The following is a 57,671-nucleotide window of genomic DNA, read 5'->3' as shown; positions in this document are numbered from 1 at the left end:
GCAGGACGCACGACCGGCCGAATGATGCGGATCATGATCTGAAACGAATTCGCGCCATCCACCTTTGCCGCTTCGTCCAGTTCGAGCGGGACGTCGGAAATCGCATTGACGAGAATGACAAGCGCCAGCGGTGTGTTGACGATGGTCAGGATCAGGCCGAGACCGAGCTGGGTATCGAGCAAACCGAGCCATTGGTACATCATGTAGAGCGGGATGGCGAAAATGATCAGCGGCACGGCGCGCAGATTGACGATGATCGGCAGCAGCGTGTGCTTGCCCGCTTCGCTCCTGGCGATCGCATAGGCCGCGGGAAAGGCGAGCATGATCGCAAGCCCCGTGCCGATCAACGAAGCGACGGTGCTGTTCCAGAGGTAGGAATAGATATTGAAACGGTCCGTCTGCGTTAAAACCCGCAGGTAGTTTTCGAGAGTCGGCTGGCTGATCCACAAACCGGGATTGACCGACAGTTCGCGCGCGCTTTTGAACGACGTGACGAGCGTGACGATGATCGGAAAATTCATCGCAAGAGCTGCGGCGGCAAAAACGATCCAGCGGAGCGTGTTCATCATCGCTCACGTCCTCCTGCGGCCGGCCAGCCAGTTGAGGCTATAGAGCACGAGCAGCGAGGCAAGGAAGAGAACAACGGAAGCCGCCACCGCCTTGCCGATCGCACCCTCCTTGAAAAATGCCTGATAGATATAGATCGACAGCGACATGGTCGAGCCGCCCGCACCGCTGCCGGTCAACGCGTAGACGTTGTCGAAAACACGAAAGCCGTCGATGAAGCGAATGAAGAAGCCGATCATGAGCGTCGGCAGCATCAGCGGCAGCTCGATAAACCAAAGCAGCTTGATTGCCGACGCGCCGTCGAGGGCGGCCGCCTCGCGCACGTCGAGCGGCACGGCGACATAGGCCATGTAAAACAGCAGAAAGGCAAACGGCGTCCATTGCAGCGTTTCGACCACGGTCAGCGTCCAGAATGCGTGAGCGACGTCGAGGAAGGCCGGGCTGTCGCCGAACCACTCGAAGAGATAATAGGGCACCGGCCCGGCAAATTCGTGCAGCACCAGGCGATACATCAGTCCGATCATGGCCGGCGCCACCATGAGCGGCAGCATGAGGGGCGCCATAAGGACCGAGCGCTTTGACAGAAGAGGCGCCAGAAAAATCGCAAGAAACAGGCCGAGCAGGCATTCGATAAGCGCCGTCAAGATGCCGAAGCGCAGCGAAAAGAAAATGGCGCGCCAGAAATCCCGATCGGCAAGCACCGCCAGGTAATTGCCGAAGCCGCTCAGCGTCGGACTTCGCAGTGTCTGGAAATCGACCGTCGAGACGGAATAGATGATGTTGATGACTGCGGGAAATCCGAGGAACAGCAGCAGGAAACCCACGAGCGGCGTGAGATAGGCTCTTCCCTCGGCACGTCTTACTATGGCCATTTCGATCCGCCGGCTGGGGCCGGATGCCCTGCAAAAGACAGGGCGTCCGGCGAATATCACTTCTTCAGGAGGTCCTGCATGCCAGCCTTCGCATGAGCCAGCGCGTCATCAAGGCTCTGCTGGCCCGACCAGTAGCCGGTGAACTCTTTCGCCTGCAATTCGTAGACGGAGAGTGCGTTAGCCGAAGTCGCACCGTTCATCACGTAGCCGTACCTGCTGGCAAACTCGCCGAGTTTGACGAGATCAGGACGTTCCTTGGCGACTTTCGCCACCACGTCGGGCGCAAGAGCCGGAGAGCCGCCGCTTCGTGCATAGAGCAGGGCCGCATCCTCGGTCGCCAGCCACTTCAGGAATTTGACGGCGCCGTCCTTGTTCTTGGCGTTCTTGTTGAGGCCGAGACCAAGACCGTGAATATGGTCGGCGCGTCCGTTCGGCCCGGCCGGCGGTGCCACAATACCGGTGACGTCGGCAACTGCGGGGGTTTTCTCGGCATTGGTGAGATCCGCCGCAGCGGCATTCCACTGAAGTGCCGTGGCAGCCTGCCCGGCACCGTAGGCGGCATTGGTCTCGGCATATTCATAGCTCAGCGAATCCTTAGGCGAAGCGCCGGCGTCGTAAAGCTTCTTGTAGAGTTCAAGGCCAGTCTTGTAGGCATCGGAATCAACGGTGACATTGCCGTCCTTGTCGGTCCAGTCTGCGCCATAGGAGCGCGGCAGCGACTGGAACACCATCATGTTGAAGAGAAGGTTCTTCATCTGCAATACGGTGCCATAACGCACGGGGCTTTCGGAATTCACCTGCTTCGAGAAGTAGAGAGCCGTTGCCGCCCAGTCGTCCCAGGTCCAGTTATCCGGGTCCTTCGGCTGCAATTCCTTGCCGAGATACTGCTTGGAGATTTCAGCATATTTCGCCTTTGCCGCATCGTCCTTCATCAGCGCATCGATCAGATCCTTGCGATAATACATGAAGTGCAGCGACAGATCTGTCGGCACTCCATATTGCTTGCCGTCGAACTGCATGGTCTTCAGCACGGATTCGCCAAACGTCTTTGCGGCATCGCTACCGAGGTCGACTGGCTCCATGTACGGTGCATAACGGCCGATCGAGTAGGTGGCAACGAGGTTGATGTCAAAGGCAGTCGACCCCGCTGCCATGTCGGCCTGCAGCTTGTCGTAGAAGCCCTCCCGGTTGAAGAATAAGAGTTCGACCTTGTCGGCGTCGCTGATGCCCGCAGTGGCGTTGTAGGCTTCGACGGTCGCACGAAGCGCCGTTTCTTCCGAACCACCCGGCCAGCCAAGAACGGTCACTGTCGCATTCGAGGTGCCCGGCAAAGCAACGCTTGCGAGAAGCAGGGCAAGGGCTGATAAGGACGTTCTGTTCAATGTCATCGTAGTTCCCTTTCTCTTATTGTTACGTCTGAATCCATGTTTTCTGGAATTATTCAGTCACGTCGCACTGCCAGGCTCGCCACGCCGACGATGCCGGCACGGCTGCCGAGCCTGGCGGGTACGAGAACGGGCGTCAGCCGGGCGTCGATACCCGCAAGGCAATCACGAATCCGGTCGAGGTAGCCCACTGCAAGGCCGATGCCGCCACCGATGACGATATGCTTGGGATCGAGCATCATTTGGATATCGCAGCAGAGCGTCGCTGCGCGGAATGCCGATTGCGAGATGATCGCCTCGGCCCAGGCCTCACCGCTGTTGGCATGCTCGAAAACCTCGGCGGCGGTCGCCTGATGCCCGGCCTTTGCAGCCTCGGCCGCTATCCAGCGGCCCGACGTCTGGTCTTCCAAAGGCGACTGCCCGGCGGACGGACCACGGATCAGCCCGAAATGACCGGCAAGCCCGGCAAGTGGGCGCCCGTTGACAATGATGCCGCCGCCGATGCCGGTCGAGATGGTGAGGAACACCAGATCGCCGCCATCGCCGGCACCAAACCTGTATTCTCCCCAGGCGGCCGCCTGCGCATCGTTGACGGCAAAAACCGGTTTACCGAAGGTCGCCGTCGCCTTATCGACCAGCGGATAGCGATCGGGAATGCCGAGCGTCGCCGGATTGAGCGCCGACCAGCATCCATCCTGAATGAAGCCCGTCACCGCGATGCCGACACGCGAATAGCGATCCGTCCATGATCGGATAGAGTCGGCGATCATGGCAAGCCAGGCATCGGGGCCCGTATCCCGCACCGTCGGCACCGTAATTTCAGCCAGCACTTCGCCGCCCCTGACCAGAGCCACCATCGTCTTCGTGCCGCCGATATCGATTGCAAGCGCCGTTTGGGTATCGTGGGCATCATAGGCCGCAGCGACGGCGTCGCGAAACCACGACGTCACGTGCTCGGTGCGCGTGATCGCCGAGCCTACGACGACGGCAAAAGCCCCGGCCTTGGCTGCGGCGGCAGCCTGCTCCACCGTGCGGATACGACCCTCGGCTATGACATAAGGCGTCAGCGTGTGCATGGCTGTGATCAGGCCGATATCCGGATCGACAGGCTCAGGCCCGCCGACATAGCCGGACAGCGTGGTGCCGACGAAATCGACGCCGGCCGCCAGGGCGTTGCGCGCATCTTCGAGGCTCGAACAGTCGGCCATCGTCAGCTTGCCCCTTGTCTTAATCGCCTGCACCAGCTTCTGGACGGAGACGGGACGCAGGCGATCCGTGGCGTCGAAGGCGACGATATCGGCGCCCGCATCGACCAGCGCTTCGGCATCGGCAACGAACGGCGTGATGCGCACCGGACTGTCATCGAGATCGCGTTTGACGATGCCGATGATCGGCACGTTCACGGCCGGACGAACGGCCTTCACATAGGCGATGGATTCGATCCGCAACGCTTTTGCACCGGCATCGACGGCGGCCTTGGCGAACCCCGTCACGAATTCAGCCGTGTCCGTAGGACCGCCCGGAACCGGCTGGCAGGAAACGATAAGGCTCTTTTTGATGTCGTCGCGCTGCAATCGTGACACTCCATTTCGGCATCACGATAGTTAGAAAATACCAGATTACAACCAGTTTATAACTGGTATTATCGCCTCAGTTCGAAGACGAAGTCGTAAACGTCGCCCTTATAGCGGCTCTCGCAGTATTCGACGATCTGGCCGTCGCCGAGGAAACAACGGCGCTCCGTCATCAGCAACGGCGCTCCGGCATCGCAGTGGAGATGCTGCGCATCCTCCACCGAGGCCGCGCGTGAACGCATGCGCTGCACGGCGCGCTGCGGCAGGAAGCCCCGCGTTTCCAGCGTCTCGTAGAGAGAGTCGCCGACCATGTTGGCCGAAGGTATGAAGCGAACCGGCACCGTTGAGGTCTCGACCGCAATGGGCACGCCATCGGCGGTGCGGATACGCTTCATGCGCAGGATATTGCTATTGCCAGCAATGCCGAGCGCCATCATCTCGGTCGGAGACGGGCGGCTTATCTGCTTGGAAAGCCATATACATCCTGGAACGAGCCCCCGCGCGAGGATGTCTTCCGAAAAGCTGGTGAGCGTGGAAAGGGATTTTTCGACGCGCGATCCGACTTCCGTCTTGAAGCCGTGGCGGCGATTGAGGAAACCCTCTTCCTCGAGCAGCGCCAGCGCCTTGCGTATTGTCACCCGGGAAAGCGACAGCGTCTCGGCCAGAACACGCTCTCCAGGCAGAACGGCGCCGGCCTTAAGCGTATTCGAAAGGATCGCGGTTTCGATCGCCGCTTTCAGCCGCTTGTAGAGCGGCAGACCGGATGCTGACACCTGCAATTCCTTACCAATCGCTTCGATCAGTTCATCTGTCGCCATGATTTCTCCCGATACCGTCCGCGGCACATTCAGTTTTTTCTGTGGAATACGCCTGGATCTATACTGGTATTAGAATGAAAGGGCAATCGCCAGGCAGCGGACCAGTTCTGCGCTGCGATGCAAACCTGCCCATTTGACAGATATCCTACAAGTGGATATGTAGACTTCATCAGATGGGCGAAACCAGAAGAAGACCGGGGTAAATGACATTGAAATCGATGAAGCCGCTGACGCGCGCCCCGCTGTTGCACGTATCGGTCCAGGAAAGCCTGCGCGCCTATATCAATGATAATGGCCTGGCGCCCGGAACCCTGCTTCCGGCTGAAGGAGAGCTCGCCACCCAGCTCGGCGTCAGCCGCAATTCGCTGAGGGAAGGCATCAAGGCGCTGGAATCGGTCGGCGTGCTGGAGACGCGGCGCGGCGTCGGCATCTTCGTGAAGGCCTTTTCCTTCGAACCGCTTCTCGACAACCTCGCTTACGGCCTCGGCGGCGCCCTGCGGCAGATCGAGGAGGTCCTCGAAATCCGGCGCACCTTGGAAGTGGGGTTGATCGGCAAGACGATCGAGGTGATCGCAGAGGAGGACATCTCCGAACTGCGCGCGACCGTCAACCGAATGCGCGTCCATGCCGAACGCGGTGAAACCTTTGCGACAGACGACCAGCTGTTCCACCGACTGCTGTTTCGCTGCCAGGACAATGAGACGCTCGTGCGGCTGATCGATGTCTTCTGGCTCGCCTTCTACAAGGCATCGGATTTCGTCAATCTTGAAAATACCGATCCGATGGCGACGTGGCGCGATCACGCCGCGATCGTCGATGCGATCGAAGCAAGGGATCTGGAGGAGGCGCGCAGACGCCTGGATCGTCACTACGAGGGCATTGCCCGGGTGATTGCCAACAACAAGACAAGTTCAAACATGGGAGGAACACATGAAAAGACTGTCTAGATTATCCGTCATCGCGCTTGGCGCCATGCTGTCGACGGTTGCCGTGCCGGCTCTTGTCGCTTCGGGCGTTGCAACAGAGGCTCAGGCCGCCACCCTGTCCGGCGGTTTCGATGTCGGCCCCGGCGGCTTCCAGGGCAATTTCAATCCGCTTGCCGCGACCGCCGGCTTCACCTGGCTCAGCATCTACTACGAACCGCTGGTCACCTATGACGAGACGCTGCAGAAGGTGGTGGGCGCACTGGCAAGCTCCTATGAGGTCAGCCCGGATCAGATGACCTACACGTTCAAGCTCGCCGATGCCAAATGGCATGACGGCAAGCCCTTCACTGCCAAGGACGCGAAGTTCACCATCGGCCTTGCGATGAATGTGAAATCCGGCTCGGTGCTCGCCGCCCGGCTGAAGGGCATATCGTCCGTCGAGGCGCCTGACGATCACACCGTCGTCATCAAGCTCAGCGCACCCAGCAGCAGTCTTCTCGACACGATGACCAAGGTGATGATGCTGCCTGAGCATGCGCTCTCCTCCATACCGGCCGACCAGCTGGCGAAGAACACCTGGTGGTCCACCGCCCCGATCGGCACCGGCCCGTTCAAATTCACCAAATACGTCTCGGACCAGTATGTCGAACTTGCCGCAAACACCGATTATCGCGGTGGCAAGCCCGCCCTGGAACGCGTCATCAATCGCTATTTCGCCAACCCGGCCGCAGCGATCGCGGCGCTGAGATCCGGCGAGATCCAGTTCACCTATGTCGATTCCAACGATGTACCGACCTTCAAGGACAACAAGGACTTCAAGGTCATCGAAGGTGACTCTTTCGTCGTCAACTATCTCGGCTTCAACCACGATTCCCCGCTCTGGAAGGACGTGCGTGTCCGCAAGGCGGTGATGCACGCGATCAATCGCGATGCCATCATCCAGAGCCTCTACGGCGGCGCGGCAAAGCCCGCCAACTGCGCCTATGTCGCCGAACAGCTGATACCGCCTGATATCGACACCTACGCCTATGATCCGGAGAAGGCCAAGCAGCTGCTGACGGACGCCGGCTGGGATCAGATCAACGGCGCCAAGCCGATCACGCTTCTGACCTATTACACCACCCCGCTGGCGACCAACGTCCTTGCGGCAGTCCAGGCAATGCTTGCCCAGGTCGGCATCAACATCGTCCCGCGCGCCGTCGATGCCCCGACCTATAACAGCATCGTGCTCAATGCGACGCCGGATATCGCCCAGTTCCAGATGGTCTATGCCGGGCTGCAGAACGGGCCGGATGCCGGCAGCATCAACGTCGGCCTCAACGAGAAGCAGATCCCTCCGGCCGGACCGAACGTTGCCAGGGTTCGCATGCCCGACCTCACCAAAGCACTCGATAGCGCGCTTGCCGAGCCTGACAGCGCCAAGCGGAATACGGCCTACCAGGACGTCTGCAAGGTGATGAACACGAACCTTCCCTGGGCGACGCTCTGGGTGGCAAACCGCTACGGCATCGTCTCGACCAAGGTGAAGGATTTCGTCTGGACGCCGGCTCCGGGCGGCGGCCCCTACCAGGCCGACCCGCAGAAATGGTCGATCGCCGAATAGGCGTTTTCCGCAAAGCCTTGAGGGTGGCTTCGGCCACCCTGACAAGACGGCCTGACAATACGGATTGCCGATGCTCCGATACAGTCTCAGACGCCTGATCATGGGAATGGGCATGCTCGTCGCCCTGAGCATGCTGATCTTCCTGCTGCTGCGCCTGACGCCAGGCGATCCGATCGATGCCTATATCGATCCGAACCTGCCGATGTCACCGTCGGATCTTGCCGATTTGCGCAGAAGCCTCGGGCTCGATCAACCCTTGCCCGTCCAGTATCTGGGCTGGCTGCAGCAGGCGGTGACGGGCAATCTCGGCTATTCGATCAAGCGTCTCGACCAGCCGGTTCTGGGCCTGGTGCTATCGCGGATCGGGCCGACAGTGCTGTTGATGGGCACAGCCCTTGTCTTCGCCATCGTCGTCGGCATCGCCTGCGGGGTGATCGGCGCCGTCCGCCGCAATTCGCTCGCCGACCTCTCCCTATCGGTGGCTGCGCTTGCCGGCATTTCGAGCCCGGCATTCCTCAGCGCACTGCTCGGCCTTTATCTTTTCTCCGTCCGCCTGCACTGGATGCCGTCTGGCGGCATGCTAACGCCGGGCGAGGCGTTCTCGGTGGGCGACCTCCTCCATCATCTGATCCTGCCGGCGGCACTTCTATCCGTCGCGCAAGCTGCATTGATCATGCGCTACATGCGCGCTTCGCTGCTCGAAGTCCTGAACCAGGATTACGTGCGCACGGCCCGCGCCAAGGGCGTGCGCGAATTCTGGGTCATCACCAAACACGCGTTGCGCAATGCGCTGCTTCCGATCGTCACCCTGATCGGCTCCACCGTCGGGCTTGCCATCGGCGGCGCCATCTTCATCGAGAGCGTCTTCAACTGGCCGGGCATGGGTCTTTTGCTCGTCGATGCCGTGCAGACCCGCGACTACCCCGTCATCATGGGGGCGACGCTCGTCATCGGTACTTGCGTTATCGTCGTCAATCTTCTGACCGACATCACCTATGCGGTCGTCGATCCGCGCATCAAGGTGGGCTAAGCATGCTGGCACGCTCCCCGCAACGCCGCAGCCCGGGGCCACTTGCCCGCGCTTTCGACCGTTTTCTGCTCAACCGCGCCGCCGTTGCCGGCGTCGGCATTGCTCTTCCGATGCTGCTGCTGATCCTCTCCTATCCGCTGTGGTGGGCTTTCCAGCCGAACGACATCGATCTTCTGGCGATGAACAGCGGCCCGACGGCAAAGCACTGGTTCGGAACCGACGGCGTCGGTCGCGATGTCTTTGCGCGCGTGCTCGAAGGCGGTCGGATTTCGCTTCTGGTCGCCGTCGCATCGACCACGCTTTCCGCGATCATCGGCTTTCTCTTCGGGGCCATCTCGGCGCTTGCAGGACGTTGGGCGGATGCCGTCTCGATGCGCTTCGTCGATCTGGTGATGACGCTGCCGCCTGTCATCTTCCTGCTTGTGCTCGCCTCGATTGCCGGCACCGGCATCTGGCCGACCGTACTCGTCATCTCGCTGCTCTCCTGGCCGCTGCTTGCGCGCATGATCCGCTCCCGGCTGCTGGAATTGCGTGAGCGCGACTTCGTCATGGCCGCCCGCGGCATGGGCGCCGGCATCGGACATCTGCTCTTCCGCCACGGCCTGCCGAACTCGATCGATATCCTCGTGGTCTATGCGACGCTGCAGATCGCCAATGCCATCCTGCTAGAGGCGGGCCTGTCCTTCCTCGGCCTCGGCATCGCTCCGCCGGCGGCTAGCTGGGGCAACATGCTGAACGCGGCCCGATCAACGGCCGTGCTCGAACAATATCCGTGGCAATGGCTCTTCCCCGGCACCGCACTGATCCTTGCCGTGCTTGCGATCAACTTCATTGGCGATGGCCTCAGAGACGCCTTCGACCCGCGTGCCGAACTGAACTGACAATCGAAAGAAGCGAAAATGACCAAATTCAAGGGGGTCGTCCCTCCCGTCGTAACACCGCTCAATCCGGATTTTACCGTCGACTATCCTTCCTATACACGCGTGCTCGAACATCTGATCGGTGCCGGCTGCCATGGCGTATTCGTCCTCGGCTCGACGAGCGAGGTGATCTTCCATGACGAGAAGACCCGGCGCGAAATCATCGAACATTCGGCCAAGGTGGTGAATGGCCGCGTGCCGCTGATCGTCGGCGTCATCGATCCGACCACGGATCGCGTCATCGCCCATGCAAAAGTCGCAAAGGCCGCCGGCGCCGACGCGGTGGTGGTGACGGCACCATTTTATACCGTCACCAGCCAGTCCGAGATCGTCGATCATTTCCGTTATGTCAGAGACGCGGTGGACGTTCCGCTGGTCGCCTACGACATTCCCGTTTGCGTTCACGTCAAGCTGCAGCGCCAGACCGTCGTCACGCTTGCCAGGGAAGGCGCCATCATCGGCCTCAAGGATTCCAGCGGCGACGACGGCAACTTCCGCTATGCGCTTCTCGACCTTGCCGAACACAAGGACGTCTTCCTGATGACCGGTTCCGAGATCGTCGTCGACAACGCCCTGCTGATGGGCGCCCACGGCGTCGTTCCCGGCATCGCCAATGTCGATCCGCACGGCTATGTCCGCCTTTGGGATGCCGCGCAGCGCGGCGACTGGGTCGCCGCGAGGAAGGAGCAGGAGCGTCTCTGCCGCCTCTTCGAAATCGTTTGGGTTGCACAGAGCCGCGTCAGCGGCGGCGCCGCCGGCATCGGCGCCTTCAAGGCTGCCATGCGCAGCCTCGGCATCATCGACACCGCCGTCATGCCGCGGCCGCGTGCCTCCCTGAACGATGCCGAAACGGCGCGGATCGACGAGATCCTGCGTGCGACCGGCTTGCTGAACTGAGACGGCTGATGGAACAGACCGCCGAACCCGTACTCGACATCAGGGGATTGCGAACGATCTTCCGCGTCCGCGGCGGCGAGATCACGGCGGTCAACGATATTGACCTCAGCATTGCCGCCGGCGAGACGCTGGCACTCGTCGGCGAATCCGGCTCCGGCAAGTCTGTCACCAGCCTGTCGGTCATGCGGCTGCTCACCCGCGGCATCGGTGCGATCGCAGCGGGTAGTATCCGCCTGACGACGCGCGGCGGCGCGGCCCAGGATCTTGTTGGCCTCGACGAAGAGAGCATGCGCAGGATCAGGGGCGACGACATCGGCATGGTGTTCCAGGAGCCTATGTCGAGCCTCAATCCCGTTTTCACGATCGGCGACCAGATCGCCGAGCCGCTCCGCGTCCATCGCGGGGCGGACCGCAAGAAGGCGATGGACGCAGCCGTCGCGCTCCTTGAAAGCGTCGGCATTCCGGACGCGCGACGCCGTGCCGGCCAATATCCGCACGAACTCTCGGGCGGCATGCGGCAACGCGCCACCATCGCCATGGCGCTCGCCTGCGATCCGGCGCTGCTGATCGCCGATGAGCCGACCACGGCGCTCGACGTGACGATCCAGGCGCAGATTCTCGATCTGCTTCTCAAATTGCAGCGTGAGCGCGGCATGGCCATGCTCTTCGTCACCCACAATCTCGGCGTCGTCGCCGAAATCGCCCATCGCGTCGCGGTGATGTACGCCGGCCGGATCGTCGAAGAAGGGCCGGTCGGCGAGGTTTTCCGCAATCCGAAGCATCCCTATACCATGGGTCTTCTCGCCTCCATGCCTCGCCTCGGCGACGCCGCGCGGATGAAACAGGCCGGCGAAAAGCTCGCCGCCATTCCTGGCATGGTCCCGAGCCTGATGAACATGCCGAGCGGCTGCGCCTTTTCCCCGCGCTGCACATTCGCGATCGACGCCTGTCGCGCCGTCGTGCCTGGGCTCGAACAGGTCAATCCGCAGCACCGCAGCCGCTGCATCAGGTGGCAGGAGATCTAGATGAGCGCACCGCTGCTCTCCGTCCGCGACCTTTCGAAACACTATACCTCCCGCGGCACGCGACCGAACATTCTTCAGGGTATTTCCTTCGACATCGGCAAGGGTGAAGTCGTCGGGCTTGTCGGCGAATCCGGCAGCGGAAAGACCACGATCGGGCGTTCCGTCCTGCGGCTCGTCGAACCGTCTTCCGGCAGCGTCCGCTTTGACGGAACGGAACTCACTACGCTTTCGGCCTCGGCGCTCAGACGGCAAAGGCCGCGCATGCAGTATATTTTCCAGGACCCCTTCGCCAGCCTGTCGCCGCGCATGACGATCGGCGAAATCCTGACGGAGGGACTGAAAATCCAGGGGATCGGCAGCGTCGGCGACAGGCTCGATCGGGCGCTGTCGGCCTTGGCCCAGGTCGACTTGCCTGCCGAGGCGATCAATCGGTACGCGCATGAATTTTCCGGTGGTCAGCGCCAGCGCATCGGGATCGCCCGCGCTTTGACCTTGTCGCCCGAATTCATCGTCGCCGACGAGCCGGTTTCGGCGCTCGACGTGTCGATCCAGGCGCAGGTGATCAACCTGCTGCGCGACCTGCAGCAGCGGCTTGGCCTTACAATGCTGTTCATCTCGCATGACCTCGCCGTCGTCGAATATATCTGTGACCGGGTGATCGTACTCTATCTCGGCCGTATCATGGAGATCGCGCCGAGCGCCGATCTCTATGCGAGACCACAGCATCCCTATACGCGCGCCCTGCTCTCGGCGATCCCATCGCCCGATCCGGATGCCCGTCGCGACAGGCAGATCCTGAAAGGCGATATTCCAAGTCCGGCCAATCCGCCGAGCGGGTGCGTCTTTCGCACGCGCTGTGCGAGTGCTCTCGAGGCCTGCGCCGGCGCCGTTCCGCAATTGCGTGAGGTCGCGCCCGGCCACTTCAAGGTCTGCATCCGCGACGACCTCGATTGATCCGTCATTCATTGGGGAAAACAGATGAACGCAAAGATGCCGCGTGCCGCCATCGGCGGAAACTGGGCGAGCCTGCTTCTGCCGATTGCGGCCGACGACAGCATCGAATTCGACAAGCTCGCCGCGGAGATCGACATCCTCACCGAGGCCGGCGTCGACGGCATCTATTCCAACGGCACGGCAGGAGAATTCCACAATCAGACGGAGGAGGAATTCGACAGGATCCAGGAGATGCTGGCTGGACGCTGCAAAGCATCTTCAACCCCCTTCGTGATCGGGGCCTGCCAACCGGACCCATCGATCATGCTCAACCGCATCCGCCGTGCCGCCGCGCTCGATCCCCGCGCCATCCAGGTCATATTGCCGGACTGGTGGCCGCTCACCAATGCCGAAGCGATCGACTTCTTGAATCGCGCTGCCAATGCTGCCGACGGAATTCCGCTCATCCTCTACAATCCGCCGCATGCGAAACGCGTGCTGACGCCAAAGGAACTCGGCGCGGTCTGTGCGGCCGCCCCTGACGTGATCGGCATCAAGCTCGCCGACGGCGACGGCCTCTGGTACGCAGAGGCGCGCCGGCATCTTTCCGGTCTGTCGCTTTTCGTTCCCGGTCATCATCTCGCAACCGGCATCAAAGAGGGCGTCGCGGCCGGTTCCTTTTCCAATGTCGCCTGCCTTAGCCCCCGCGGTGCGCAGAGCTGGACGACATCGATGCAAACCAATATCGATGCCGCACTCGATCTGGAACGGCGCATCCGCGCGTTCATGGACGTGCATATCGTCCCCTTCCGCCAGGAATTCGGCTATTCGAACGCCGCTCTCGACAAATTGTTGTCTGCCATCGGCAATTGGGGACCCGTGGGCACCCGTCTACGGTCTCCTTATCGCTCGATAGACATGGCGGAAGCGATCAGGCTGCGGGACATTGCACGCTCGGAACTTCCCGATCTTTTCCGCTGAGTGTGCTTAAGCAACCGGGCATGGGCGGTTTCGCCCACTGGATTGAAATCCTTCTTCGCGCTACAGCGGGGAAGATATTTTGGTTGCCGAGCCCATCCCTTTCAGGTGCAATTTCATGACGAAAAAAGTCTATCTCGCCGGTCCGGAAGTCTTCCTTCCCAATGCCCGTGAAATCCTCGACCGCAAAGCGGCACTTGCCCGTGAGGCGGGACTTCTCCCGCTCTCGCCCGGCGATCTGGAAATCCCGCAGACGAACTCGAAGCGCGAGCGGGCCGCGGCGATCAACGCGGTGGACGAGAAGATGATGATGCAGGCTGATGCGATCATCGCCAATCTGACGCCCTTTCGCGGCGTTGCCGCCGATACGGGGACGGCCTTCGAACTCGGCTTTATGTGCGCAAGCGGTAAGCCGGTCTTCGCCTACACGAATGTGGCCCGCGACCACAGCGGACGCGTGAGCGATCTTTATGGCGGCGCCGTCGCCTATGATGCGGAAGGCCGATTGCGAGACCCGAACGGGATTGCGATCGAGGATTTCGGCCTGGCCGACAATCTGATGCTGCATGCCGGAATTGAGCGGCGCGGCGGTGTCCTCGTCATCGGAGACGCGCCGCCGGATGCACTCTATACGGACCTTGCCGCGTTCAAGACATGTCTTGCCATCGCCGTTGAGAAGCTGCGCTAAAGTCTTCAGTTCGGGCAGTTGAGGGATTGGCGAACCGCGGGGCAACGTCGGCAAGCACCTGACTGCTTGTCAATCGGTCCGGGGGACAGATATTGGAGCCATGCAGCAATCAGAAAACCAACCTGCCGGCATCGAAATCACGCTCTGGCCGTATTCCAGGAATGAAGGCGACTGGAACCGCTGGCTGCAGTCGCTTTCGCAGGATGAACAGGAGCGCGCAGCAACCTACCGGTTCGAGCGGGATCGCGCCTCGTTCATTGCCGGCCGCTATCTCTTGCGGCGGCTATTGAGCGTGCATACCGGGACAGCGCCGGGCAAGGTCGCATTGTCTCCGGACAAACACGGCAAGCTGAGAATTGAGAGGCGTGATAGCCCGCAATTCAGCCTTGCCAATGCCGACGGGCTGGTGACGGTCGCTGTCGCGTCAGGATGTGATTACGTCGGAATAGACTGCGAGCGTGCCGACGCCGAGATCGAAGAGGCGGCATGGGATAGCTATTGCAGCGCAGACGAACGGCGCTGGCTCGCGCAATTGCCTGCGCACGAACGCGCGCGCGGGGCCATTGCACTTTGGACGCTCAAGGAGAGCCATCTGAAGGCACTCGGCGTCGGGCTGCGCGAGGATCCCTGCAACATCGCCTTTTCCTGGAAAGATGGCATCCCTGTCATAACAGGCGGCGATCGCGATCGGCGATGGCAGCACCGTCTGATCGAAAGCGGCAGCCAGCACGTCGTCGCGCTGGCTGCCTGCTCTCAATCCGGCCTCCCTGGCATTTCTACACGGCTATTTCAGGACGATAGCAGGCCATCTGAATAACCGGCCCGGAACTGATGAGGCATTGCGGAAGCGGTCTCCGTCGCCCAGGCCAGTTGCGCATTGTCGGGTTCCGCATCGAAATGCTGCCGGCCGAGAAGCGTATTGACGATCATTGCACTGCGCCAGGCCATGAGGCTGAGCTGGGAGTCGGCGATACCGTGCGAGTACCGGCCCGCATTCTGCGCGAACAGCCGGTTGCCCCTCGGCCCCGTCCACTGCATCGTGTAGTCGTCGTTGAGAATGGGATAGCCGTTTCTGTCGAGCACTATCCGTTCACCCAGCGAACCGAGAGCCTCCGGCAACCGGAACCGGTAGCCGGTTGCCAGAACCACCGCATCTGCATGCAGCACCTCGATTCCGCCGTCGAATTGGTTCCTGACGATGAGCCGGTAGGCATTGCCGTTCCTCTCCATCTGGATCACATCGCGATTGGGCGCCAGAGATGCGTTGAGCGTGCCCGGCTCGAGATAGCGCAACGCATAGAGGCGGCGGTAGATCGAATGAATCGTCGAAATCGACAGGCCATCGCTGGTCAGGATCGAGTTCTTCAAGGCTGCCTGCTTCTGCTCGCCGCCGAGCTTCAGATAGGCCTGCACGTATTCCGGCGAGAAAACCTGGTTCGAAAACGGGGTGTCGTTGATCGGCTCGAAATTATGACGCCGGCTGATCCATGTCAGCTCATTCATGGAACCGGGATCGGCAAGCAAGGCTTCGACGACCTCGCCGCCGCTTTGACCGCCGCCGACCACGACGATACGGGCAGCAGCGAGACCACTGAGACGCGATTTGGCCTCGCTGTTGTGAAAGCAATCGGCGCCCAGAAACGGTTTTGCCCAGTCGGGCACGAAGGGCGAAGATCCGGTGCCGATCACGAGATTGCGGGCTTCTTCCTGCCCATTGTCGAACCGCAGGAAGAAGCGGTCGTCGCGGTGCTCGACGTCGCGAATCTCGGTTCCAAAGCGCAGGCCGTCCAGGCCGTTGGCGACCCAGGCGAGATAACGTGCAAATTCCTGCCGGGGAACGGCGTCATAGTTGGCGTTGAGGAAGGCGTAGAGCCTCTTGTGCGCCACCAGATAGGAGACGAACGACCAGCGGCTGGTCGGCAGGACCGGGGTGACGAGGTCCTTCAGAAAGGACGATTGCAGCTCGACGCCCGGCATCATCATGCCGGGATGCCAGTCGAAGGAGTCGCGCCGTTCGAAGAAGCGGCTCCTGATCTCCGGCACCGCCTCGAACAGGCAGGCGAGGCTCAGATTGGAAGGGCCGATGCCAATGCCGGCGATATCGAGCGGCTCGTTTATGGCATCCCTGCGGGCAAAAGCGACGGTCATGCGATATCCTTCTCTGTTTCCTTGAGACGCAGGGCAAGCCTTGAGTGGAAGGCGGGAGACCCGATCATATGCAGATGGTTGGTGCCGGTAATGATTTCGGCGGCACGCGCCCGTGGCGACAGGCGGCGCCAGTCGATCAGGTTGAGGCCGCGGTTGAGGCTGTCGTCGGCAGCCCAAGGATAGATCGGCACATCGTGGGGAACGAGCCGGTGCTTGCGGAAGATCAGGGCATTGTCGATCAGCACCCAGAACGTATGTTCGCGGCTACTGATGTCAGGCCCGTCGTTCGGAAGCGGATCCTTTTCGTCGCCGACGAAGCGCAGGAACTGATCGTAGGTATCCGCATCCATCGTCGACAGCAGCCGGTCCCATTCGGGACGCATCGCGGTTCGTCCAAGCCACGCCTGCACATCTTTATGAAGCGCGTCGCGCTCGCCCGGCCGGAAGCGCGGCTTGGCGCCGATCGCAAATTCCGATCCGAGGTCGCAAACGTCGACCATCGCCATCATCCTGACGTCGACCTCGTTGCCGAGGGTGCGGGCGGCCTCGTAGGCCAGAAGCCCGCCCCACGACCAGCCGAGGAAATAGCAGGGCGCGCCTTTGTTATGCGTCCTGATATAATCGACGTAGCTCTCGATAATCTCTTCGATCGGAGCGCCGACTTCCTTCTTCTCGGACAACGAGTGGCAAATGAAGCCGGTCGCCGGTTGATCGGCGCCGAGATAATCGACGAGCTTCACATATTCGCGGGTGCTGACGAGAAGCCCCGGGAAGCAATAAAGCCGCGGCTTGGCGCCGGAAGCGCGCAGCACGATCACCTCAGACAGATCCCGCTGATCCCCCTGCTCCATCACGCCGGCAAAGGAGCGAATGGTCGGGTTGTTGAAGATATCGGCGACGATGAGCGGGGTTTTCGGCCGGCGCTGCCGGAGCAGCGAAAGGATGCGGATCGCCCCGAGCGAATTGCCGCCGATCGCGAAAAAATTGTCCTCGACGCTGATCGCTTCCAGCTTGAGAACCTGACGCCACACATCCAGCACCTCCTCTTCGAGAGCCGATGCCGGTTCCACGATGGCGCGCTTGATCGGTTGCGGCGCCGGCAGCGCAAAGCGGTCGAGCTTGCTGTTCGGATTGGTCGGCATTTTTTCCAGTTCGACCACCGCGGCCGGCACCATATAGGAGGGCAGGCTGCGTTCGAGGCCGGCGCGGACCATCTCGACGTCAAGCGTCTCGTCCTTCTTCGGGACGACGTAGGCAACGAGCGCCTTTTCGCCGCCGGCATCGTCATCGCGCAGAACCACAAGGGCCTCGCCGACGCCGGGTTGCTGCAGGAGCGCCGCTTCGATCTCGCCGAGCTCGATCCGGTAGCCGCGAAGCTTGACCTGATGGTCGACGCGACCGACGAATTCGACGGTTCCGTCATCACGCCAACGCGTCAGATCGCCGGAACGATAAAGCCGGCCGCCCTCCGAGGAGAACGGGTCGGGAATGAAACGGTCCGCCGTCGTGTCCGGCTTGCCGAGATAACCGCGGGCGACGCCCTCGCCGCCGATATAGAGCTCGCCGGTGACGCCGATCGGGCACGGATTGAGGTCGGGGTCGAGCACATAGACCCGCCTTAGCCCGACGGCACGGCCGAGCGGAGCATAGACCCCCTGGAATTTCGTGCCGGCCCTCACCTTCCAGACCATCGGCGTCATGATCGTTTCGGTCGGCCCGTAGCCGTTGATCAGCCATTCCGATTTCAGCGCCCGCGACAATAGATCGAAGGTTGGCTGCGCCAGCCCTTCGCCGCCGAAGGAGTAAAGCCGCATCGGCGGCGCCCCATCTGTTATATCGGCCCACTCCGCCAGCTGCTGCAGATAGGTTGTGGGAATGCTGGCATTGTTGGCGCCATGCTTGCGCATGGCCGTCAACGTCTCTTCCGGCGTCCACAACGGCTGATCGGGAAGAATGATACTGCCGCCTTCCATCAGCGGGTTCATCCATCGCTCGTGCCCGCCATCCGAACTGAAAGGCAGGAACGGCAGCTCGCGGGACGCCGAGCTCATGCCATAGACACGTGAGGTGTTTTGCAGATGGTGCGTCAGCGGCCCGTGCTCGACGGCCACGCCCTTCGGCAATCCCGTCGATCCGGAGGTGTACATGACATAGGCGAGTTGATCCTTGTGGATCGGCACATCAAGCGGTGTATCCGGCTCGCCGTCGAGATCGATCTTGTCGAGTTCGAGGATAATGGTGTCGAGCTCTTCCGGCAGCCGATGGCGAAGCCAGCTGTGGGTCAGAACGATCTTGACGCCGCCGTCGCGCAGAATGTGATGGTTGCGCACCGGCGGGTGGTCGGGCTCGACCGGGATATAGGCGCCGCCCGCCTTCAGCGTCGCGAGAATCCCGACGATGGCCTCCGGCGAGCGTTTGATGAAGATGGCGACCGTCACCTCGGCTCGAACGCCGAGATGCCGCAGCCGATGTGCGAGACGGTTGGTGCTGGCTTCCAGCCAGCCATGGCTCCATTCCTCGTCGCCGTAGACGATCGCCGTCTTGTCAGGCGTCTGGCGCGAATGGGCTGCGATCAACTCGTAGACCGGCCTGTCATCGTTGATGACGTCGTCTTCGTAGGGCGCAGACAACCAGTCGAGCTCGCCGCTGCCGACGAGTTCGATATCCTTGATCCGCACATTGTCCCGCGCGACGATCTGCTCGAGCACAAGGCCGAAATGCCGGGAGACACGGGCAATCAGGGAGCTGTCATAGAGATCCTGCGCATAATCGATCAGCCCGGATGCGGCCCCATTCAGATCTGCCTCGATCACCAGGGAAAGCTCGCTGTCGGCGCGCGCACCCAGTGGCTCCAGATTTGTTGCGTGCGCGGGGATCGGATACGGCTCGCGGAATTCGAACAGGGCCTTGACCACGGCTTCCTGGGCAGCCGCTTCGTCGACCACCAATTCCTGCGTGATGCGCTCCAGCGGCACGAGCCGGCGAAGCCCCTCCTCGGTCGCCGATGAGATCGCAGCAATGACATCGTCGAGAGAATTTCTCGACGTCAGCGACAGGATGAGGGGAAGGACCTGTTCGGCACGGCCACGGTCGGCAAGGTGCTCCATCTGGGGCCGCGCGATGAGCAGCCCGGTCAGCAAGGCATAGTTGCCGCTATAGCGTGCCAACAGGGCGCAAAAGGCGGCATGAAGCACGCGCTCGACCGGATATCCCTTTTGCTGCGCATGCTGCTCGAGCTTTTCCCAGAGATCGGGCTCGATCGAAAATTCGTGCTGAGCACGTGCCACGCCTGCCAGTCCACCACTGTTGAAGCGGGTGGGAAAGGTCGAGGCTGCGTAATCGAGACCGATCGTATCCCGCCAATAGGAGAGGGATTGCTGCGCCTCTTCCGTCTGCAGCCACTCAGCCTCCCGCGTTCCGGCCAAGATTTCTGCCGGCTGCGTCTCACCGGCGGGCCTGCCATCGAGAATTCGCGTCAGGGAGCCGGCAAGAACCGACTTCTCGCGGTCGTCTGCGATAATCGGATGAAGCACGATCGTCAGAAGCGATTGGCCGCCGGCCAGCAGGGCAATCTGAACACGCGCCGGCGGACCGGCAAGAAGATCGAAGCGTCTGTCGCGAAAGGCTTTCTGTGCGGCCAGTGCATCCGGCTCGTCAAGAACAGCACCTTCGCCGACAATCTCGATCGGCACAGCATTTGGTGTGCCGCGGTACTGCTCGACGCGGCCGCCCGCAAGCCGCCGGAAGCGGATGGCGAGAGACGGATGTTGCGCCGCGAGCGCCCGGCAGGCGCCGGCAATCGTCTTGACGTCGACCGCAGGGCTCAATCGCAGCCCAATGAGCTGATCGGGAAAGACCGTGTAGTTGCCGATCTGCTCCAGTGACCAGATACGCTTCTGTGCGATCGTCAGTGGAAAGCTCTCGAAGACCGCGTCCGTTGCCGCATCGGTCGGGTGGGCATCTGCAAAGTTTGTGATCTGCTTGTTCATCCGTGCCATCCAGCCGTTTCAGAGACGCGCATCTGCTGATATCGCCAAGCGCAAGGAGAGCGGACGCGGATCCGCCCAGACCTCACGGATATGCGCCAGGCATTGCTGGCGCGAACCGGCAAAACCCGCGGGCTCCCAGCCGATGGGAATCCGCTTGTCCTGCGGCCAGACCGAGTAGCGACGCTCGGTGTCGATAACGGCGATCCAGAGATCGTCGTGGGGCTCAAGATTATTCATTCGCAGCTCCTGCGGTGATGATGGTCATGCGCAAATGACGGATCCGGCAGGCCGCAGTTTAGAAAATTGATGAGAATTTTTTTCTTCGCTTATCCCTAAATTCGGCGGGAGATGGATCGTCATTCTACCAAATCGGCGCAAGAGCTCGCTTCATGCTCACAGCGCCAAAGGCCCGACTCGGCAAGGAGAACATCATGGATTTCGACGCCGCCAAACAAAGGCGCGCTCTGCAGTCGCGCAGCTACGTCAGTCTCGCGCCCAATCTCATTCACCTCAAGACCGCCTATGGCCACCACGAAGCCGCATTCGAGGTGGAGGCCGGCGTAGCGTCGGTGACCTTCTACCATGGGGATCCGGTTCAATCGCCGGAGCTTCTGATGGCGGCGGCCGAAGCGGTGACGGCAGAAGATCGCTCGATCACCTCAGTCGTCTTCGAAGGGCATCAGACAAGCCTTCCCGGACACATTGCGGACGCAGGCGGAGGGCTCGATTCGGCGATCCTGTGGCAGTGGCCCTCGCTCTGGCTGCCGCAGCTATCCTATCCCCTGCCGCCCGTGCAGGAGATGACTGCGGGCCGCTATCATCCGCGCCGGCCGGCAAAGCTGAAGGGCACCATCTACAGGCGGTTCATCCCCTGGCTGGAGCGGGATATCACCTTCACGGTGGCCGATCCCGAGACCGATCTTGCAGTCTTTCATCGCTGGATGAACGACGAACAGGTCAACACGATCTGGGAGGATGCCGGCTCGATCGACAAACATCGGGAGATCCTGGAAGAGAGGATCGCCGATCCACATGTCCTGCCGCTGATCGGCAGTTTCGCAGATATCCCCTTCGGCTATTTCGAAGTCTACTGGGCCAAGGAGAACCGGCTCGGTCCCTTTTACGATGCCGACGACTATGATCGCGGTTGGCATGTCGCTATCGGCGAGCCCGATTATCGCGGCAAGAAATGGATCAGCGCCTGGCTTCCCTCGCTGATGCATTTCATCTTCCTCGACGATCCGCGCACCAAGCGCATCGTCGGCGAGCCGCGCGCCAGTCACGAGCAGCAGATCCGCAACCTCGATCGCTCCGGTTTTGCCAAGGTCAAGCATTTCGATTTTCCGCACAAGCGGGCGCTGCTCGTGATGCTCGGCCGCGAGCGTTTCTTCGGTGACCGTCTCTGGGTGCCTGCATCATGAACGACATGAGCGACGCAAGCGGCAGCTTCCGGAGACGGCAACGCCTCGCACCGGAGGACCTTGCCAGTCCCCAGCTTTTCAGGCTGCTGCTTCGGCTCGGACTGCCGGCCATGTTCGGCCTGTCGATCAACGCCGCCCATCATACGATAAACATGGTCTTCGTCGGAATGATCGGGGAAGACCAGATCGCGGCGATCATGATCGTCCTGCCGATCCTGATGCTCATCGCCGCCTTCGGCGAAGGGATCGGCGTCGGTGTCGCAACAGAGGTCGGGCGGATGCTCGGCGCCGGCAACCGATCCCGGGCCGGCATCATCGCCTCGATCAGCCTTGCGGCCGGTGTCGTCTTCGGCGCGGCCAGCGCTATTGCGATCGTCGCATTTCCGGATTTGCTGCTGTTCGGTGCCACGCCTGCCCTTCAGCCGCTCGCGCAGCATTATCTGATGATCATTGCGATCTCGGTGCCGCTGACGATGGCGCAGATCATTCTCGATTTCCTGGCGATCGCAGAGGGCAATGCCCGCTTCAGCATGTGGACGCTGGTCGCCTGCTTTGCGCTGAACATGATCCTCGACCCGATCATGATCTTCGGCTTCGGTCTCGGCCTGCAGGGCGTTGCAATCGCAACCATCCTGTCCCAGCTCGTCGCGCTTTGCATCTATGGCGCCTACCACGCCAGGCGGCTTGGAACGGTCAGGCTGACGCTTGGCTGGCGGTGGAGAGATATCGGCTCTCTCAGAGCGGTTCTTGCCGTGGGCGCGCCGACGACGCTGACCAGTCTCGCAACCGCAGGCGCGATTGCGGCAATGGTGTCGCTCGCCGGTACCTATCACGGAGAAGCCGGCATCGCCGGCGTTGGCATTGCCTTGCGGCTGCTTGCCGTGGGAACGCTCCCCGTCATCGGCATTTCACTCGGGGCCCAGTCGATGCTGAGCTTTGCCTGGGGTCGAGGCGATATGGCCCGGGTGCTGTCGGCAACGCGCATCCTGACAGTGGTCACCAGTGCAGTGAGTGGCGCCTATGGGCTCACAGCGCTCGCCTTCTCCGAACAGCTTGCCTCATTCTTCACCGACGATCCCACGGTGATTGATATTGCGGGGCAAGCGATCATCTCAACCCATCTTCCGCTTCTGCTGTTCGGTCTGCGGCAAACGGTGCTGATCCTCTTCCAGGCTCAGGGCAGACCGAAAGCGGCGGTTGCCATCGGCCTGGCGCAGAATGGGTATCTGCTTTTTCCGCTGATGGCGCTCCTGCCGCCCTTTTTCGGCTTTTCAGGTCTGCTGGCAGCCATATTCCTGGCCTCGGCCCTGACCGGCTTGCTGTCGGCCATCTGCCTGATGAGCGCACTTCGAGCGCTGCGGCAGCGCTCCGCCGACCATCTGACCTCCATCCGTCCATATCCCAGCTTTTGTCCATGAGAGGATGACCATGAACCAGTCGATCAACCCGCACGACCTTGGCGCCCATGCGACCGCCGACGATCTCTTTACGCCTGTCGATCCGGCAGCATTCAACGCCGTGTCTCCGCCGATCTTCCAGACGTCCCTCTTCACCTACGACAGTTACGAGGCGATGGAGGATGTCTTCGCCGGTCGTACCCGCAACTATATCTATTCGCGCGGCGACAATCCGACGGTCCGCGAATTCGAACTCCTGGTCGCCCGCCTCGAGGGCGCAGAGGACGGACGTGCCTTCTCGAGCGGAACGGCCGCCATCACATCGACAATTCTGAGCCTCGTGCAGGCGGGCGACCGGGTCGTTGCGGTCCGTCACCTCTACAACGATGTTTACCGCCTTCTGGTGAAGCTGCTCGGCAGGCTCGGGGTCGCGGTGGACTTCGTGGATCCTGCCGACCACGACGAGGTCCGCAAGGCGCTGTCGGGCGCCAAGCTGCTCTACCTCGAAAACCCCACATCCTTCGTCTTCGAGCTTCAGGACATTGCGGCGCTGTCGGCCATGGCAAAGGAGGCCGGCGTTACCACCGTCATCGACAATTCCTGGGCAACGCCGCTGTTTCAGAAACCGATCCAGCATGGCGTCGACATCGTCATTCACGCCGCCTCGAAATATCTCGGCGGTCACAGCGATACGGTCGCCGGCATCGTCGTCGGCTCGAAGGAGGCCATCGCCAGGATCAATGCCACGTCCTACCCCTATGTCGGCGCCAAGCTTTCACCGTTCGAGGCCTGGCTGCTGCTGCGCGGCATGCGCACGCTGCGCGTGCGTCTCAAAGAGCACGAGCGCAGCGGGCTTTTGCTGGCCGGGCGACTGAAGGAGCATTCCGCGATCGCACGCGTTCGTCATCCGGTGTTCCAGGACCATCCCGGCCGGGCAACACTCACGGGTTATGCGGGGCTGTTCGCCTTCGATCTCAATCCCGATATCGATGTTGCACGCTTCGTAAACAGCCTTCGCGACATCCGCCTCGGCGTCAGCTGGGGGGGACCGGAAACGCTGGTGGTCCCTGCCAAGGTCGCGCTGCAGATCCCCGACCGGATGACCTCTTTCATCCGGTTCGGCGTGAGCGAGCAGACGGTTCGTTTCGCCGTTGGCCTGGAAGAGCCGGAACTGCTGTGGAGCGATTTGCAGCAGGCGCTGCACGCAGCGAAACGGTAGGATCCTGTCGGCTCGCATGATCAGGGCGGGAGGCAGGTTCTATGATTGCCAGATGGCAATGTTCCTCCGCCGCCTTGATCATGAAGTTGACGAGGGTCCTTGAGACGCCGAGTTCGGCTGCGATGTCCTTCTGCGGCACGCCGTTGAGGCGATGACGAATGAAGGCGTCATTGGTTCGCTTCGGCAGCGCCTCGAGCGAGGCAAGCACATTGCGCAAGGTCTCGGCGGCGACCAGTTGGTCGAGCACGGTGGGGATGGGAGCCGTGATCTCCTGAACCTGGTCTATCGACCTATAGTTGTTCATCTGCTGGCGTCGGCGGCGGCTTTCGTCGAGTGCGAGATTATAGACCATCCGGAAGGCGTAACCGATCGGGCAGCGAATGCCGTCGGTCTTGACCCCATAGGCTTTAATGACTCCGTCCTGAAAGATATCCTCCGAATATGACTTTGATTTGACAACACTTTCAATCGTTCTAAGGAGCTTGTCCTTGTTTTCGATCATGGCGTTGACAACGGCATTTCCGTTCACATCACGATGCAATGCTTGCATTGTCCTGTACCCTTTTACAAATGGAAAATCAGGCTCTGTCGTTGCTGGTCGGGTGCGGTCTTGGCGGGCCTCTTCGAGAGAAACTACACGATTTGATTGCAGTGTCTATTTTAAGGTGATAACAAGAGTCAAGTTTAAATCGACCTTATGAAAGCGAGAAAAAATGGGAAGGACAGTGGAGATCCTGACGGGCAAGGCGGAGCTCTGCCGATCGATCATGGGGGCTTTGCCCGACTGGTTTTCAGAACCTGAGGTTATCGAAGCGAGCGCCCGGGCGGTCGAAGACCTGCCGGTGTTCGGCTATATCGAAGGAGATGTCGTGACGGCGTTGATGGCGCTTAAGCCGCACCCGCCCGGCGCCGTCGAGATCGCGCTGATTGCGACACGACCCGAACACCACGGTCGCGGCGCCGGACGACATCTCATCGATGCGGCTGAACGCTTCGGCCATGAATCGGGCGCCCGGTTGCTGACAGTCAAGACGCTCGCCCCCCGCGGCTGCGACGAGCCGCAATTCGAGGCGACGCGGCGTTTCTATGACCGGAACGGCTTCGTGCGCGCGGAGGTCTTTGCAAAGCTCTGGCACGAGGACCATCCGTGCCTGTTCATGGTCAAGCCGCTCGCCGACGTCCCGGAAGGTGCGGCTATGCGTTGAGACGACGAGGGCGGCCGAAGGAGGCAAAGGCTTTTCTGCCTGCCCTGGTCGGAGCCCCGATGCGGCTGATCAAGCACAATAGGAGGATTGAAAGTGTTGGAGCGTCCTTTGTGCGCCCAAAAGTGCGCGCGGCGCTCTAATGGCGCCCGTCCGGCAGCGGGCAGGCTTCACCGCAGCCACCGACTCCCGGGAGGTTATAGCGCAGGCAGCAGACTTTCCGGCGGGCGAATTCGAGGCCGCATTGCTGTCGTGCGATGCGGATCATGCCGAACATCGGATTGCGCCCACCGCACGGCCATGTAGCCTCTTCCATCAGGGCCATCCCGCCTTCGACGAGGCCGGGCTCGTGGCGATGGGCGATCTCCTTGAGAATCCAGGAGAGATAAGCCGCAACATTGTTCCAGAGAAGCTTCGGAGCGACGGCGGCATTGGCGGCGATCGCCGCGATTACCGGCTCGACATGGCCGCGCATCAGCCAGTGAAGCTCAGCGGCCGGATCGGTGGTCGCCTCAGGCCTTTCGGACATCACGAATGCCTCCGGCTCGCCCGTATGTTCGTTGCAGACGAGGGAAAGCCGATCGATCTCCAGCGGCAGCCCGATCCGATGCACGAACATGTGGACGCTGGGAGCGATCGTCAGCATGCTGAAATAGTAGAGCGTCCACATGGAGACGATCGCGCGGCGGTCGCTGCCGGGAAACTTTTGCGCATAACGGCCAATGACCTCGTCAAAGATCGCCCGGTCGCAAAGATCCCTGCAGGGAACGACGATGCCTGTCTGCGGTGGCGCGCTGAGCAACTTACCGCGGCAATAGGAGAACGGACTGTCGCCCACCAGGCCATCGAGGTCGACGGCCTGGTGGGCGACAGAATGACCGGCGATCGAATTCCGGCGCCGAGATGCCCCGTTCGTCGCTGCCGCCACGCCTACCACCGATACTTCAAGGTGGCTGTCATGTTGCGGCCCTGGCCGAGATAGCAGAAGCCCTCGTTGCAGACCGTGTCGCGGTGGTCGGCAATGTTGCGGATATTGAAGGCAGCCGTCAGGCCCTCGTATTTCTTGTCGACCGCTCCGAAATCATAGGCGGCGGATGCATCGACATAGAAGCTCGACGGGTTCTTGGACGTGTTGGCCGTGTCCGTCCAGTTGTTGCTGATGTAGCGGACACCTGCGCCGAGCGAGAGGCCGTTGAAGGGATTGGTTTCCTGGAAAGTATAGTTGGCCCAGAGGCTTGCGACATGCGCGGGCGTGAAGGCCGGCGTGTTGCCCTCATTGTCGCCTCCGGTCACCTCGGAATGGTTGTAGGTGTAGGCCGCAATGATGTCGAGGCCGTCGGCAACTGCCGCACGCGCTTCAAGCTCGATGCCTTTTCCCGTCACTTCGCCGAGCGAATCATAGGCAAGGGTCAGCGGATTGACCAGCACAGGCTTGTTTTTTTCGACGATGTGATAGGCGACCGCCGACAGCAGGATGTCGGTGCCGGGCGGCTGGTACTTCACGCCGACCTCGTACTGTTCGCCCTCCGTCGGCTCCAGGATCTTGCCGGATGTCGACCGGTTGGTCACCGGATCGAACGAGGTCGCGTAGGAAACGAAGGGCGCAATGCCGTTGTCGAAGAGGTAAAGCGCACCGGCCTGCCAGGAGAAGGCATTCTTGTTGACGTCTTCCGAGTCGTTCAAGCCGAAAGAGGGGTAGGTCGTGTCGCGCGTCTGGTTCACCCAGGTCTGGCGGCCGCCGAGGTTGAAGCGCCAGTTTCCAGCCTCGATCTGGTCCAGGGCGTAAATGCCGACTTGGCGCATATCGGCATCGGCAACAATGAAGTTATAGTCCGGTGTAGCGCCCGAAACACCATAGGTCGGGTTGGCAATATCGAAATCGAATGCCGAGTTCACCGCCCCGATGCCGTAGCCCCAGTTCGACTGGAGATTGGTGTAGTCGAGCCCGAACAGCATCGTATGCGCAAGGGGACCCGTATCGAACTTTGCCTCGAGCTGGTTGTCGACCTGGAAGACGTTCATCTCGTCCCGGATCGAACTGGCGTTACGATGGGCGACAGTACCGGTCCAGCTGGAAACGCCGAGGTAACGAGCCCTAAGATCGAGATGCGAATAGCGCAGGTTCTGGCGGAACGTCAGGCCGTTGTCGAATTCGTGCTCGAACTGATAACCGACCTGCTGCTGCTTGACCTTCTGGTAGTCGTAATCGGGATCGCTCTGCCTTATGTCGAGAATCTTGCCGTCGACGGTCGTGATCGCGCCGACATTGGCATCGGTCTCGTCGGACTGCGCCAGGCCGTACAGCGTGAAGGACGTGCCTTCGTCGGGCTTCCAGGTGAAGGACGGCGCCAGGAAATACCGGTCGTCGGCAATATCGAAATTGTTGTCGCCGTGGCGTGCAAGGCCGACGATGCGATAGAGAAAATCGTCGTTCCCTTCGCTGATCGGCCCACCGAAATCGAACATCGCCTGAGCCCGATCCTTGGTGCTGTAGGAGATACCGACTTCGTGGATCGGCTCTTCGGTTGGAAGCTTCGATATCTTGTTCACCAAACCGCCCGGCGATCCCGATCCGTAGAGAACGGATACCGGCCCCTTGATCACCTCGACGCGCTGCAGTTGATATGGATCGGTGCGGAACATACCGTAATTGATATAAGGCTGGCGCAAGCTGTCGCGATAGTCACCGACCGTCGTGATGTTGAAGCCGCGAATGAAGATCTGATCGAAGCGCGGATCGAAGCCGTTCGGTCCGGTCGTCACGCCGGCCGAATAACGCACGGCCTCGATGATGCTCTGCGCGCCGCGCTGCTCGATTTCCTTCTCGGTGGTCACCGAGACCGAACGCGGCGTTTCGATGAGCGGCGTGTTGATTTTGGTCGCAGCCGAGCTGTTCTTGGCGGCAACGGAGGTCCGGTCGGTCTTGCTATCAGAGGATGCGCCGCCTTCAATGACGATCGGATCCAGCGCTGTCGCATTGGCATCGGCAGAAGTGCTCTGGGCTGCGGCCGGCGATGCTGCAATGCCGATCAGGACGATCGCTGTCGTGACAAATAGGCTATCTCTATAAATTCTCGATACGTTATTAGAAACATTCAAAAAAACACGCGCCATTGCTTGGTCCCTACCTCTCGGATGCGGGCGGAAACTATGGAGCGAAAGAGACCTTGTCAACATAAGATGATTATTTTAGTCACCTTTTAGTCGATAAAATCTACGCCTTCGACACTCCCGAAGAGGTTGCACGCAGATATCGGGCCAGCACGCTCTGCGCAGAGGTGAATTGCCATCGGAATCGGTTCTGTTGTGCGGGGCGCCTGGAGTGGGGGGCCTGGGCGACTGTCAACTGTCTGTCCGTTTGAGGGATCCGTATGTTTGTCTGGCGTACGATCGTCCGGGGTAACGACCATAGCAATACAGACCCATGAAACCGGAAAGGCGATCTCGGTCTTTATGGAAGAGAAGAATTTTCTGTTGTCGCAAATGAAAAATCTGATTTACTAATATTCCGCTGCTGGCTTTAAGGGGGATATTGCCGATGGTGGGGACCCGCAGGGATATTTTGCTTGGTGGTTTGGCGTTACTTGGCGTGGGTGCGATCCAGAAACCCGCCTTTGCCGTCGCGTCTTCCAATTTTGCCGGCACCGCCGTCGACAATGGCGTGACCTTCCAAAAGACCAACTTCGCCAAGATCGACAGGAAGTGGCACCGCCAAGTCGTCAAATATTTCAGCAGCGAGCCGATCGGCACCGTCGTCGTCGATACACGGCACCATTTTCTCTACGTCATCATGGAGAACAAGACCGCCATTCGCTACGGCGTCGGCGTCGGCCGCGAGGGCTTCAAATGGTTTGGCCGGGCCACGATCGATGCTAAATCGCTTTGGCCGCGCTGGACGCCGCCGCCGGAGATGCGCAAGCGCCATCCCGAACTGCCGGAATTCGTGGCCGGAGGCTCGCCAAAGAACCCACTCGGGCCCCGCGCCATGTACCTGCATCGCGACGGCGTTGACACCGGCTATCGCTTCCATGGCACATTGGAGCCGTGGAGCATCGGCAAGGATGCCTCCAGCGGATGTATCCGCATGTTCAACGAAGACGCCATCGATCTTTACCAGCGTTGCCCCATCGGCACCGCTGTACAGGTTCTGCCGCATATTGCCGATCAGGCTGAAAGTGCAGCTCAGGTCAGTCAAGCAACTCCGGTCCAATAAGGAATATCCCCTGATGTCTGCGATGACCGGATATACGAGGCGCCTTCTCGCCGCGGCCATGCTCCTGGCGCTTGCCGCCTGCTCCACCACCAAGATCGCCTCCCTGGAAGAACCAACGGCTGCGCCGATGACCGGCCAGACCAACGATCCCGCGCCCGGTTTCGAAAATGTCGCGGCTGGCAGCGAGGAGGATTTCATCCTCAATGTCGGCCGACGGATCTACTTCACGCAAGATTCCGCCACGCTCGATTCCGTCGCCATGGCAACGTTGGATAACCAGGCCATCTGGCTCAACAAGAACCCGACCTGGCTGCTCAAGCTGCAAGGATTTGCCGACGATTCCGGCTCCGCATCGAAAATGCAGACGCTGTCGCAGAAGCGCGCCGATGCGGCGATGGCCTATCTCGTCTCGAAGGGCGTGGACGCCAGGCGCATGTGGGCCAAGGGCTACGGCAACGACCGCGAAGTCCGCGACTGCACGGAGCGCTCCTGCAGGGTGCAGAACCGGCGCGTCGTCACCAATCTGCGCACTCAGCCCGACGCGGCCTGATCCAGCTCCAGCCACTCAACGCCTGGCGCGGAGGCGTCAACCGCTATCGACCGTATCGGCTAGGCCCAGCTCAAATACGACATGGGCCGCCAGCCTGCCGTTAATACGAAGCCGGCAGCCGATACTCGAGTGGTGACGGCAGGTCGATGACGAACCTGATATCCGCGGCATTCGCCGCCACGACCAGTTGGTAGCCGCCCGCTTCGGCGCGGAAGACGCCGGCCTCGACGTCGAAATAGGCGAGGTCGCGCGGCAGGATCTTCAGGTCGGCCGTGCCAGTCTCACCAGGGAGCAACGAAAGCTTTGCGAAAGCGCGCAGCTCTTTGTCCGGCCGCTCTACCTTGGACTTTGGCGAGCGCACATAGAGTTGGATCAGTTCCGATCCGGCGCGGTCGCCGACATTGGTCACATCGATGCTGACAGTCAGGCCTTCGGGACCCATTTCGTTGGCCGAGAGCCGCGGCTCGCCCCAGTTGAAGCGGGTATAGCCAAGGCCGAAACCGAAGGGGAAGAGCGGTTCGACAGCGCGTGTATCGTGATGACGATAACCGACGAAGACGCCTTCGGCGTAGCGCAGGTGGCCATCCTTACCCGGATAGACGGCTGGATCGCCTGTGATTGCGGAATTGTCGGCAAGCGCCTTGGGGAATGTCTGCGGCAGGCGTCCGCCGGGCTCGGCATCGCCGAACAGGACATCGGCGACGGCGTTGCCCAGCTCCTGACCGGGATACCAGATCTGCAGCACGGCGCGGACCTTGCCGAGCCAGGGCATTTCCACCGGACCGCCCGTCTGCAGCACGACGACGGTGTTGGCATTGGCAGCCGCAACCCGCGCGATCAGTTCCTCCTGCCGACCCGGAAGCCGCATGTCGGGCAGGTCCAAACCTTCGGTATCCCATTCGCCGTCGCGGCCGACGAAGAGGAGCGCGACATCGGCGTTCAGCGCCATCTCGACAGCTTCCTGGATATCGGCCTCACCCAAGGGCTTTTCGACGCCGAACCGAATGGCCGTGAGATTGATCCCCTGCCCGTTCGCCAGCGGCGGGTCATACTCGACGGTGACGGCATGGGCTCGGCCCGCATCGAGCGTAACCATGCTGCGCTGTTCGTCATTGGCCGTGCCGAAATAATTCTCCCCGCGGGTCCAGCCGTCATGGCCGTCAACCGTCAGCCTGCCATCGACGAAGAGCCGCGCCAGTCCGGCATTGGTCATGCCGAAGACATGATCGCCGCTCTCCTCCGGCACGAATTGCATCGTCATCCGGGCCGAGAAATCGGCGGGGTCGAGCTCGCCCGAAGGCAGCTCGAACCAGAAGAACTCGCCCTTGTCGACGGTCTCGACGTGAATGGGCGTGCCCTGGCAGCCTCGTCCCTTGAAATATTCGACGGTGATCTTTCCCTTGAACACTTCGATCAGACGGTTATGGCGGCAACCGACGGCGTGGCTGACGCTATTGGCGTTGGCAAGGGCCGCGCGGATTCCTTCGAGCGGACTGATCGTATAATGCGCCGCGATCTGCGCGCTGCCGCCGCCCATGACCCGCGCGCTCGCAGCGTTGGGTCCGATGACAGCAAGCCGGTCGAGCGAAGTCTTGGCAAGTGGCAGGATGCCGTCGTTCTTCAGAAGGACTGCGCCTTCTGCGCCGATGCGCCGGATCAGCGCCCGGTCCTCCGGCAGGTCGACCGCCTGCTCCGTGAGATCGGGCGCCGTCTCGAAGGCGCCCACCCGCTCGAGCAGACGCAGGATACGCCGCGCCGCCGCCCGCACGGTGGCCGCTTCGACCTTCCCCTCGCGGACGGCCGCAACCAGTTTCTCGCCGCGATCACGGGCCGGACCCGGCATTTCGAGATCAAGACCGGCATTGATCGTCTCGGCCGTCGAATGCGAACCGAACCAGTCGGACATGACGATACCGTCGAAGCCCCATTCCTGGCGCAGCACCTTGGTCAACAGCCACTCGTGCTCACTCGTATAGGTGCCGTTGAGGCGGTTATAGGAGGACATGACGGCCATCACGCCGGCGCGCCTGACAGCCTGTTCGAAGGGCGGAAAGTAGATTTCGCGCAGCGCCCGCTCGTCGATATCGGAAGACATGGTCTGCCGCTCGATCTCGGATTCGTTGCCGGCGAAGTGCTTGATCGTCGCCGCGATCCCCTGGCTCTGCACGCCCTTGATGTAGGCAACGGCGAGTTCCGCGGTCAGCATCGGATCCTCGGAATAACATTCGAAATTCCGCCCGTTGAGACCGGAACGATGGATATTCACCGTGGGCGCTAGCAGCACCGCGGCCCCCTTGCTCTTTGCCTGATGGGCAAGCGCCACGCCCATGCGCCCGACGAGATCGGGATTCCAGGTGGCGCCGAGCGCGATGGCAGTGGGAAAGCAGGTCGCCTTGACGCCGCCGACCAGCGAACCCGCGCCGCGCGCGCCATTCGGTCCGTCCGTCACCTTGATTTTCGGCACACCAAGACGCTCGACGGGAACCGTCGTCCAGAAATCGGCGCCTGATAACAGCGAGACTTGCTCCTCGAGCGTCATCTTGTCGAGAATGGAATCGATCATGCAAACCTCCCCTTGAACTGGAATTCGGGCGCTGCGCGGCGGCGCCAGGCGTGCGCGACTGCTCCGCGCCATGCAATTCTTAAACCTACCGATTACTCGGTATTTTTAAGATGTCAACCGCCTAAGCCTGATGTATGGATTGAGAGTGCCGAAGAGGAGAGACGATGGCAGAGTTTGCCGAATTGAAGTCTGGACAGGAGGAAAAGCGACGACGCAGATCCCGCAAGGGCGAGGCGCGCCGCGCGGAGATCCTGACGGCCGCGATGCGGCGCTTCGCCGAAGACGGCTACCAGAATGCCGCCATCGGCGATGTGGCCCGCGACGTCGGCCTGTCGCTGCCCGGCCTGCTGCACCACTTCCCGACCAAAGTCGATCTGCTGCTCGCCATTCTGGACAAGCGCGATCTCGAAAGCGAAAGCTTCATCGGCATCCATCGTGCCGACCTGCGTGGCCTTCTCAAAGGTATGGTCGAGGTCTTCCGCCGTAACGCCGAAATGGTCGAGGTCATCAGGGCCTTCGCTATCCTGAATGCCGAGAGCCTGATGAAGGACCACCCGGCCAAGGCATGGTTTCTCAATCGCGCCACCCAGTTGCAGAACGATATCGTCGCGACCGTCGACCGGGCTGTCGCCGATGGCTCGATAGACGGCAGGATCGATGGCAAGGCGATAGCGGCCGAGCTGATTGCGGTGATGGATGGCCTGCAAATGCTCTGGCTGCGCGATCCCGCGCGTTTCGATATGGTCGGCGGGTTGGAAGCCTATGTCAGCCGCCTGCTGGCGAGCCTTGGTCTGGAGGATTGAGCTTCGGCTTGCGGCTCTGTGCTCGGGAGCCGGTCGAGGATGACGCCCGATCGGCAGATCTATCATCCATCAAAGCGCGCCAACCAGTCGATAATTCGGCTTACCGCTTCGGAATACCTCTGTCCGACAAGCAGACCCGTATGTGTCGTACCCCGGAGCCCGCCGCCGATGTGGCGAGCCGTCGCCCGGCCTCGATGATCATCGGATTCATCGTTGACGGCGCAAATGACGAGGCTGGGACAGGTGATCCTCTCGCCTTCGACGGAAATCCCCTCCGCGCCGAAATGAAAGGAAAATGCGCCGAATGCCTTTGCAGATTCCATGGACAGGTACTTCCGCTGGAATGCGATATCCTCGAATGTTTCATCGATACTGATTTGCTCGTCGCGTGCGGGCGCGGGGACCACGAGGCCGGGCATTCTTAACGCGAGATCGCGATAGGGCACTTCGGCATGTACTTCCCTGCAAATGCTGGAATCGATCAGCACCAGTCCGGCAATCCCCACGCTTTCCGCCAGCTTTTGGCTCAGGATTCCTCCCATGCTGAATCCGATCACGATGGGAGGAGTTCCACATTCTTCGACGATTTCGGAGATCACCAGCCGGATGTCTTCCAGGTAATCTTCAAACAGGATTTTTGTGAAATCCGCCGACCTGCTTTTGTAGTGGCCTCGCAGGTTGATGCAATAAGAGTTCCATCCCGCCGATATGAAATGCGGAATGTACTTGCTCCACATCCAGCTCCCGGTAAAGGCGCCGTGGACGAAGAGCAAAGGCGGCCGAACGGACTGCCTTGAATCACCGCGCCCATGAAATATTTCCAGAAATAAGTCATTCTCTCCGATGTATTTTTCCGTGTGCTCGGGTCGTTCTTTTGCATAGTCCGGCATATCGCTCACTCCTTTGATATTGGCTGGCCACGAATTCAGACAGAGGATATTTCCTATGCAATATTGATCAATTACCGCTCCTGGACTTACATAAAGGACAAAATGTCTTCAATTGGGTGTTGATGTGGAGAGTCTCGCAGGCGTTGTCGCCTTCGTTTACGCCGCCGAACAACAGAGCTATGTCGCAGCCGCCAGGGTTGCCGGAGTTTCGCCGTCGGCGATCGGAAAAGCCGTGGCGCGCCTCGAAAGCCGGCTGGGCGTGCGGCTCTTCAACCGGACGACGCGCAGTATCAGCCTGACCGAGGAAGGAGCCGTTCTCTACGAGCGCTACAAACGCATCCTCGACGACATGGATGACGCAGAGGCTACAGTCTCACGAAGCCGGGAACGCCCAAGGGGACGCCTGCGTGTCAGCGTGCCGCATATCGTCGGACATCACCTTCTTATGCCGATCCTGCCGATCTTTGCCGAGCGATTTCCGGAGATCGAGCTGGACATCGATTTCGAAGACAGGGTCATAGACCTGGTCGCAGAGGGCCTGGATGTCGTCGTGCGCAGCGGTGAGCTTGCCGATGCACGATTGATTGCCCGCCATCTCGGCGATCAACATTTCGTCGTTTGCGGAAGTCCCGATTATCTCAAGCGCCATGGGCGACCGGAGACCCCGGATGATCTCTCCCGACATGCCTGCATTCACTTCAAATACCCGTCCAGCGGTCGTGTCGCGCCGTGGGCATTCCGCCCGCCATGCGAGCGGCTGCTTTTGCCGAGAAGCCTGACATTCAACAACACGGATGCAGGTCTGCGAGCAGCACGGGACGGTTTGGGCCTTGCGCATCTGCCCGTCTACGTCGCAGAGCCCGATATGCGAACCGGAAATTTGGTCCCCGTCCTCACCTCCTTCATGGTGCCGTACGGTTCGCTCTCGCTCGTCTGGCCATCCAATCGTCAGCTTTCACCAAAAGTCCGCGCTTTCGTGGATTTTGTGGTTGCGAACTTTGCCGCCCGCCCTGACGCTTTTCGACCGGCGGCAATCACGGCAGCCGCCACGGCAACTTATCTGCCAAATGCGCCTGCCAGCCTCTGACCGAGCGCGCGCGCAGGAGAGATCGCCGGTCTGCTTTCCGACGTGACGGCGCGTGGGGCTACTTGAGCGGCATCCAGTTTGAAGCGGGCGATCAATCGGGCGAGATTCGCCGCCTCGTCCGCCAGCCGGTTCGTGGCTGCGGTCGATTCCTCCACCATCGCCGCATTCTGCTGCGTCACCTGATCCATCTGATTGACGGCAGTACTGACCTCGGAGAGGCCGGTCGACTGCTCCCTTGCCGCCGTGGCGATCGAGCGCACATGCTCGTCGATCTTGACCACCTGGCCCTGGATATCGCCAAGCGCCTCACCCGTCGCCGTCACCAGCTTCACCCCGGAATGGACTTCGCTGCTGGAGCGGTTGATCAGCACCTTGATGTCCTTGGCCGCATTGGCCGAGCGTTGCGCCAGTTCGCGCACCTCTTGTGCGACGACGGCAAAGCCCTTGCCGGCCTCACCGGCGCGTGCCGCCTCGACCCCGGCATTGAGCGCCAGAAGATTGGTCTGGAAGGCGATCTCGTCGATAACGTTGATAATCTGGACGATTTCGCCGGAGGCCTGCTCGATCCGCCCCATGGCCGAAACGGCCTGGCTGACGACGGCGCTCGACTGCCCGGTGCCTTTCTTCGCCTCATCCACCATGTAGCTGGCTTCCAGTGCCCGCTCGGTCGAGTTCTTCACTGCGACGGTGATCTCCTCCAGGGCAGAGGAGGTTTCCTCCAGCGACGCCGCCTGCTGCTCGGTGCGTTTCGACAGATCTCCAGAGGCAATCCGCATTTCGCCGGCGCCGCCGTTGATGATGTCGACAGCGGCGCGCACCTCGCCGAGAACGGAGCGCAGGCTGACCATCGTCGCGTTGACGTTTTCCTTGAGCTCGCCAAAGGCGCCCTGGAATTCGCCCCTCATGTTCTCGGTCAGGTCGCCGTCGGCGAGCGCAGCAACCACGCGACAGGTCTCGGCGATTCCGCGGTTGACTGCCGCAACGAGGTCATTCACGCCCGATGCGAATTGGTTCAGGTCCTGATAGCCATATTCCACGATGGCGCGACGCGTGAAGTCTCCGGCAACCGCTGCGGTGATGACCGCGTCGATGTTCATCTGCATTTCAATGACCTTCGCCCGCTTATCCGCACCGGCAGTGTCCAACTCACGCACCTTGATGCCGTTTAGCTTGAAGATCTCGACGGCGCGGGCCATCTGGCCGATTTCGTCGCGCCGATTGGCGAAGGGGATCTCGGCAGCGAGATTGCCCTCTGCAAGCTTGCTCATGCTTGCGGTAATCCGGCCGATCGGCTTTGCAATCACGCGAGCGCCAAAGACCGCAGCGCCGATCAGCGTGGCGATGGTCAGCAGGCCGATGCCAAGATTGAGGCTTAGAACGAGAAGAGCGCCGGCATCCGCCTCTTCCTCAGCCTTTGTCGCCATCGCCTTTGCGGCGTCCACCCCTTCATCGATCAGCTTGGCTGTCTCGTCTGAAATTGCCAACAATTTTACCTGAACGTCCTTCTCCTTTGCGTTAAGCGAAGGATCGCCGGCCTTGAGGGCAAGCTTTGCCTTGACGATTTCGGCCATGTCGTCGGTGGCGGCATAAAGCCTGTCGCCCAACGCCTTGAGCTTCACGATCCGGTCCCTGTTGACCTGCAATCGCAACCCCTCCATGGCATCGTCCAGATATTTTATAACCGAGTGATGGCGTGCGGCGATGTAGTCGGCTGCCTTGGCAATCTCATCCGTGGAAGTGGCGAGACGCAGATCACGCACGCCGACCTGCAGGCCGCGCAACGACGCCTTGGCATCGACCAGATCGCGCGAGACGATCAACTGCTCGTCCCGGTATTTCGCGCGCTGAGCGACATGCTGGCCTCCCTGCCAGACGGTAAGGAGCATAACCGCAACCAGCAAAATGCCGATGGCGGAAAGCATGGCCAGTTTGGTGCTGATGCGCGAAAAGATACTTGCGGGCATGTGTCAGTTCCTGCTTAGCGCAAACAGGAGTCCTCATATCCCCTGCCGGCTACGGAATGGGTGATCGACTTCATTCGATCGCCACCTATGCGACCGACGTTCCGAGATCACCTTCGCTTCCGAGGGGAGTCTTTTTGTCGTGGCCACAGCCGACTAACAGCCGATAAGAAACTAATAAAAAGTTCCATTTTCGCCGCGCTTGGGACTTGTCTGCGCGATCGGGATAATGAATGCCGAAAGCGGACATCGCTGGCGACCAGCCCGGTTGCACGGGCTGCGCCCGGTAACTGCTCCGCCGCAATCGAAGCGGCGGAGCGTGATCTCCCAGGCAAGCGGCGTCAGGCTTTTTGCAGCCTCCAGGTCCTGACTTCGAACGGCATGATGTCGGCAGGTCCAATCCGCTCCATCGGCTCTTCGAGAATGTTCAGCGGCTGCGATGCCGCCCATCCGGAAGGCAGGCCGAGGGAGAGCCGGCCGCGCCGGCCGGCCGGTTCATAGAGGCGCAGGATGAGGCCATCGCCTTCTTCCGCCGGCTTCAAGCCCGAAAAAGCGACGGGTGTGCCGTTGACGGTAAGCGGCGCGAAAGTGCCGGCGGAGAGGCCGTTGGCTTCGGCCGCGACGAGCGGCTGATTGAGATCGATCGCCTCGTCGAGAACACCGCCTTCATGCCAGGCACCCTCATGCGGCATCAGCGCATAGGTAAAGCTCTGCTCACCTTCATCGGCCAGCGGATCCGGATAGATCGGCCCGCGCACCAGGCTCATGCCGATCACATTGCCGCGGGCGCTATGGCCATATTTGGCATTGTTGAGCAGCGCGACGCCGAAGCCCGGCTCGCTGATATCGACGAAGCGATGGGCGACAGCCTCGAACATCGCCTGTTCCCAGGAGGTGTTCGTATGGGTTGCCCGCTCGACGACGCCGAAAGCGCATTCGAACGTCGCCTTCCGGGCCTGGACGGCGACCGGGTTCAGCGTACGCAGAAGGGTGCGGCGGTCGTGCCAGTCGATCGTCGTTTCGATGTCGAGCCGCCGGGCGTTGGCCGTCAGCACATAGGTCTGCGTGACGCTTGAATTCCGGTAGCGGTAAATGACGCGGATCGCTGCGCGGTGCGGGCCTTCTTCGACGAGGGCGATGCTCTCCGGCGCATCGAGGCGAATGGCCTTTTCGGCATAATCGGCATCGATGTCCCAGGCGTCCCAATTGCGCGGCTTGTCGGCCGGATAGACCCAGAGCTGATTTGCCGAGCCGTCGATCGCTTCCCGGCCCGTTGCCTTGTGGATGAGACTGACAACCGCGCCGTCCCCGCCGATGGCGACGGAGATGTGGTCGTTTTCGAGACGGTCGGAGCCTGCCCTCAGCCCGCCCGCCGGCTTGAGCGCACGCTTGTCGAAGACCGCGACGGACAAGGGGGCGACGAGATCGGCGGCCGCGACGACCGTGCCATCGGAGAGCGTTGTGCTGAGCGGCCTGGCCGCAAGAGACGGATTGACGACGACGAGGGCGTCTCCAACCCCGCCCTTCGGCAGATTGGCCGACAGCGCCTGCAATGACTTTGCCTGCTCGGCTTTGGCATGGTCGATGACCCCACCCAGTTCCTGCTCGGCATCCTGATAGACCTCACGGATGCTCGAGCCCGGCAGAATGTCGTGAAATTCGTTCTTCAACACCACGCGCCAATCGGCTTCGAGGCTTTGGGGCCTGCCTGCTCCGAGCATATGCGCCAGCGAAGCGATGGTTTCCGCGGTGATCAGCGCACGTTCGGCCTGGCGATGCTTGCGCTTGACGCCGCTTTGCGACGTCAGCGTGGCGCGGTGCAGTTCGAGATAGATTTCACCGTCCCACACGGGAAGGGTCTTTTCCCCAGCAGTGCGGTGCGCCTGCTCGTAATAGCTTTTGACGGTGCCCCAGCGTGCCTGCGGGATCGCCGGGAAATCGCGCAGCTGCACTTCGCGCTCGACCATTTCCGGCGTGACGCCGCCGCCGCCGTCGCCGTAGCCGACGGCCAGAAGCGACGTATGGTGCTGCGTCTTGCCGCGGAAATTCTTCCATGTCGGCACGAAGCAATCGGGCTGCACGAAGCCGTTGTAACCCTGCATCGGATTGTCGAACGTATGGGTCAGCACCCGGCTGCCGTCGAGCCCCTTCCACCAGAAGAGATCGGAGGGAATATGGTTGGTCTCGCTCCAATTGACCTTGATCGTGAAGAAGCTGTCGATGCCGCCCTGTCTCAGGATCTGCGGCAGCGCGCCGGAGAAGCCGAAGCAATCCGGCAACCAGCAAACCGTATGGCGCGTGCCGAAGGTCTTCTCGAAATAACGCTGGCCGTAGAGAACCTGACGGGCGAGACTTTCACCGGTCGGCATGTTCGTATCGGGTTCCACCCACATGCCGCCGACGGTTTCCCACTTACCTTCGGCGACCTTCTGCTTGATGCGCTCGAGAAGGTCCGGGTCTTCCTCCTCCATCTGCGCGTAATAATGGGCGGTCGATTGATTGAAACGAAAATCATCGGAGCGCTCCATCAGCGACAGCGCCGTATTGAAGGTGCGTCGCATTTTCCGCCGCGTCTCGCGATAGGGCCAGAGCCAGGCGAGATCGATATGCGCATGCCCCGTGAGCAGCAGTTCTCCATTCGGCGGAAAGCGCTTCTGCAGCTCCTTCAGCCGCGCCGTCAGAGCCTCGAAGGCCGTAGCTGCCGAAGCGCTTTGCTCGTCCGTGAGGCCCGCCGGATTAGCTTCAAGCTCCGGCAGTTCCCAGATTTTCTGCTGCATGACCGCGCCTGACGTGCGGGAGATGTAAGCCGCCGTATCCGACGGCCAGTCGAGGCTGCGCAGCGCATGTTCGGCGGCATCCATCAGATGCGGCACGACTTCATGCTCGCCGAGCGCCTCGATCGCCTCGGCAACCTGCTTCAACAGAAGATGCAGACGGTGAGCGGGACCGTCGAGCCAGATAAACCGGGCCTTGTTGAGCCGCGGTGCGCGATTGGGCTCGCCGAACGGAAAACGGGCGACGGTTTCCGTTGCGATTGAAAAGCGGCGGCCCTTCAGCGGGAATTCCTGATGATAGGGATCGAGACCGAATGTTTCCGTCTCGCCGTCGGGATAGCTCAGCGTAATCAGGCTCTCGCCACCGAGATCGAGCTGCAGGCGAATACCGTCGAGAGGCCACGCTTCGGGTGCCTCGGCGGTTGCAGCAAAATGCACCACCCCCTGGCGGTGCGGCCAATCCTGGTGATGTGCGATCGGCTCGCCCTCGAAGGTCCAGCCGTCGATCGCAGCACTGTGTCGATCCCGCCAATGAGCGAGCTCGGCAATGCGGACTTTCAGACGATCGAGACGCTGGGCAATGGTCAGAGGCATGGCTTATCCTATTGAAAATCGACGGCGACAATCCGTGGTCATAGTTTTGGGAGATGAAGATGGTGCGACCGGCATCGCGATTTGCCCGGTCTCCTCCTCCAAGCAATTCCGAGAGCTTTAGATTAAGTAACTTTGATTTCCCGTCAAGCCCGTAAGAAATTCATTGCGGTGGACGCAGGCGTGATACACAAGCGTCTTGTAGCTCTAAGGACGGCGACCATGCGGTATCTTCGATCAGGGCCGCGTCGGCTTCAAACCCAGGACACGGGCGCCCCGCGTGCCAAAACAGTCGGTCTGCGATCCGGTGAAATCGCCGATCGAAACATTCGCGTCATCCTGGAAGCCATCCGCCGCCATGGTCCGCTGACGCGAATGGAGCTTGGCCGCCATTGCGGCCTGACCGGCCCGGGCATTACCAATATTCTCCGCCGATTGGCCGAGGAGAAGCTCGTCACCTCCAACCGCCGCAACGGCTCGGGCGGCGGTGCGACGGCGACCGAATTTGCCCTGCGCCCGGAAGGCGCTTTCTCGATCGGCGTCAAGCTTCGCCAGAGGCGCGGCGAGATGGTGCTCATCGATCTCAGCGGCCAGGTGCATGACCGGGTCTATTTCGGCCTGGAGCCAGCAGACAAGGTCAAGCTGGTGCACGCGGCCGTCAGGGACATGGTCGATCGCCACGCGATGTTGCCGATCATCGGCCTAGGCATCGCCGCCAACGACTGGACGGACGAACAAAGCGATCAAATCGCCGCCATGTCGACGATTGCGCGTCCCTATGTCGAGAACGAATGCACGGCGAGCCTTCTCGCCGAACGCACGATCGGCAGCTCCGCCAGGGAAGGCGGACTGGCGATGATCATCATCGATGACGACATCCAGGCCGGTTTTCTCATCCGCGGCATTCCTTATTCCGGCGTGCATGGCAGGGCGGGCAGCATCGGCGAAATGTTGACCGGCCCGGACAATGTTCAGCTGAACACCGTCGTCGGTTTCGAGTCACTGCGATCGCGGATCGGCGACCAGGACTTCACCCGCCTGCTGAAGGGCGAGGAAATCTCCTCGCCATCGCTGTCGCAATGGATACGGGAGGCCGCCGGCCATCTGCTCGATCCGATCATCGCCATGGCCGGCTTCCTTGCCCCGAGCGTCGTCATGATCGGCAGCGATCTGCCGCAGGGCGTGATCGAAGCGCTGATCCATCAGCTTTCGATCGAGCGCCGCGACACCTCCACGAGACCGTTGCTGACACCCTGGATTTCGCCGATGAAACCGGCGAGCTTCAGCGGCGGCGGCGTTGCGCTGGGGGCTGCCCTCCTGCCCTTCCTCAACACTTTACTGCTGCCGCCGGCTTCCGCTTGAGAGCCGGCTCAGCCGAGCGCTTCATCGGTGTGGCTAAGATCGGAGGCCAGCGCCTTATCCAGGACTTTCTGGATATTGGCGGCGCGGCGGAAGGACGGTTCCTGCGTCCTGCCCGCCCGCACGGCTTGGACGAAACGCTGGTAATTCGTCTCGACCGGATCGAACGGCACGTCGCGCCAGGTCGCCGTGTGCACGTCTTCGCCGAGGCAGGCGCGAAGCGTCGACTTTCCGGTATCGTAAATCATCTCGATCGAGCCGGTTTCGCCATAGACCCGGAGACGCAGCTGATCCATCTGTCCGGCCGCCGTGCGCGTCGCCTGGATCGTCCCGATCGCGCCATTGGCGAAATCGACATTCATCGTGAAGCTGTCATTGGCATCTAGATCATATTCGCCGATCTTGTGCCCCGGCGCCTTGTCGAAGGTTTTCAGCCGCGCGAAGACATGGGCAACGTCGAGGCCGGAACCGTAGGAGGCGAAATCGACGATATGGATGCCGATATCGCCGAGCGCGCCGTTCGATCCATGCTTCTTGCTCAGCCGCCACAGCCATTTGCTTTCGCTCTTCCAATCGCCCCAGTGACGGCCGACCAGCCAGCTTTGCAGATGGGACGCCTCGACGTGGCGCACGTCTCCTATTTCGCCGGCGAGCACCATCTGCCGGCCTTTCTGGAGGGCGGGCGAGTTGCGATAGGTGAAATTGACCATGCCGACCTTGCCCGATCGTTCGATCGCCTCGGTCATCTCCATGGCCTTGACCGCATCGGTGGCGAGCGGTTTTTCGCAGAAGACATGCTTGCCGGCGGCGATCGCCTGAAGCGTCGTCGGGTGGTGGATGCTATCAGGCGTGACGTTCGCCACCGCATCGAACTCGCCCCAGGCGAGCGCCTCTCCGAGAGACGTGAAATGGTTGGCGATGCCATGTTCGGTGCAGAAGGCCGCGAGCCTTTCCGGGACGACGTCGACGCCGCCCAGGACGCTGACGCCTTCGATCGCCTTGAAGTTGGCGGCATGCTGGTTGGCCATGCCGCCGGTACCGAGAATGAGTAAACGCATCTTATCCTCCCTTGGCGCGTCCTATCGGACGCGGGTGTGTCAGAGCTGATTCCGGCAGCGCAGCCGGACAAAATCGCACTCCTGCCATCGCGGCCATCCGCGGTCGCCTCGTCCTCTTCTTCAGGAAAATTTCGGTTGATGCCCCACGCGCCCGACAACACGCTCCATCGCTTTAATGGCGCGGATCCTTTTCCAGAAATCGATCTCGATTTTCGGAAATTATGCGCTAGCTGCTGTTGATTGTCGCCAGCATCTCAACCTCCCAGGCTCCGGCCTTCCAAGCTGTGGCTTGACATCAAATCAAAGTAACTTAATCTAATTAATGCAGCACGGAATTGAGGAGAGGTCAACCGACCGCCAGGCTGTATTCGTTCAAATGGGGAGGAGACCCATCATGAAGAGCGCCACCGTCAGCGCATTTGCGCTGAGCACAATGTTATTTTCAGCATCCACGTCATTTGCCCAGGAACTTGCCACCAAGGACAGGATCGGCCTTGCCGATGCGCCAAAATCCCTCGTCGTCCGCCTGACGAACGATAGTCCGAACAATTCGGATCCGGCCATCGCCGAGGGCTATCAGCAGCTCTTCGTCGATTTCATCAAGAAGCATCCCGACTGGAAATTGCAGATGCAGTTCATGTCGTCGGATATCGGCACGGAACAGGCCAAGATGCTGGAGCAGGCCAAGGCCGGCAACGCGCCCGACTGCGCCGCGGTCGACTCCTTCGTGCTCTCGCAGTTCATGGTCAATCACGTGCTGGCGGACTTCACGCCGTATTTTTCGAAGGAGGAAGTGGACGACCTCTTCCCCTTCATCCGCAGCGGCATCACCGATAAGGACCAGACGGTCCGCGCGTGGTGGTGGGATACCGATCTTCGTGTGCTCTACCGCAACAAGTCGATTGTATCAGATGCGCCGCAGACCTGGGACGACCTGAAAAAGGCTGCGCTCGCCTCCACCAAGGAAGGCATGGAAGGCGTTCTGTTCAACGGCGGACGCTGGGAAGGTACGACCTTTGACTGGCTGGCGAACTATTGGGCGCTGGGCGGCAAGCTCGTCGACGATAGCGGCAAGCCTGTGTTCGGCGAAGGCGAGAACAAGGAGAAATTCCTGAAGGCGCTGAATTATTTCAAGGATCTCGTCGATTCCGGCGCCGCGCCCAAACGCGTCACCACGATCGCGAATTATGACGACATGAATGCTGCGGCGGCAGCGGGAACGACGGCACTCTTCATCGGCGGCAACTGGCAATATGCGCAGCTGAAGACGACGCTTGAAGAAGACGAGTTCAAGAATTGGACCTTCTCACCGATCCCCGGCCCCGCGGCCGATCAACTCTCGACCGGCACGGGCGGCTGGACGATCGCCTCCTTCAGCAAGGACAAGGACAAGATCGAGATGTGCGCAAACCTTGCACGCGAGGTCTATATGGGGCCGGCAAATGCGCTGCAGCAGCAGCTGCCGACCAGAAAGTCGCTCTTCGACAAGTATGAGGTCTTCTCCACCGAAGCCAACAAGACCTTCGCCAAGGCTCTGGTCGACGGCCAGGCGCGCCCCGGCGTACCGATCTATCCCGAGATCTCCAACCAGATCCAGATCATGATGGGCGACGTGCTCTCGGGGACCAAGACACCGGAAGACGCCTTAAATGCCGCCTTCAACGCCGCATTGGAGGCCTACAAGCGGCTGTAGTGCCGGGCGTCCGTGACGCTTCCAATCGCGACGGCGCCTGCTCTCAGGCGCCGTCGACATTGCCAACCCCGGACAGAGAGGCCCAATGAGCCCCATTGCCATCGAGGCTGACAGCCCGCCTCAAAGCAGAACGTTCATGCGTCGTTTCGCCGGCGCGCCCCTGCCCTGGATCATGCCCGTGATCGTCGTCATCGGCATCTTCTACCTCTATCCCGTCATCGACGTTTTCCGACTCTCCTTCACCAATGCGACGCTGATCGGCGACAATCAGGAATATACGCTTGGGTCGATCACCAATGCGCTGAGCTCGCCGCAACTGCCCGACATTCTCTGGGCAACCCTGATCTTCGTCGGCGGCAGCGTGATCGGCCAGCAGATCCTGGGCCTGGCGGTCGCCGTCACGGTCATTCGCGGCGAAAAGCGCGGCCTGTTCGGCACCACCATCCTGAGGACGACAGCGCTCGTCGCCTGGGTCGTGCCGGGCATTGCCGGCGGCATCATCTGGCAGATGCTCTTTTCCGAAGCGCCTTACGGCGCGCTGAACAGCATATTGCGGCTGATGCATCTGCCTGTTGTCGCCTGGCTTTCCGATCCGGCCATGGCGCCATGGTCGACGCTGATATCGAACATCTGGCGCGGCACGGCCTTTTCGATGGTCGTCATGTATGCGGCACTGAAGGCGATCGATCCCTCGCTCTACGAAGCGGCGGAGGTGGACGGCGCAACCGCATCGCAGCAGTTCTTCTTCGTCACGCTTCCGCAGCTGCGCGCCGCAATCCTCGTCAACATGATCCTCATCACCATCCAGACCGTGAATACTTTCGATGCGATCATCACGCTGACGGGCGGCGGACCGGGGCGCGCGACCGAGGTGATCTCGCTCTACGTCTTCAATATCGTCTTCAGAAACTACGACCTCTCCGGCGGCAGCGTGCTTTCCGTGCTTATGTTGATCATCAGCCTCGGACTTGCCTTCGTCTACGCGTCATTCCTGCCGAAGGAGGAAGAGCAATGAGCGGACGGACAGGAACGCGGCTCGGCGATTTCTTCAGCTATCTGTTCATGCTGGCGATGTTCGTATTCTTCGCCGGCCCCCTCACCTATCTCCTGTCGATGGCGATGCGTGACAAGCGCGAGATCTATCGCGGCGTGGCGCGGTATATTCCGAACAATCCCACCATCGACAATTTCATCACCGTTCTGAACAACAGCTATTTTCCGGTCTATCTCTGGAACGGCCTCAAGCTTGCGGCCTTGAGCGGCTTCGGCGTGCTGATCGTCGCATTGCCCGCAGCCTACGCCTTTTCCCGGTTTCAATTCCGCGGCAAAGGCCTGTCGATGATGGCGCTGCTTCTCTTCCAGATGATCTCGCCGCTTGTCATCATGGTGCCACTCTACCGCTACATGAACCGGCTCGGTCTGCTGGATACGCATTTTGCCGTCGTCATGGTCTATATCGCGCTCGGCGTTCCGCTGGCGACCTGGCTTTTGAAGAGCACGGTCGACGGCATCCCGCGCAGCCTCGACGAAGCGGCCATGATCGACGGCTGCAACCGGTTTTCGGTATTCTGGCGCATCATCCTGCCATTGTCGGCGCCGGGCATTGCCTCGGTCTTCATCATCACGGTGATTGCCGGCTGGTCGCAATTCCTGGTGCCTTTCCTGCTGCTCACGAAAAATGACCTGATGCCGATCGGCGTCGGAATCTTTAACTTCCGCGGCATGCAAACCGACTCGTCCATTCAACTGCTTGCCGCCGCCTGCCTGATCTCGGTCGTTCCGGCGATCGTGGCCTTTCTGTCGCTGCAGCGGCTGATCCTCGGCGCGATGACCAGCGGCGCCGTCAAGGGATGAGGGTCGGTTCGGTCTCCATGCGCGATGAAGGATTTGACCCGATGAACCAGACACTCGGCGCCAGGCTGTCCCCGGATCTGACCGGCGCCAATGTCGAAGATGCAGGCGAGCATAACAGGGCGGTCGTCCTGCGCTGCATCCATCGCCAGGCGCCGATTTCGCGCGCCGAAATCGCCAGGCGGACGGGTTTTACCAAACCGGCGATCGCCCGGATCGTCGATCGCCTGCTGGACGAAGGCCTGATCATGGAAGCCCGCCGGCGACACGGGCTGCGGGGCCAGCCGGCGATCGAACTCGAGATCAATCCGGATGCCTGTTTTGCGATCGGCATCAACATCGATCGCGACCATCTGACGATCCTGGCCGTCGATGCCGTCGGCAATGTCCGTGCCCGCGTGCATCACGAAAAGCGCTTCATCCTGCCGGCGGAATTCCTGCAGCTCACCGCCGATGCGATTTCGCATTTCCAGCGCAGCCGCCTGATCGACGACGCGCGCCTGGCCGGTATCGGTCTCGCCATGCCGGATTGGCTCGGCGAGATTTCGCTCCTCGGCAAGCCCGACACCTATCAGGAATGGACTTCATTCGATGTGCGCGCTGCTTTGGAGAACCTGACGCAGCATCCTGTCTTCATCGAAAACGAAGCCAATGCCGCGGCCCTTGCCGAACTCGATTACGGATTGGGTGCCGAAAGCAGCAGCTTCTTCTACATCGCCATCAATGCCTGCCCGGGCGGAGGCCTGGTGCTTGACGGCAACGGTCATCGCGGCGCCATGGGCCTCAGCGGCGAGATCGGCTGGCTCCCAATTGCCGATGACCGGGACGAGAAGGCACACAAGGTCCAGCTTCTCGGCGAGATATTCTCGCTGTTTTTCCTCTATGATTTTCTTGCCCGGCACGGCGTCGAGGTCAGCGTTCCCCACGATCTGCTGACGCTGGATGCACAGGGCAGGCGCCTGGTTTCACAGTGGCTGAAGGAAATGAGCGCGCATCTGGCCGTCGCCGTCAAGCATATCGGCATGATCGTCGATCCCGATGCCGTCCTTGTCGGCGGCCGGCTGCCGATCCGTATCGTCGACGAGCTGCTTCGGTATGTGCACGAGCATCTCGACGCCGAGGACACCAACCTCCCCTCGCTTCACCGTGCCTCGCTCGGAGAGGATGCTTCGGCCATGGGGGCGGCGGTCATGCCGATGGCGGCGGCCCTGATGCTCGCATCGGCCGATGCTGCTCAACGCACACGTTCGCCACTCAAGAATATGGATCGCCTGAACAATTGAAACGGCCAGCTAGGCCCCAGGGATTTTGGTGAAGATCGGAGAACTTTGGTGAAGATCGGCTTTTACACCTCGACATTCAATGATCGTCCCCTGGAGGAAGTGGTGGAATTCGCCGCGTCGGCCGGTTTCGACGCAATCGAGATCGATGTCGGCGGCCATATCAAGACACCCGATCAGGTGACGGGCGCCGTCGCGCTTGCACGCGGCCCCGGCCTCTTCGTGTCGTCGATCACCTATTTCGGCAACCAGCTCGATGCCGACCCGACAAGACGCCAGGAACTTCGAGCAAAGACCGCCGAATTTGCCAGTGCGATTGGAGAAGCGGACGTTCCGATCTTCGTGATCTTCCCGGGCCGGGACGACACGGCCAGCGACGAAGCCAATTATGATGACTTCGCCGAATTCGCAAACCGGCTGATTGCGCAGACGCAATCGAGCGGCCTCACCTTCGCGATCGAGAACTGGCCGGGTCCGAAGGACAATTTCATCGGCACGACACCGAAAGGGTGGCAGGAGCTTTTTCGGCGGATCGACAATCCCCGCTTCGGCCTGGAATTCGATCCCTCGCACCTCATCCGCATCGGCGTCGATCCCTATCAGGCGATGGAGGCGGTGAAGGACCGCATTGCCATCCTTCATGCCAAGGACACGGCCATCGATCCGGAGATACTGCAGGCTGTCGGCTATCACGGCAAAGGCTGGTGGCAATACAAGCTGCCCGGGCTCGGCCTCATCGATTGGCCGAGGTTCCTGCGCCAGGCGCGTGGCTCCGGCTTCGATGGCACGCTGTCCATAGAACACGAGGATGCCGCCTATGGCTGGCCAGGCAAGGACTTAGCCGCGCGAAAAGAGGGCGAGCGCTTCGGGCTCGATTATTTGAGAAATGTCCTGAACGGACTTTGACGGCAATTTCTGGAGGACTGTTATGGCCCATGTTTCGGTCAACAATGCGCGCAAGGACTACGGTGCGTTCAAAGCCATCAAAGGCGTATCGGTCGACATCGGCGACGGCGAGTTCGTCGTGCTGGTCGGCCCGTCGGGCTGCGGCAAATCCACGCTTCTGCGAATGATCGCAGGTCTCGAGGGCATCACTTCAGGGCAGATTCAGATCGGCAAGCATATCGTCAACGAGCTTGCGCCCAAGGATCGGGATATCGCCATGGTGTTCCAGAATTACGCGCTCTACCCGCACATGACCGTCGCGAAGAACATGGGCTTTTCGTTGCGGCTGAAACGAATGCCAAGGACGGAGATCGACCAGCGGGTCGGCAATGCCGCCAAGATCCTCGGTCTCGAGAGCCTTCTGGAAAGATATCCGAAACAGCTGTCCGGCGGCCAGAGGCAGCGGGTGGCGATGGGGCGGGCAATCGTGCGGGATCCGGCCGTCTTCCTGTTCGACGAGCCTTTGTCGAACCTCGACGCCAAACTCAGGGTGCAGATGCGCTCGGAGATCAAGGAACTGCATCAACGGCTGCAGACGACGACCATCTATGTCACCCATGATCAGATCGAAGCCATGACCATGGCCGACAAGATCGTCGTCATGAAGGATGGGCTGATCGAGCAGTCAGGCTCTCCGCTGGAATTGTACGATCGTCCGAACAACCTTTTCGTTGCCGGCTTCATCGGCTCCCCGGCGATGAATTTCATCGCGGGCAAGATGACGGAAGACGGGTTTCGAACTGCCGACGGCCTGCTGCTGCCGAGCGAGCGACGTCCGCCCGCAGCCGTGACCTACGGCATTCGTCCCGAGCATATCCAGTTGGACCCCGGCGGGATCGAGGTCACGACGGTGGTCGTCGAGCCTACGGGTTCTGAGACGCTGGTCATCGTCCGGCTGGGAACGCAGACGCTGACCTGCGTCTTCCGGGAACGGATCAGGGCGGCACCCGGCGAGGTGCTGAGGATTGCGCCGATCCACGATGCGGTTCACTTGTTCGCCGCAGACGAACAGCGGATCACGTCAGGCGAAGCCGCGCTGAACTGACCCGGCCGATTGCCCCCTCCCCTTCGGCCGGGCTTCGGTCGGGGGCGCGTTTTCCGCGCCCCCGACCCCGAATGCGCTCAAGCTGCGTCGCGATAGGTCCGCGTGTTGGCCTGCGCCCTGCCCAATTCGGTAACCCGGCAGAACGCGGCGATGGTGGAGGAAACCACAGCCGCCGGCCGCACACAGATATTATTCGCCGCGGAATACGATACTGTTCTATCGATCTCGTAGAATCGCCTTGCGCAAGAACGCGCAATGACTGCAGCCAGATATGGGGTGCTTTAGCTGACGACGTTCCTTTTGCCGAGGAGGGCCGCGCGGATCTGTTCGCTTTTGCTCAACAGGGGAGCGGGAACCGGTGCTGCCTGCTCTGGCGCGTCGGCTTTGCCGGTGATCTGTTTGAGACTCAGGAAACGTTTTTGCGCGACCAGCCGGTCTTCGGGCGACAGTGGCTCGACGGGTTCGCCGTCAAGGCCATGGCGCATGGAATCGGGCTGGGCGCTGGCGAAATAGTAGCGCCGGCAGTGGACATAGGCCGCGGTCGCCCGCCGCAGGGTCGTGACGCCGGCATCGGGCTTCAGGAGCGGACGGAACTCGTTGAAAAGACCGACGGCAAAGGGACGGATCGCATCTCCCGACTTGGCCGGAAGGACGCCGACCGGCCGGATCAACAGCATGTTGATCGCGTTTGCCTTCTCCACGTCGAGCTCGGTTGCCGCAATCGGTCCGCGGCTGATCTTCCAGGGCTTGTCCATGCGTCCTCCATGTAACGTCCATAGCGACCGACTGTGATGGTATCTTGACGGACAGGGCGAGTAACGGAAGTCGCACATCGTCGGTTCCACTGCAAGCCGGTGAGGAGCGGTATGGGAGCCCGTGTGGTGAAATGGCGTTTCCGGGGTCGATATCGCCTGCTGTCATCGGCTGCCGTTGCATCTAATCGTTTTTATCGAGAAATATGCATTGACCTGTCACATCGATTACACTTCATATCCGCGCCCAAGATGGAGTGACCGGCCGCGGGGAGGATATATGCGGGTTTTCTCGAGTATTGACGAGCTGCGCCACACGCTCGATGCACTGAAGCGGCAGGGGCGAACCGTCGGCCTCGTTCCGACGATGGGCTATCTCCATGCCGGTCATATGGAGCTCGTCGCGCGTGCGCGCGCTGAGAACGACATCGTCGTCGTCTCGATTTTCGTCAATCCACTGCAGTTCGCCCCGGCGGAAGACCTCAGCAAATATCCGCGCGATCTGGAACGCGATGCCGCCATGCTGAAACAGGCCGGCGTCAATTTCCTCTTTTCGCCTGGCGTCGAGGACATGTATCCCCGCCCGATGCTGACTGTCGTCGACGTTCCCGATCTCGGCTGCGAACTCGAGGGGGCGGTACGCCCCGGGCATTTTGCCGGCGTCGCCACTGTCGTCTGCAAGCTTTTCAACATCGTGCAGCCGCAGACCGCCTATTTCGGAGAGAAGGATTACCAGCAAGTCGTCATCATCAAGCGCATGGTGGACGATCTGGCCGTGCCGGTGCGGGTAATATCGGTGCCGACGGTCAGGGACGCCGACGGCCTCGCCTTGTCGTCGCGCAACGTCTATCTCAGCGCAGCGGAGCGGCGTGCCGCCGTAATCGTTCCTCAGACCCTCGACGAGGCGGAGCGTCTGGTCGCCGGCGGCCTTACCGATCCGGGGAAGCTCGAGGCCAAGCTCACGGCGTTTCTTAATCGCGAGCCTCTGGCAAAGCCGGAGGTCGTCGCCGTCAGGGATGCCTCGACACTGCAGCCGGTCACGTCGATTGCGGAACCCGTCGTCATCGCACTCTTCGTTCGGGTCGGCTCGACACGGCTTCTCGACAACAGGGTTATCGGTGACAACAGGATTGCCGGGGGCAACAGGGTCGCCGGGGGCAACCGCATTATCGGCGGGCGGAGCTTGCCGGGAAAGGGAGTGGCCAGATGAGCGCCGCCGGAATTCAGAAGCGCCTTACGCCAGCCCGAATCTTGGCGATGAAGGGCGGCAAGCCGATCGTCTGCCTGACCGCCTATACGACGCCGATGGCGCGGCTGCTCGATGAGCATTGCGATCTCCTGCTGGTCGGGGATTCACTCGGCATGGTGCTCTACGGCATGGAGACCACCATCGGCGTCACGCTCGACATGATGATCGCGCACGGCAAGGCGGTGATGCGCGGCGTCGGCAAGGCCTGCGTCGTCGTCGACATGCCGTTCGGCAGTTATCAGGAATCGAAGGAGGTCGCCTTCCGCAATGCCGTCCGAATCCTGCAGGAAACCGGCTGCGATGCCGTCAAGCTGGAGGGCGGCGAGGAGATGGCCGAGACCATCGCCTTTCTGACGAAGCGGGGTGTCCCGGTCATGGGGCATATCGGTCTGATGCCGCAGCAGGTCCAGACCGCAGGTGGCTATCGTTCCGTCGGCCATTCCGAACACGAGACGTCGAAGATCCGGCGCGACGCACACGCCATCGGCGGCTCGGGCGCCTTTGCAGTCGTCATCGAGGGCACGGTTGAGCCGCTCGCCCGCGAGGTAACGGCCGCCATGCACATACCGAGCATCGGTATCGGCGCCTCTTCGGCCTGCGACGGCCAGGTTCTGGTCTCCGACGACATTCTCGGGCTCTTCAACGATTTCACCCCGCGTTTCGTCAAGCGCTACGACGAACTGGGCAAGAGGATCGCGGCGGCCGCCGCTGCTTATGCGGACGAGGTCCGGTCGCGACAGTTTCCGGCAGCCGAGCATACATTCAAGCGGCGGCCCTGAAGCGAGCCGCCCGGCCCATCACCGGACGATAGACTGTTGGCGCATCGTCTCGGCCGACCGGCGGACCGCCTCGGAAACCTGCAGCAGCTGTTTGGCCATCGGTGTCGAATTGCGCCAGACCATACCAATCGTGCGCGACGGCTGCGGAGACGGGAATCGGGAAATCGACACACGCGCCGAGCGTGTTTCCACCGGAACGGCCATCTCCGGAATCAAGGTGATGCCGATGCCGGCACTGACCATCTGCACCAGAGTGGAGAGCGAACTGCCTTCCATGACTTCGCGGGGCCGAGCCGGCCCTATCTTGCAGAAAGACAGGGCCTGATCGCGGAAACAGTGGCCTTCCTCGAGCAGCAGCAACCGCATTTCGCGCAGCACCTCGCGTTCCGGCACAGGTTTGCCCTCGTCCTCATGTCGCCTGACCAGCACGAACTCTTCCTTGAAGAGCTCGAGTTCCGTGAGGGAGGGTTCCGACACCGGCAGCGCAACGATCGCCATATCCAGCTGACCGTGCGCCAGTTCCTGAACCAGCTTCGCCGTCTGCGTCTCGCGCACCTCGATCTGGATGCCGGCGAAGGTCCTGTTCAGGTCGTTGATGATGACAGGCAGCAGATAAGGTGCGATCGTCGGTATGATGCCGATGCGCAGCCGCGTCAGGAAGGAATTGCGCGAGGCGCGCGCCAGCTCCCCAAGCTCGTCGACGGCGCGCAGGATATCGCGGACCCGCAGCGCGAAGGTCTGGCCGAACGGAGTGAGCTTCACCTCGCGCGCACTGCGCTCGAAGAGCTCGTTGCCCAACTCTTGCTCAAGTTCTTTGATCTGCATTGAGAGCGCAGGCTGGGAGATGGCACAGGCGTCGGCAGCACGTCGGAAGCGGCCATCCCTTGCCAGGGCTTCAAAATAACGCAGCTGTTTCAGGGTAAGATTCTTCATAAGCTCAGCTTATCGCAACGATCAGTAAATCCAACTTAAAATTATTAAACGCTTCCGATATGAAGACTGCAGGGGAGAGAGCGGGCGCCGGCTCGGCTCATCTTTTTCGACGGGCAGACAAATTAAGCAATGAAGGAGACGATCATGGACAACCCCACTGACAGCGCAGGCAAATGTCCTGTTGCACATACGCATAAGGCTCCGACTGCCAGGACGAATCGTGACTGGTGGCCGAACCAGCTGAATGTTCAGATTCTTCATCACAATTCCGGCCGCGCCGATCCGTTGGGCCAGGCCTTCGATTATGCCGAAGAGTTCAAGAAGCTCGATCTCGACGGCCTGAAGAAGGATCTTCAGGCACTGATGACGGATTCGCAGGACTGGTGGCCGGCTGATTTCGGTCATTACGGCGGTCTTTTCATCCGCATGGCCTGGCACAGCGCCGGCACCTACCGCATCACCGACGGCCGCGGTGGCGCCGGCCAGGGCCAGCAGCGTTTCGCGCCGCTCAACAGCTGGCCTGATAATGCCAACCTCGACAAGGCCCGCCGCCTGCTCTGGCCAATCAAGCAGAAATACGGCAACCGCATCTCCTGGGCCGACCTGCTGATCCTCACCGGCAATGTCGCGCTCGAATCCATGGGCTTCAAGACCTTCGGTTTCGCCGGCGGCCGCGCCGACGTCTGGGAGCCGGAAGAACTCTACTGGGGTCCTGAAGGCACCTGGCTCGGCGACGAACGCTACAGTGGCGAGCGCGAGCTGGCCGAACCGCTCGGCGCCGTGCAGATGGGCCTCATCTATGTCAACCCCGAAGGCCCGGGCGGCAATTCCGATCCGCTGTCTTCCGCCCGCGACATCCGCGAAACCTTCGCCCGCATGGCGATGAACGACGAAGAGACCGTGGCGCTGATCGCCGGCGGCCACACCTTCGGCAAGACGCATGGCGCCGGCGACCCGTCCCTGATCGGCCCCGAGCCGGAAGGCGGCGCGATCGAGGATCAGGGCCTCGGCTGGAAGAGCTCGTTCGGCACCGGTGTCGGCAAGGATGCCATCACCGCCGGCCTCGAAGTCACCTGGTCGCAGACGCCAACCAAGTGGAGCAACTACTTCTTCGAAAACCTCTTCGCCTTCGAATGGGAACTGACGACGAGCCCGGCCGGCGCGAAGCAGTGGCAGGCCAAGAACGCCGAAGCCTCCATTCCGGATGCCTACGACGCCTCGAAGAGGCACCTGCCGACCATGCTGACGAGCGATCTGGCACTGCGTTTCGATCCGGCCTACGAGAAGATCTCGCGCCGCTTCCTCGAGAATCCAGACCAGTTTGCCGACGCTTTCGCCCGCGCCTGGTTCAAGCTGACCCATCGCGACATGGGACCGAAGGTACGCTATCTCGGCCCGGAAGTTCCGGCCGAAGACCTGATCTGGCAGGATGTGATCCCGGCCGTCGACCATCCGCTCGTCGACGACAAGGACATTGCCGACCTCAAGGAAAAGGTTCTCGCCACCGGCCTCACCGTGCAGGAACTGGTCTCGACCGCCTGGGCGTCAGCCTCGACCTTCCGCGGCTCCGACAAGCGCGGCGGCGCCAATGGCGCACGCATCCGCCTTGCCCCGCAGAAGGACTGGGACGCCAACCAGCCGGCGCAGCTCGCCAAGGTGCTCGGCGTTCTCGAAGGCATCCAGAAGGACTTCAACGCCGCCCAGACCGGGGCTAAGAAGATCTCGCTCGCCGACCTGATCGTTCTCGCCGGTGCAGCAGGTGTCGAGAAGGCGGCAGCGGCCGGCGGCAACGCCGTCAGCGTGCCCTTCACGCCGGGCCGCATGGATGCCTCCGAAGCCCAGACCGACGCGCATTCCTTCGCAGCGCTCGAGCCGCGTATCGACGGCTTCCGCAACTACGTGAACGACAAGCGCCATCAGTTCATGAAGCCGGAAGAAGCACTCGTCGACCGCGCCCAGCTCCTGACGCTGACCGGACCTGAGATGACCGTCCTCGTCGGCGGTCTGCGCGTCCTGAAGGCAGGCAGCCCCGAGCACGGCGTCTTCACCTCGCGTCCCGAGACGCTGACGAACGACTTCTTCGTCAACCTGCTCGACATGGGCACGCAGTGGGTTCCCCTCGCCGGCAAGGAAGGCGTCTATGAAGGCCGCGACCGCAAGACCGGCGCTGCCAAGTGGACCGGCACCCGCGTCGACCTGATCTTCGGCTCGCACTCGCAGCTTCGCGCCTTCGCCGAAGTCTACGGCCAGGCCGACGCCAAGGGGAAGTTCGTCAAGGACTTCGTCGCCGCTTGGACCAAGGTCATGAATGCCGACCGCTTCGACCACGTCTGATCGGTAGCATTTTGCCCGGGCGCAGTTTCGGCTGCGCCCGGGCATTTCTCTTTTGGGTCGGTTTGCGCTTCCACTGCAACCCTTCTTCTCCCTCACCTCTGTGCTCGGGCTCGACCCGAGTGATGTCACGGAGATCCAGTGCGCCCAAGTCCTTGGGCGCGCGAGACGTCCTTGCTTTGATTGGAGTCATTCACCGCGCAGACGCGGGGTGGCACCACATGTGCGTTTTAGCGAGGCAGAATGCCGAAAGGCGAAAGTGACAGCAGATCGGGATCGGTCGTGGCCGTCGCCGTCGCTACCTCGGCATGGTTCATGCTATAGCCGTAGGTGAGAATGCGGTTGCCGTCGATCATGAAGAATTGCGCCTCATCCAGGCCGGGCTGCAGGGCACCCGTCACGGTGACGGTCTCGTACATTCTTGTAAGGTGCAAAGGCGCTTGCGGAACGACGCGAACCAGTTGGTTGGGCGGAGGGGAAGGCATGTGGCTGCAGGCTCCGGCCCAAGGCACCAGCATGAATTCGTAGACAAGATCGCCATCCTGGTCGATCGGCAGAACGAAGCCCGTCAATTCGATCGGATGTTCCTCGCCATGCCAGGCGAGTGTTTCGCCCTGCGGACCGCTCACCGGCTTACCCGACAGCGGCACCGTCGCCTTGGGCTGATCGGCCGGCCGTAAAGCGCTCCAGAAGATAGGCTGCGCAGCAGCGAAGGCGTCAGAAATCGGCCATGCGGAACAAAATGCGAGCGCCGCGAACGTCAGGAGGAAAGGTCTGTGTTTCATCATTGCATCTCCACCGCCGGCCGCTTTGACCACCTTGCCGCTGCCGCGTGGATGCTACTCCCGATCCCGCTTAGCCGTCAAAGCTTCGGGCGCGGATTACTCAGGCTTTGCAAGGAATAAGGAGAGGGCGTGCCGTGGCCACCCTCCGCCGTTTCGTCGCACTGCGATGCCAATTGTTTTGGGGAAACTGGTGCGTCCGGCCGATCTCACACCTGTGGGGGAGATGACCGGCAGGCCAGGCTCAGGAGACCCCGCATGGGGTATCTCCCTGCCGGACCGGCAAGCCATGAGGCCTTACTTCTCCGGCATCATCGAGGAGTGGTGCGAGGTGATCAGCCAGTTCCCGCCCTTGAACTCATAGGTATAGGTGTAGCGGGCGGGAACCTTCGAGCCGTCCTTCATGGTGAAGGTGTAGGTGCCGAGGTCGACGGCCCAGTTGCAACCGATCTTGATGTCGCGACTGTCGACATGGCCCTTGGGCTCATTCGCCAGGAAGTGTTCGAAATAATCGATCCGTTCGCCCTGGGTCAGACGAGGTTTGTTCGACAGCGTCGCGAGAAGCACGGAATCTTCGCTGTAGTTCTTGG

48 protein-coding genes (2 of these 48 running past the window's edge) are annotated in these 57,671 nt (G+C 61.3%); 28 read left to right on the top strand and 20 right to left on the bottom strand.

Annotated elements, in window-relative coordinates; genetic code table 11:
* From NE851_RS33100 to NE851_RS33080, 5 genes are all read right to left on the bottom strand, one after another.
* On the bottom strand, positions 1–569 hold the 5' portion of the coding sequence (locus tag NE851_RS33100; RefSeq protein WP_028756726.1) for a carbohydrate ABC transporter permease. Its footprint begins 253 nt before the window's first position; only the first 569 of its 822 coding nucleotides appear in the window; its start codon is at positions 567–569; its stop codon lies beyond the left edge, outside the window.
* Positions 570–572: 3 nt separating this feature from the next.
* Positions 573–1,439: a carbohydrate ABC transporter permease gene (locus tag NE851_RS33095; RefSeq protein WP_254962619.1), complete on the bottom strand. Its 867-nt coding sequence runs from the start codon at positions 1,437–1,439 to the stop codon at positions 573–575.
* 56 nt (positions 1,440–1,495) lie between these two features.
* A complete protein-coding gene (locus tag NE851_RS33090; protein WP_047616729.1) occupies positions 1,496–2,827 on the bottom strand; it encodes an extracellular solute-binding protein in 1,332 nt (443 codons plus the stop codon).
* Between the two features lie 53 nt (positions 2,828–2,880).
* On the bottom strand, positions 2,881–4,398 hold the full coding sequence (locus NE851_RS33085) for a putative N-acetylmannosamine-6-phosphate 2-epimerase (RefSeq protein WP_047616727.1): 1,518 nt from the start codon (positions 4,396–4,398) through the stop codon (positions 2,881–2,883).
* Positions 4,399–4,466: 68 nt separating this feature from the next.
* Positions 4,467–5,216, bottom strand: a complete 750-nt coding sequence (locus tag NE851_RS33080) for a GntR family transcriptional regulator (RefSeq protein ID WP_028756722.1) — start codon at positions 5,214–5,216, stop codon at positions 4,467–4,469.
* A 203-nt stretch (positions 5,217–5,419) separates the two neighbouring features.
* Between NE851_RS33080 and NE851_RS33075 the strand changes: the two genes are divergently transcribed.
* The 10 genes from NE851_RS33075 to NE851_RS33030 all read left to right on the top strand — a co-directional run bounded on the left by NE851_RS33075 (position 5,420) and on the right by NE851_RS33030 (position 15,033).
* Complete coding sequence (locus NE851_RS33075) at positions 5,420–6,163, top strand: FadR/GntR family transcriptional regulator (protein WP_097543326.1); 744 nt, start codon at positions 5,420–5,422, stop codon at positions 6,161–6,163.
* Entirely contained in the window at positions 6,147–7,745 is a 1,599-nt protein-coding gene (locus tag NE851_RS33070; RefSeq protein WP_097543325.1) for an ABC transporter substrate-binding protein, read from the top strand. Before NE851_RS33075 ends, NE851_RS33070 begins: the two co-directional genes overlap by 17 nt.
* 70 nt (positions 7,746–7,815) lie before the next feature.
* On the top strand, positions 7,816–8,775 hold the full coding sequence (locus NE851_RS33065) for an ABC transporter permease (protein ID WP_097543324.1): 960 nt from the start codon (positions 7,816–7,818) through the stop codon (positions 8,773–8,775).
* A gap of 2 nt (positions 8,776–8,777) precedes the next feature.
* On the top strand, positions 8,778–9,656 hold the full coding sequence (locus tag NE851_RS33060) for an ABC transporter permease (RefSeq protein WP_097543323.1): 879 nt from the start codon (positions 8,778–8,780) through the stop codon (positions 9,654–9,656).
* A gap of 18 nt (positions 9,657–9,674) precedes the next feature.
* Complete coding sequence (locus NE851_RS33055) at positions 9,675–10,592, top strand: dihydrodipicolinate synthase family protein (RefSeq protein ID WP_097543322.1); 918 nt, start codon at positions 9,675–9,677, stop codon at positions 10,590–10,592.
* Positions 10,593–10,600: 8 nt separating this feature from the next.
* Positions 10,601–11,617, top strand: coding sequence for an ABC transporter ATP-binding protein (locus tag NE851_RS33050; RefSeq protein ID WP_063474056.1), 1,017 nt, complete (start codon positions 10,601–10,603; stop codon positions 11,615–11,617).
* Positions 11,618–12,571, top strand: a complete 954-nt coding sequence (locus tag NE851_RS33045; protein WP_254962618.1) for an ABC transporter ATP-binding protein — start codon at positions 11,618–11,620, stop codon at positions 12,569–12,571.
* Between the two features lie 24 nt (positions 12,572–12,595).
* On the top strand, positions 12,596–13,531 hold the full coding sequence (locus NE851_RS33040; protein ID WP_097543320.1) for a dihydrodipicolinate synthase family protein: 936 nt from the start codon (positions 12,596–12,598) through the stop codon (positions 13,529–13,531).
* Positions 13,532–13,646: 115 nt separating this feature from the next.
* Positions 13,647–14,216 (top strand): nucleoside 2-deoxyribosyltransferase, encoded by a 570-nt coding sequence (locus tag NE851_RS33035; RefSeq protein ID WP_047616932.1) that lies wholly within the window; start codon positions 13,647–13,649, stop codon positions 14,214–14,216.
* Positions 14,217–14,316: 100 nt separating this feature from the next.
* Positions 14,317–15,033 carry a 4'-phosphopantetheinyl transferase family protein gene (locus NE851_RS33030; protein WP_097543319.1) on the top strand — a complete coding sequence of 239 codons (717 nt, stop codon included), beginning with the start codon at positions 14,317–14,319 and terminating at the stop codon, positions 15,031–15,033.
* On the opposite strand, the gene NE851_RS33025 is transcribed toward NE851_RS33030, so the two are convergent.
* Genes NE851_RS33025 through NE851_RS33015 form a run of 3 tightly spaced genes read right to left on the bottom strand, consistent with a single transcriptional unit; the run spans position 15,006 to position 20,590 of the window.
* The gene (locus NE851_RS33025; protein WP_127430832.1) at positions 15,006–16,364 is read right to left on the bottom strand and encodes a lysine N(6)-hydroxylase/L-ornithine N(5)-oxygenase family protein; all 1,359 of its coding nucleotides are present in this window, start codon (positions 16,362–16,364) and stop codon (positions 15,006–15,008) included. The genes NE851_RS33030 and NE851_RS33025 overlap by 28 nt on opposite strands.
* Positions 16,361–20,353 (bottom strand): non-ribosomal peptide synthetase, encoded by a 3,993-nt coding sequence (locus tag NE851_RS33020; protein ID WP_127430833.1) that lies wholly within the window; start codon positions 20,351–20,353, stop codon positions 16,361–16,363. Before NE851_RS33020 ends, NE851_RS33025 begins: the two co-directional genes overlap by 4 nt.
* 18 nt (positions 20,354–20,371) lie before the next feature.
* Positions 20,372–20,590 (bottom strand): MbtH family protein, encoded by a 219-nt coding sequence (locus NE851_RS33015; protein WP_028759240.1) that lies wholly within the window; start codon positions 20,588–20,590, stop codon positions 20,372–20,374.
* A gap of 194 nt (positions 20,591–20,784) precedes the next feature.
* Here NE851_RS33015 and NE851_RS33010 point away from each other — a divergent pair, with 194 nt between their 5' ends.
* From NE851_RS33010 to NE851_RS33000, 3 genes are read left to right on the top strand one after another with little or no spacing between them, the layout of a single operon-like run.
* Positions 20,785–21,774, top strand: coding sequence for a GNAT family N-acetyltransferase (locus tag NE851_RS33010; RefSeq protein ID WP_097543318.1), 990 nt, complete (start codon positions 20,785–20,787; stop codon positions 21,772–21,774).
* Positions 21,771–23,192, top strand: a complete 1,422-nt coding sequence (locus NE851_RS33005; RefSeq protein WP_254962617.1) for an MATE family efflux transporter — start codon at positions 21,771–21,773, stop codon at positions 23,190–23,192. The genes NE851_RS33010 and NE851_RS33005 overlap by 4 nt, the downstream gene beginning before the upstream one ends.
* Positions 23,193–23,202: 10 nt before the next feature.
* Positions 23,203–24,390, top strand: a complete 1,188-nt coding sequence (locus NE851_RS33000) for a PLP-dependent transferase (protein WP_063474049.1) — start codon at positions 23,203–23,205, stop codon at positions 24,388–24,390.
* Here NE851_RS33000 and NE851_RS32995 read toward each other — a convergent pair.
* A complete protein-coding gene (locus tag NE851_RS32995; protein WP_097543316.1) occupies positions 24,281–24,940 on the bottom strand; it encodes a sigma-70 family RNA polymerase sigma factor in 660 nt (219 codons plus the stop codon). The genes NE851_RS33000 and NE851_RS32995 overlap by 110 nt on opposite strands.
* A gap of 163 nt (positions 24,941–25,103) precedes the next feature.
* Here NE851_RS32995 and NE851_RS32990 point away from each other — a divergent pair, with 163 nt between their 5' ends.
* Positions 25,104–25,595 (top strand): GNAT family N-acetyltransferase, encoded by a 492-nt coding sequence (locus tag NE851_RS32990; RefSeq protein WP_097543315.1) that lies wholly within the window; start codon positions 25,104–25,106, stop codon positions 25,593–25,595.
* A 136-nt stretch (positions 25,596–25,731) separates the two neighbouring features.
* Here the strand turns inward: NE851_RS32990 and fhuF are convergent, their stop codons facing one another.
* Positions 25,732–26,520, bottom strand: a complete 789-nt coding sequence (gene fhuF / locus NE851_RS32985) for a siderophore-iron reductase FhuF (RefSeq protein WP_097543314.1) — start codon at positions 26,518–26,520, stop codon at positions 25,732–25,734.
* A gap of 2 nt (positions 26,521–26,522) precedes the next feature.
* Positions 26,523–28,706: a TonB-dependent siderophore receptor gene (locus tag NE851_RS32980; protein WP_097543313.1), complete on the bottom strand. Its 2,184-nt coding sequence runs from the start codon at positions 28,704–28,706 to the stop codon at positions 26,523–26,525.
* A 424-nt stretch (positions 28,707–29,130) separates the two neighbouring features.
* Here NE851_RS32980 and NE851_RS32975 point away from each other — a divergent pair, with 424 nt between their 5' ends.
* Together NE851_RS32975 and NE851_RS32970 are read left to right on the top strand one after the other, a co-directional pair.
* Positions 29,131–29,805 carry a L,D-transpeptidase gene (locus tag NE851_RS32975; protein WP_047616699.1) on the top strand — a complete coding sequence of 225 codons (675 nt, stop codon included), beginning with the start codon at positions 29,131–29,133 and terminating at the stop codon, positions 29,803–29,805.
* A gap of 13 nt (positions 29,806–29,818) precedes the next feature.
* Complete coding sequence (locus tag NE851_RS32970) at positions 29,819–30,355, top strand: OmpA family protein (RefSeq protein WP_063474043.1); 537 nt, start codon at positions 29,819–29,821, stop codon at positions 30,353–30,355.
* A gap of 100 nt (positions 30,356–30,455) precedes the next feature.
* Here NE851_RS32970 and NE851_RS32965 read toward each other — a convergent pair whose 3' ends face one another.
* A complete protein-coding gene (locus NE851_RS32965) occupies positions 30,456–32,918 on the bottom strand; it encodes a glycoside hydrolase family 3 C-terminal domain-containing protein (protein WP_254962616.1) in 2,463 nt (820 codons plus the stop codon).
* 164 nt (positions 32,919–33,082) lie between these two features.
* On the opposite strand from NE851_RS32965, the gene NE851_RS32960 reads away from it, so the two are divergent.
* A complete protein-coding gene (locus NE851_RS32960) occupies positions 33,083–33,721 on the top strand; it encodes a TetR/AcrR family transcriptional regulator (protein ID WP_127430835.1) in 639 nt (212 codons plus the stop codon).
* A gap of 62 nt (positions 33,722–33,783) precedes the next feature.
* On the opposite strand, the gene NE851_RS32955 is transcribed toward NE851_RS32960, so the two are convergent.
* The gene (locus tag NE851_RS32955; RefSeq protein ID WP_127430836.1) at positions 33,784–34,611 is read right to left on the bottom strand and encodes an alpha/beta hydrolase; all 828 of its coding nucleotides are present in this window, start codon (positions 34,609–34,611) and stop codon (positions 33,784–33,786) included.
* A 124-nt stretch (positions 34,612–34,735) separates the two neighbouring features.
* On the opposite strand from NE851_RS32955, the gene NE851_RS32950 reads away from it, so the two are divergent.
* Positions 34,736–35,698 carry a LysR family transcriptional regulator gene (locus NE851_RS32950; protein ID WP_063474172.1) on the top strand — a complete coding sequence of 321 codons (963 nt, stop codon included), beginning with the start codon at positions 34,736–34,738 and terminating at the stop codon, positions 35,696–35,698.
* Here NE851_RS32950 and NE851_RS32945 read toward each other — a convergent pair.
* Positions 35,668–37,662 carry a methyl-accepting chemotaxis protein gene (locus NE851_RS32945; protein ID WP_127430837.1) on the bottom strand — a complete coding sequence of 665 codons (1,995 nt, stop codon included), beginning with the start codon at positions 37,660–37,662 and terminating at the stop codon, positions 35,668–35,670. The genes NE851_RS32950 and NE851_RS32945 overlap by 31 nt on opposite strands.
* 338 nt (positions 37,663–38,000) lie before the next feature.
* Positions 38,001–41,027, bottom strand: coding sequence for an alpha-mannosidase (locus NE851_RS32940; RefSeq protein ID WP_097543308.1), 3,027 nt, complete (start codon positions 41,025–41,027; stop codon positions 38,001–38,003).
* A gap of 219 nt (positions 41,028–41,246) precedes the next feature.
* On the opposite strand from NE851_RS32940, the gene NE851_RS32935 reads away from it, so the two are divergent.
* Positions 41,247–42,386, top strand: a complete 1,140-nt coding sequence (locus tag NE851_RS32935) for an ROK family transcriptional regulator (protein WP_047616687.1) — start codon at positions 41,247–41,249, stop codon at positions 42,384–42,386.
* Positions 42,387–42,394: 8 nt separating this feature from the next.
* Here NE851_RS32935 and NE851_RS32930 read toward each other — a convergent pair whose 3' ends face one another.
* On the bottom strand, positions 42,395–43,441 hold the full coding sequence (locus tag NE851_RS32930) for a Gfo/Idh/MocA family protein (protein ID WP_127430838.1): 1,047 nt from the start codon (positions 43,439–43,441) through the stop codon (positions 42,395–42,397).
* A 394-nt stretch (positions 43,442–43,835) separates the two neighbouring features.
* On the opposite strand from NE851_RS32930, the gene NE851_RS32925 reads away from it, so the two are divergent.
* The 6 genes from NE851_RS32925 (at position 43,836) to NE851_RS32900 (ending at position 50,255) form a co-directional block, all read left to right on the top strand.
* Positions 43,836–45,134: an extracellular solute-binding protein gene (locus tag NE851_RS32925; RefSeq protein WP_127430839.1), complete on the top strand. Its 1,299-nt coding sequence runs from the start codon at positions 43,836–43,838 to the stop codon at positions 45,132–45,134.
* An 85-nt stretch (positions 45,135–45,219) separates the two neighbouring features.
* Entirely contained in the window at positions 45,220–46,149 is a 930-nt protein-coding gene (locus NE851_RS32920) for a carbohydrate ABC transporter permease (RefSeq protein ID WP_047616681.1), read from the top strand.
* Positions 46,146–46,988 (top strand): carbohydrate ABC transporter permease, encoded by an 843-nt coding sequence (locus NE851_RS32915; RefSeq protein WP_127430840.1) that lies wholly within the window; start codon positions 46,146–46,148, stop codon positions 46,986–46,988. Before NE851_RS32920 ends, NE851_RS32915 begins: the two co-directional genes overlap by 4 nt.
* 41 nt (positions 46,989–47,029) lie before the next feature.
* Positions 47,030–48,268: an ROK family transcriptional regulator gene (locus NE851_RS32910; RefSeq protein WP_047616977.1), complete on the top strand. Its 1,239-nt coding sequence runs from the start codon at positions 47,030–47,032 to the stop codon at positions 48,266–48,268.
* Positions 48,269–48,316: 48 nt separating this feature from the next.
* A complete protein-coding gene (locus NE851_RS32905; protein WP_127430841.1) occupies positions 48,317–49,171 on the top strand; it encodes a sugar phosphate isomerase/epimerase family protein in 855 nt (284 codons plus the stop codon).
* A 22-nt stretch (positions 49,172–49,193) separates the two neighbouring features.
* Positions 49,194–50,255, top strand: coding sequence for an ABC transporter ATP-binding protein (locus tag NE851_RS32900; RefSeq protein ID WP_127430842.1), 1,062 nt, complete (start codon positions 49,194–49,196; stop codon positions 50,253–50,255).
* Positions 50,256–50,536: 281 nt separating this feature from the next.
* Here the strand turns inward: NE851_RS32900 and NE851_RS32895 are convergent, their stop codons facing one another.
* A complete protein-coding gene (locus NE851_RS32895; protein WP_063474036.1) occupies positions 50,537–51,010 on the bottom strand; it encodes a ProQ/FINO family protein in 474 nt (157 codons plus the stop codon).
* 277 nt (positions 51,011–51,287) lie between these two features.
* Between NE851_RS32895 and panC the strand changes: the two genes are divergently transcribed.
* Positions 51,288–52,217: a pantoate--beta-alanine ligase gene (gene panC, locus NE851_RS32890; RefSeq protein WP_063474035.1), complete on the top strand. Its 930-nt coding sequence runs from the start codon at positions 51,288–51,290 to the stop codon at positions 52,215–52,217.
* Positions 52,214–53,035, top strand: coding sequence for a 3-methyl-2-oxobutanoate hydroxymethyltransferase (gene panB / locus NE851_RS32885; RefSeq protein WP_047616670.1), 822 nt, complete (start codon positions 52,214–52,216; stop codon positions 53,033–53,035). Before panC ends, panB begins: the two co-directional genes overlap by 4 nt.
* An 18-nt stretch (positions 53,036–53,053) precedes the next feature.
* Here panB and NE851_RS32880 read toward each other — a convergent pair whose 3' ends face one another.
* Positions 53,054–53,968 carry a hydrogen peroxide-inducible genes activator gene (locus tag NE851_RS32880; RefSeq protein WP_127430843.1) on the bottom strand — a complete coding sequence of 305 codons (915 nt, stop codon included), beginning with the start codon at positions 53,966–53,968 and terminating at the stop codon, positions 53,054–53,056.
* Between the two features lie 144 nt (positions 53,969–54,112).
* Here NE851_RS32880 and katG point away from each other — a divergent pair, with 144 nt between their 5' ends.
* Positions 54,113–56,302, top strand: coding sequence for a catalase/peroxidase HPI (gene katG, locus NE851_RS32875; protein WP_127430844.1), 2,190 nt, complete (start codon positions 54,113–54,115; stop codon positions 56,300–56,302).
* Positions 56,303–56,529: 227 nt separating this feature from the next.
* On the opposite strand, the gene NE851_RS32870 is transcribed toward katG, so the two are convergent.
* Both NE851_RS32870 and NE851_RS32865 read right to left on the bottom strand, forming a co-directional pair.
* Positions 56,530–57,087 carry a DUF3299 domain-containing protein gene (locus tag NE851_RS32870; RefSeq protein ID WP_047616666.1) on the bottom strand — a complete coding sequence of 186 codons (558 nt, stop codon included), beginning with the start codon at positions 57,085–57,087 and terminating at the stop codon, positions 56,530–56,532.
* Positions 57,088–57,378: 291 nt separating this feature from the next.
* Positions 57,379–57,671, bottom strand: partial view of a DUF4440 domain-containing protein gene (locus NE851_RS32865; RefSeq protein WP_127430845.1) — the 3' portion only. It continues 166 nt past the right edge of the window; only the last 293 of its 459 coding nucleotides appear in the window; its start codon lies beyond the right edge, outside the window; it ends in the stop codon at positions 57,379–57,381.

Source organism: Rhizobium anhuiense bv. trifolii, assembly GCF_024346605.1.
GTDB lineage: Bacteria > Pseudomonadota > Alphaproteobacteria > Rhizobiales > Rhizobiaceae > Rhizobium > Rhizobium anhuiense.
This window is presented reverse-complemented; position numbering and strand designations above follow the sequence as displayed.

Coding starts and splice junctions, on each gene's coding strand:
- NE851_RS32910 (WP_047616977.1), top strand. CDS start 47,030: ATGAACCAGACACTCGGCGCCAGGCTGTCCCCGGATCTGACCGGCGCC.
- NE851_RS33040 (WP_097543320.1), top strand. CDS start 12,596: ATGAACGCAAAGATGCCGCGTGCCGCCATCGGCGGAAACTGGGCGAGC.
- NE851_RS32920 (WP_047616681.1), top strand. CDS start 45,220: ATGAGCCCCATTGCCATCGAGGCTGACAGCCCGCCTCAAAGCAGAACG.
- NE851_RS33015 (WP_028759240.1), bottom strand. CDS start 20,590: ATGAATAATCTTGAGCCCCACGACGATCTCTGGATCGCCGTTATCGAC.
- NE851_RS33060 (WP_097543323.1), top strand. CDS start 8,778: ATGCTGGCACGCTCCCCGCAACGCCGCAGCCCGGGGCCACTTGCCCGC.
- NE851_RS32995 (WP_097543316.1), bottom strand. CDS start 24,940: ATGCAAGCATTGCATCGTGATGTGAACGGAAATGCCGTTGTCAACGCC.
- NE851_RS32915 (WP_127430840.1), top strand. CDS start 46,146: ATGAGCGGACGGACAGGAACGCGGCTCGGCGATTTCTTCAGCTATCTG.
- NE851_RS33055 (WP_097543322.1), top strand. CDS start 9,675: ATGACCAAATTCAAGGGGGTCGTCCCTCCCGTCGTAACACCGCTCAAT.
- NE851_RS33045 (WP_254962618.1), top strand. CDS start 11,618: ATGAGCGCACCGCTGCTCTCCGTCCGCGACCTTTCGAAACACTATACC.
- NE851_RS33065 (WP_097543324.1), top strand. CDS start 7,816: ATGCTCCGATACAGTCTCAGACGCCTGATCATGGGAATGGGCATGCTC.
- NE851_RS32970 (WP_063474043.1), top strand. CDS start 29,819: ATGTCTGCGATGACCGGATATACGAGGCGCCTTCTCGCCGCGGCCATG.
- NE851_RS33075 (WP_097543326.1), top strand. CDS start 5,420: ATGACATTGAAATCGATGAAGCCGCTGACGCGCGCCCCGCTGTTGCAC.
- NE851_RS32930 (WP_127430838.1), bottom strand. CDS start 43,441: ATGCGTTTACTCATTCTCGGTACCGGCGGCATGGCCAACCAGCATGCC.
- NE851_RS33000 (WP_063474049.1), top strand. CDS start 23,203: ATGAACCAGTCGATCAACCCGCACGACCTTGGCGCCCATGCGACCGCC.
- NE851_RS33010 (WP_097543318.1), top strand. CDS start 20,785: ATGGATTTCGACGCCGCCAAACAAAGGCGCGCTCTGCAGTCGCGCAGC.
- NE851_RS33035 (WP_047616932.1), top strand. CDS start 13,647: ATGACGAAAAAAGTCTATCTCGCCGGTCCGGAAGTCTTCCTTCCCAAT.
- panC (WP_063474035.1), top strand. CDS start 51,288: ATGCGGGTTTTCTCGAGTATTGACGAGCTGCGCCACACGCTCGATGCA.
- NE851_RS33020 (WP_127430833.1), bottom strand. CDS start 20,353: ATGAACAAGCAGATCACAAACTTTGCAGATGCCCACCCGACCGATGCG.
- NE851_RS32940 (WP_097543308.1), bottom strand. CDS start 41,027: ATGCCTCTGACCATTGCCCAGCGTCTCGATCGTCTGAAAGTCCGCATT.
- NE851_RS32990 (WP_097543315.1), top strand. CDS start 25,104: ATGGGAAGGACAGTGGAGATCCTGACGGGCAAGGCGGAGCTCTGCCGA.
- NE851_RS32980 (WP_097543313.1), bottom strand. CDS start 28,706: ATGGCGCGTGTTTTTTTGAATGTTTCTAATAACGTATCGAGAATTTAT.
- NE851_RS33095 (WP_254962619.1), bottom strand. CDS start 1,439: ATGGCCATAGTAAGACGTGCCGAGGGAAGAGCCTATCTCACGCCGCTC.
- NE851_RS33025 (WP_127430832.1), bottom strand. CDS start 16,364: ATGACCGTCGCTTTTGCCCGCAGGGATGCCATAAACGAGCCGCTCGAT.
- NE851_RS32895 (WP_063474036.1), bottom strand. CDS start 51,010: ATGGACAAGCCCTGGAAGATCAGCCGCGGACCGATTGCGGCAACCGAG.
- NE851_RS32975 (WP_047616699.1), top strand. CDS start 29,131: ATGGTGGGGACCCGCAGGGATATTTTGCTTGGTGGTTTGGCGTTACTT.
- NE851_RS32955 (WP_127430836.1), bottom strand. CDS start 34,611: ATGCCGGACTATGCAAAAGAACGACCCGAGCACACGGAAAAATACATC.
- NE851_RS32935 (WP_047616687.1), top strand. CDS start 41,247: ATGCGGTATCTTCGATCAGGGCCGCGTCGGCTTCAAACCCAGGACACG.
- NE851_RS33090 (WP_047616729.1), bottom strand. CDS start 2,827: ATGACATTGAACAGAACGTCCTTATCAGCCCTTGCCCTGCTTCTCGCA.
- NE851_RS32945 (WP_127430837.1), bottom strand. CDS start 37,662: ATGCCCGCAAGTATCTTTTCGCGCATCAGCACCAAACTGGCCATGCTT.
- panB (WP_047616670.1), top strand. CDS start 52,214: ATGAGCGCCGCCGGAATTCAGAAGCGCCTTACGCCAGCCCGAATCTTG.
- NE851_RS33050 (WP_063474056.1), top strand. CDS start 10,601: ATGGAACAGACCGCCGAACCCGTACTCGACATCAGGGGATTGCGAACG.
- NE851_RS32925 (WP_127430839.1), top strand. CDS start 43,836: ATGAAGAGCGCCACCGTCAGCGCATTTGCGCTGAGCACAATGTTATTT.
- NE851_RS33070 (WP_097543325.1), top strand. CDS start 6,147: ATGAAAAGACTGTCTAGATTATCCGTCATCGCGCTTGGCGCCATGCTG.
- NE851_RS32960 (WP_127430835.1), top strand. CDS start 33,083: ATGGCAGAGTTTGCCGAATTGAAGTCTGGACAGGAGGAAAAGCGACGA.
- NE851_RS33030 (WP_097543319.1), top strand. CDS start 14,317: ATGCAGCAATCAGAAAACCAACCTGCCGGCATCGAAATCACGCTCTGG.
- NE851_RS32880 (WP_127430843.1), bottom strand. CDS start 53,968: ATGAAGAATCTTACCCTGAAACAGCTGCGTTATTTTGAAGCCCTGGCA.
- NE851_RS32870 (WP_047616666.1), bottom strand. CDS start 57,087: ATGATGAAACACAGACCTTTCCTCCTGACGTTCGCGGCGCTCGCATTT.
- katG (WP_127430844.1), top strand. CDS start 54,113: ATGGACAACCCCACTGACAGCGCAGGCAAATGTCCTGTTGCACATACG.
- NE851_RS33080 (WP_028756722.1), bottom strand. CDS start 5,216: ATGGCGACAGATGAACTGATCGAAGCGATTGGTAAGGAATTGCAGGTG.
- NE851_RS32900 (WP_127430842.1), top strand. CDS start 49,194: ATGGCCCATGTTTCGGTCAACAATGCGCGCAAGGACTACGGTGCGTTC.
- NE851_RS33005 (WP_254962617.1), top strand. CDS start 21,771: ATGAACGACATGAGCGACGCAAGCGGCAGCTTCCGGAGACGGCAACGC.
- NE851_RS32965 (WP_254962616.1), bottom strand. CDS start 32,918: ATGATCGATTCCATTCTCGACAAGATGACGCTCGAGGAGCAAGTCTCG.